Source organism: Streptococcus infantis, from assembly GCF_015546995.1.
GTDB classification, from domain to species: domain Bacteria; phylum Bacillota; class Bacilli; order Lactobacillales; family Streptococcaceae; genus Streptococcus; species Streptococcus infantis_J.
The window spans coordinates 1-44,272 of sequence record NZ_JADMUH010000015.1 but is presented as its reverse complement, the minus strand read 5'-3'; the positions used below and the strand labels follow the sequence as shown (position 1 = coordinate 44,272).

General features: G+C 38.4%; 43 protein-coding genes, 1 tRNA gene and 2 pseudogenes. 44 read left to right on the top strand and 2 right to left on the bottom strand.

The features are described from left to right. From cadX to I1J71_RS06260, 11 genes and pseudogenes are all read left to right on the top strand, one after another. A pseudogene (gene cadX / locus I1J71_RS06305) lies at positions 1–114 on the top strand (Cd(II)/Zn(II)-sensing metalloregulatory transcriptional regulator CadX); the annotation flags it as partial. A gap of 45 nt (positions 115–159) precedes the next feature. Beyond that, entirely contained in the window at positions 160–294 is a 135-nt protein-coding gene (locus I1J71_RS08680) for a hypothetical protein (protein ID WP_002889641.1), read from the top strand. Between the two features lie 69 nt (positions 295–363). After that, positions 364–648: a hypothetical protein gene (locus I1J71_RS06300; RefSeq protein ID WP_014334291.1), complete on the top strand. Its 285-nt coding sequence runs from the start codon at positions 364–366 to the stop codon at positions 646–648. A 387-nt stretch (positions 649–1,035) separates the two neighbouring features. After that, positions 1,036–1,608, top strand: a complete 573-nt coding sequence (locus tag I1J71_RS06295) for a DUF6287 domain-containing protein (RefSeq protein WP_036756109.1) — start codon at positions 1,036–1,038, stop codon at positions 1,606–1,608. 209 nt (positions 1,609–1,817) lie between these two features. Beyond that, the gene (locus I1J71_RS06290) at positions 1,818–2,504 is read left to right on the top strand and encodes a helix-turn-helix domain-containing protein (RefSeq protein WP_036756106.1); all 687 of its coding nucleotides are present in this window, start codon (positions 1,818–1,820) and stop codon (positions 2,502–2,504) included. Positions 2,505–2,507: 3 nt separating this feature from the next. Continuing rightward, positions 2,508–3,923: a Y-family DNA polymerase gene (locus I1J71_RS06285; RefSeq protein WP_195184137.1), complete on the top strand. Its 1,416-nt coding sequence runs from the start codon at positions 2,508–2,510 to the stop codon at positions 3,921–3,923. Beyond that, a complete protein-coding gene (locus I1J71_RS06280) occupies positions 3,920–4,282 on the top strand; it encodes a hypothetical protein (protein ID WP_195184136.1) in 363 nt (120 codons plus the stop codon). Before I1J71_RS06285 ends, I1J71_RS06280 begins: the two co-directional genes overlap by 4 nt. Beyond that, complete coding sequence (locus I1J71_RS06275; protein WP_195184135.1) at positions 4,275–4,568, top strand: DUF5960 family protein; 294 nt, start codon at positions 4,275–4,277, stop codon at positions 4,566–4,568. The genes I1J71_RS06280 and I1J71_RS06275 overlap by 8 nt, the downstream gene beginning before the upstream one ends. A gap of 100 nt (positions 4,569–4,668) precedes the next feature. Continuing rightward, positions 4,669–5,469: an ADP-ribosylglycohydrolase family protein gene (locus I1J71_RS06270; protein ID WP_195184134.1), complete on the top strand. Its 801-nt coding sequence runs from the start codon at positions 4,669–4,671 to the stop codon at positions 5,467–5,469. Positions 5,470–5,742: 273 nt separating this feature from the next. Then, entirely contained in the window at positions 5,743–7,551 is a 1,809-nt protein-coding gene (glmS, locus tag I1J71_RS06265) for a glutamine--fructose-6-phosphate transaminase (isomerizing) (protein ID WP_195184133.1), read from the top strand. 104 nt (positions 7,552–7,655) lie between these two features. Further along, complete coding sequence (locus I1J71_RS06260; protein ID WP_195184132.1) at positions 7,656–8,183, top strand: hypothetical protein; 528 nt, start codon at positions 7,656–7,658, stop codon at positions 8,181–8,183. Positions 8,184–8,260: 77 nt separating this feature from the next. Here the strand turns inward: I1J71_RS06260 and I1J71_RS06255 are convergent, their stop codons facing one another. Both I1J71_RS06255 and I1J71_RS06250 read right to left on the bottom strand, forming a co-directional pair. After that, the gene (locus I1J71_RS06255) at positions 8,261–9,736 is read right to left on the bottom strand and encodes a M protein trans-acting positive regulator PRD domain-containing protein (protein ID WP_195184131.1); all 1,476 of its coding nucleotides are present in this window, start codon (positions 9,734–9,736) and stop codon (positions 8,261–8,263) included. A 157-nt stretch (positions 9,737–9,893) separates the two neighbouring features. Further along, a complete protein-coding gene (locus tag I1J71_RS06250) occupies positions 9,894–11,378 on the bottom strand; it encodes a DUF1846 domain-containing protein (protein ID WP_195184130.1) in 1,485 nt (494 codons plus the stop codon). 149 nt (positions 11,379–11,527) lie between these two features. Here I1J71_RS06250 and I1J71_RS06245 point away from each other — a divergent pair, with 149 nt between their 5' ends. The 33 genes and pseudogenes from I1J71_RS06245 to I1J71_RS06090 all read left to right on the top strand — a co-directional run bounded on the left by I1J71_RS06245 (position 11,528) and on the right by I1J71_RS06090 (position 44,263). Beyond that, the gene (locus tag I1J71_RS06245; RefSeq protein ID WP_195184129.1) at positions 11,528–13,138 is read left to right on the top strand and encodes a glycoside hydrolase family 13 protein; all 1,611 of its coding nucleotides are present in this window, start codon (positions 11,528–11,530) and stop codon (positions 13,136–13,138) included. Between the two features lie 166 nt (positions 13,139–13,304). Beyond that, positions 13,305–15,272 (top strand): peptide ABC transporter substrate-binding protein, encoded by a 1,968-nt coding sequence (locus I1J71_RS06240; protein ID WP_195184128.1) that lies wholly within the window; start codon positions 13,305–13,307, stop codon positions 15,270–15,272. Positions 15,273–15,433: 161 nt separating this feature from the next. Beyond that, entirely contained in the window at positions 15,434–17,392 is a 1,959-nt protein-coding gene (locus I1J71_RS06235) for a peptide ABC transporter substrate-binding protein (protein WP_195184127.1), read from the top strand. Positions 17,393–17,587: 195 nt separating this feature from the next. Beyond that, positions 17,588–19,036, top strand: coding sequence for an LCP family protein (locus tag I1J71_RS06230; RefSeq protein WP_195184126.1), 1,449 nt, complete (start codon positions 17,588–17,590; stop codon positions 19,034–19,036). A gap of 1 nt (position 19,037) precedes the next feature. Further along, on the top strand, positions 19,038–19,769 hold the full coding sequence (cps4B, locus tag I1J71_RS06225) for a capsular polysaccharide biosynthesis protein Cps4B (RefSeq protein WP_195184125.1): 732 nt from the start codon (positions 19,038–19,040) through the stop codon (positions 19,767–19,769). 8 nt (positions 19,770–19,777) lie between these two features. Continuing rightward, positions 19,778–20,470, top strand: coding sequence for a capsular polysaccharide biosynthesis protein (locus I1J71_RS06220; protein WP_195184124.1), 693 nt, complete (start codon positions 19,778–19,780; stop codon positions 20,468–20,470). A 10-nt stretch (positions 20,471–20,480) separates the two neighbouring features. Continuing rightward, positions 20,481–21,173, top strand: a complete 693-nt coding sequence (locus I1J71_RS06215; RefSeq protein WP_024056818.1) for a tyrosine-protein kinase — start codon at positions 20,481–20,483, stop codon at positions 21,171–21,173. Between the two features lie 22 nt (positions 21,174–21,195). Beyond that, a complete protein-coding gene (locus I1J71_RS06210; protein ID WP_195184123.1) occupies positions 21,196–22,566 on the top strand; it encodes a sugar transferase in 1,371 nt (456 codons plus the stop codon). Positions 22,567–22,570: 4 nt separating this feature from the next. Beyond that, entirely contained in the window at positions 22,571–23,356 is a 786-nt protein-coding gene (locus I1J71_RS06205) for a LicD family protein (protein ID WP_195184122.1), read from the top strand. A 19-nt stretch (positions 23,357–23,375) separates the two neighbouring features. Then, positions 23,376–24,098 (top strand): WecB/TagA/CpsF family glycosyltransferase, encoded by a 723-nt coding sequence (locus I1J71_RS06200; RefSeq protein ID WP_195184138.1) that lies wholly within the window; start codon positions 23,376–23,378, stop codon positions 24,096–24,098. Continuing rightward, the gene (locus tag I1J71_RS06195; protein ID WP_195184121.1) at positions 24,073–25,158 is read left to right on the top strand and encodes a glycosyltransferase family 4 protein; all 1,086 of its coding nucleotides are present in this window, start codon (positions 24,073–24,075) and stop codon (positions 25,156–25,158) included. The genes I1J71_RS06200 and I1J71_RS06195 overlap by 26 nt, the downstream gene beginning before the upstream one ends. Continuing rightward, positions 25,155–26,243, top strand: a complete 1,089-nt coding sequence (gene wecB / locus I1J71_RS06190; RefSeq protein WP_195184120.1) for a non-hydrolyzing UDP-N-acetylglucosamine 2-epimerase — start codon at positions 25,155–25,157, stop codon at positions 26,241–26,243. Before I1J71_RS06195 ends, wecB begins: the two co-directional genes overlap by 4 nt. Before the next feature lie 5 nt (positions 26,244–26,248). Further along, complete coding sequence (locus I1J71_RS06185) at positions 26,249–27,214, top strand: glycosyltransferase family 2 protein (protein ID WP_195184119.1); 966 nt, start codon at positions 26,249–26,251, stop codon at positions 27,212–27,214. A 6-nt stretch (positions 27,215–27,220) separates the two neighbouring features. Then, positions 27,221–28,636: a flippase gene (locus I1J71_RS06180; protein ID WP_195184118.1), complete on the top strand. Its 1,416-nt coding sequence runs from the start codon at positions 27,221–27,223 to the stop codon at positions 28,634–28,636. A gap of 217 nt (positions 28,637–28,853) precedes the next feature. Next, a complete protein-coding gene (locus I1J71_RS06175; RefSeq protein WP_195184117.1) occupies positions 28,854–30,002 on the top strand; it encodes a polysaccharide polymerase in 1,149 nt (382 codons plus the stop codon). A 126-nt stretch (positions 30,003–30,128) separates the two neighbouring features. Beyond that, positions 30,129–31,226 carry a UDP-galactopyranose mutase gene (glf, locus tag I1J71_RS06170; RefSeq protein WP_195184116.1) on the top strand — a complete coding sequence of 366 codons (1,098 nt, stop codon included), beginning with the start codon at positions 30,129–30,131 and terminating at the stop codon, positions 31,224–31,226. A gap of 15 nt (positions 31,227–31,241) precedes the next feature. Next, positions 31,242–32,297, top strand: a complete 1,056-nt coding sequence (locus I1J71_RS06165; RefSeq protein WP_195184115.1) for a sugar transferase — start codon at positions 31,242–31,244, stop codon at positions 32,295–32,297. Between the two features lie 394 nt (positions 32,298–32,691). Then, positions 32,692–33,883 (top strand): annotated as a pseudogene (gene ftsA / locus I1J71_RS06160) (cell division protein FtsA); the annotation flags it as partial. Continuing rightward, a complete protein-coding gene (locus I1J71_RS08710; RefSeq protein WP_416385345.1) occupies positions 33,874–34,059 on the top strand; it encodes a cell division protein FtsA C-terminal domain-containing protein in 186 nt (61 codons plus the stop codon). The pseudogene ftsA and the gene I1J71_RS08710, both read left to right, overlap by 10 nt. Before the next feature lie 16 nt (positions 34,060–34,075). Beyond that, the gene (gene ftsZ / locus I1J71_RS06155; RefSeq protein WP_195184113.1) at positions 34,076–35,329 is read left to right on the top strand and encodes a cell division protein FtsZ; all 1,254 of its coding nucleotides are present in this window, start codon (positions 34,076–34,078) and stop codon (positions 35,327–35,329) included. A 5-nt stretch (positions 35,330–35,334) separates the two neighbouring features. Beyond that, complete coding sequence (locus I1J71_RS06150) at positions 35,335–36,006, top strand: YggS family pyridoxal phosphate-dependent enzyme (protein ID WP_195184112.1); 672 nt, start codon at positions 35,335–35,337, stop codon at positions 36,004–36,006. 9 nt (positions 36,007–36,015) lie between these two features. After that, positions 36,016–36,564: a cell division protein SepF gene (locus tag I1J71_RS06145; RefSeq protein WP_006149540.1), complete on the top strand. Its 549-nt coding sequence runs from the start codon at positions 36,016–36,018 to the stop codon at positions 36,562–36,564. Continuing rightward, entirely contained in the window at positions 36,564–36,824 is a 261-nt protein-coding gene (locus I1J71_RS06140; protein ID WP_004254129.1) for a YggT family protein, read from the top strand. Before I1J71_RS06145 ends, I1J71_RS06140 begins: the two co-directional genes overlap by 1 nt. Next, complete coding sequence (locus I1J71_RS06135; RefSeq protein WP_195184111.1) at positions 36,821–37,606, top strand: RNA-binding protein; 786 nt, start codon at positions 36,821–36,823, stop codon at positions 37,604–37,606. Before I1J71_RS06140 ends, I1J71_RS06135 begins: the two co-directional genes overlap by 4 nt. 8 nt (positions 37,607–37,614) lie before the next feature. Then, positions 37,615–37,869 carry a DivIVA domain-containing protein gene (locus I1J71_RS06130; RefSeq protein ID WP_195184110.1) on the top strand — a complete coding sequence of 85 codons (255 nt, stop codon included), beginning with the start codon at positions 37,615–37,617 and terminating at the stop codon, positions 37,867–37,869. Positions 37,870–37,885: 16 nt separating this feature from the next. Beyond that, complete coding sequence (locus I1J71_RS06125; RefSeq protein ID WP_074324969.1) at positions 37,886–38,692, top strand: DivIVA domain-containing protein; 807 nt, start codon at positions 37,886–37,888, stop codon at positions 38,690–38,692. Positions 38,693–38,947: 255 nt separating this feature from the next. Further along, complete coding sequence (ileS, locus tag I1J71_RS06120; RefSeq protein WP_195184109.1) at positions 38,948–41,740, top strand: isoleucine--tRNA ligase; 2,793 nt, start codon at positions 38,948–38,950, stop codon at positions 41,738–41,740. Positions 41,741–41,841: 101 nt separating this feature from the next. Further along, positions 41,842–42,210, top strand: coding sequence for a hypothetical protein (locus tag I1J71_RS06115; RefSeq protein ID WP_195184108.1), 369 nt, complete (start codon positions 41,842–41,844; stop codon positions 42,208–42,210). 132 nt (positions 42,211–42,342) lie between these two features. After that, positions 42,343–43,035: a phosphoglycerate mutase gene (locus tag I1J71_RS06110; RefSeq protein WP_000240128.1), complete on the top strand. Its 693-nt coding sequence runs from the start codon at positions 42,343–42,345 to the stop codon at positions 43,033–43,035. Between the two features lie 120 nt (positions 43,036–43,155). Beyond that, positions 43,156–43,308, top strand: coding sequence for a 50S ribosomal protein L33 (gene rpmG, locus I1J71_RS06105; RefSeq protein ID WP_001809375.1), 153 nt, complete (start codon positions 43,156–43,158; stop codon positions 43,306–43,308). Between the two features lie 9 nt (positions 43,309–43,317). Continuing rightward, complete coding sequence (secE, locus tag I1J71_RS06100; protein ID WP_004254104.1) at positions 43,318–43,494, top strand: preprotein translocase subunit SecE; 177 nt, start codon at positions 43,318–43,320, stop codon at positions 43,492–43,494. A 49-nt stretch (positions 43,495–43,543) separates the two neighbouring features. Continuing rightward, a complete protein-coding gene (gene nusG / locus I1J71_RS06095; protein WP_016466132.1) occupies positions 43,544–44,080 on the top strand; it encodes a transcription termination/antitermination protein NusG in 537 nt (178 codons plus the stop codon). Positions 44,081–44,191: 111 nt separating this feature from the next. Further along, a tRNA-Glu gene (locus I1J71_RS06090) sits at positions 44,192–44,263 on the top strand. The last annotated feature ends 9 nt before the right edge of the window (positions 44,264–44,272 follow it).

Sequence of the window (44,272 nt, the reverse complement as noted above, 5' to 3'; positions counted from 1 at the left end):
CATCTTCGTAAACTAGCCAATCAAAACATCTTGGATACTAGAAGAGAGGGGAAAATTATATATTATTTTATAAAAGATGAGGAAATCAAAGACTTTTTTAATCAACTAGGATAACAACTATTTTTACTACTTTACCATGATTATATATAGGACTTATCTATGAAATTTTTTGATGAAAATTACTCACAAGAAATACCTACTCGTATCAAATGTTTAAGAAAAAAGTATAATTTAAAGCAAAGCGACCTAGGTAATGCAGGTCAAGTTAGCCAAGTTGAAAAGGGAGGAATTTGAAAGGATTTGTATCTTTTATTTTTTGTTTCATTTATGCCCTATGCTACTGGAATAGTTAGTAGTCATTTCATGAATCATACGGCACAGCTCTTTTATGGACTGATCGTTATTGTTTCAACGGTAGCAAACTGGTTTTTACATAAAGTAATTGATAAACCCAATATAGATCAGAAAGAATTACTTGAAGCTACCGCACAATATAGGAAGTTATTGATACCTGACCTAATAATTAAAGGAGTGGGATTGATTCTATCCTTAATTCTCTATCCTCCGATTATGATGTATAGTGTTTTAATTGCGGCATTTTACATCATAACTTTAAAAACACTATCCGAAAAAAGAGTGAATAACTAAAAAACGGTGACCAAAGTTAGGTGTATTATTTTAATGCTTAGAGACCTAAACTATTCCCCTATTTTAAAAATATTGATTCAGATTTTATGAAATTAAAAAGTAGATATTGTTCAGAAAATCCTTGATATTACGCTGTTTTTAGTCCAACTGAAATCCATACTTTCCAAACCAGGTCTTAAGAAAGCTCGTAAAGCATTTCAAATTAGTAAACGTTCTTCGAAAGAATGACTATACTTACAAAGAGCACCTTTTTGGGGTGTTCTTTTTTAATCCTCAATAGAGAGTTCACCCCAAAATTCTCACCACTAGTCTTTGTCTTATACAATTTCTTCCTAGTATCAGTTTAGTATGATATAATTAAATACAAATAATATAAAGGAGTTATAAATGAAAATAGGAAAAGGCATCAATTGGATTTTGATTCTGTTAAGTTGCTTAATTGCTATAGTACTGATAAGTTTTATGTTCTTCTTTAATCATAAGAAGCAAGATACAGAAGCAGTAAGTACTACAAAAGAACAGGTTTCTACTACTAGTACGACAGCGACTAGTACAACAACCACTAGTTCAACGACTACTCAAGATAGTGTTGCGACTACTGAGGAAAAAATCTCGACACAAGAAGAGAAAACGAATGCTAAATCACAAAAAATAGATGAGCAAGCCATTCTAAATGGAGATTTCTCGACTCTAGTTGGAACTTGGAGAAATGGCCTTGGGCAAGAGTTTACATTCGATAAAAATGGACTAGTAAACAGTGGAAATATTGAAAAAGTGCGCATGGGTAGCCATGGAACGATTGAATTCAGCATTAGAGATGGTATCTCAGGCTATGGAATGAGTATTTATCCTGCTGGACTTATTATGGATGGGTTAGATACTGATTTAACTAAAAATAGGCTGATTGCTGGTCAAGCTGCCCCAACCAGATCAGAACAAGTCTTTTATAGAGTAGACTAAATGATTAACCATCTCATCAAATTTGAGGTGGTTTTCTTCTTTATTTGTAAGTCATGATCATTTTATGAAGATGAAGTAAACAGGGTTTAAAGTTGGATTTTCCCACTAGACATTCGTCTACTTTTTTTATATAATAAAACTAAACCAAAATGGTTGAATTTTAAAAATGGAATCAACCTAGGATGAAAGATAACGCTAGGAGGTAAAACATGTACCAACCAGAAAAACTCAAGGCTAGGAGAAAAGAGTTAAAGCTAACACAAAAAGAGATTGCAGAGCAGCTTGGCATTAGTTTTCAGGCTTATTCGGCTTGGGAGCGTGGAGTCAAGGAGCCTTCCGAAGAAAAAGTTAAACAGCTAGAAGAGATTTTAAAAGTACCAAAAGGCTATTTTACTCAAATCGAAATTGTCCGTCTCTATAATAGTCTTTCCAATAAAGGAAAAGAAAAGGTGATAGTCTATGCTCGCAACTTGGCTCAAGAAGAACAAGCCAAGAAGGTGACTGCTATTTCAGAAAAACTCTACGAGTATCATGTCTATGAACGCATGTCGGCTGGTATCGGTGCTTCGGTTTATGATGATCGAAACTTCGATACGGTTTATTTCAATGAAGAACTAGCTCACGATTTTGCTTCATGGGTGTCTGGAGATTCCATGGAACCCAAATATCAAAATGGTTCAGTAGCTTTGATTCGAGAAACCGGATTTGATTATGACGGTGCTGTCTATGCAGTGGTTTGCAATAACCAGACCTATATCAAACGAGTCTATCGAGAAGAGGATGGCTTGCGTCTGGTTTCCATCAATCCTAAATACAAGGATATTTACATCTCTTACGAAGAAGATCCGCGGATTGTAGGCATTATCGTGGGTAACTTTGTGCCAATGGAGGGATAGTCTATGGGCTACTTTGATTATTCCAGAGAGCCCAAAAGTGATATTGCCTTTGTCGATATGAAGTCCTTTTATGCCAGTGTTGAGTGTGTGGAAAGAGGACTCCATCCCCTCAAAACCTCCCTTTGTGTCATGAGCCGGGCGGATAATTCTGTTGGGCTTATTCTTGCCTCCTCGCCTATGTTTAAAAAGGTTTTTGGGAAAGCAAATGTCGGACGTGCCTATGACCTCCCCTTTGATATTAAGACGCGTAAATTTTCCTACTACAATGCCAAGAAACAAGGCTTACGGACAGACCCAGCCTATGTGAAATTTATCGAGGATTGGGCTCGGGTGACCGTCATTGTCCCTCCTCGGATGGATAAGTATATCGCAGTCAACATGGAAATTCAGCGCATTTTCCAGAATTATGGCAGTCCAGATGATATTTATCCTTATTCAATTGATGAAGGCTTTATTGACCTAACCAGTTCGCTTAATTATTTTGTCCCGGACCAGCAGATTTCTCGCAAAGATAAGCTAGATATGCTTTCGGCTCGTATCCAGAGGGATATCTGGCGGCAGACCGGGATTTACTCGACAGTCGGCATGTCGAATGCCAATCCTCTGCTTGCTAAGCTAGCCTTGGATAATGAAGCCAAGCGAACACCAACCATGCGAGCTAACTGGTCTTACCAAGATGTGGAAGATAAGGTTTGGGGTATTTCCGAGATGACTGACTTCTGGGGGATTGGGCGTCGGATGGAGAAGCGCTTGAATGGTTTGGGGATTCATTCGATTAAGGAATTGGCTAATAGCAATCCTGATATCCTGAAGAAAGAACTTGGTCAAGCTGGACTGCGCCTGTGGTTTCATGCCAATGGGATAGATGAGAGTAATGTTCATAAACCCTATGAAGCCAAATCTCACGGTTTGGGCAATTCGCAAATTTTACCGAGAGACTACGTCAAGCGGCGAGATATCGAAATTATCCTCCGAGAAATGGCTGAACAAGTAGCTATCAGACTTCGAAGGGCCAGAAAGAAGACGACGGTAGTGTCTATCCATCTTGGTTTTTCTAAGCAGGAACAGAAACGCTCCATCCATACCCAGATGAAGGTGGAGCCGACCAATAACACCAGTATTTTGGTCGGTCATGTCCTGGAATTATTTCACAGCAAATACACTTCTGGGGCCGTCAGGAGTGTTGCTGTCAGTTATTCAGGATTTGTGGACGAATCCTTTGGTTTGATTTCCCTTTTTGATGATGTTGACAAAGTAGAAAAAGAAGAAAGGCTCCAGACCGCCATTGATTCTATTCGAGAGCAATTCGGATTTACTTCTCTCTTGAAGGCGACTGCCTTAGAGGATGCGTCGAGAAGTATTGCAAGAAGTAAGCTGATCGGAGGACACTCTGCTGGAGGATTAGATGGCTTGAAATGATTGATCGTTCGTATTTGCCCTTCCAATCTGCGAGGGACTATCAGGATCCAGGGATGCAGAAGTGGATGGGCTTCTTTTTATCAGAGCATACGAGCTCGCTTGGTGAAGAAAAAAATCGGGTTGATTTTTCAACGAATTTGAATTCAGTTGAGAAACTACTCTTACTTTCTCAGCTTTATGTTGGTCAATTAAAGGGATGTTTTGTTGTTAAGGAAAGAAAGCAAAAAATGACAATCCTCGGTGAGGTGACCGAATTATCACCTCAAACTCTATCTATTAGGACAAATGAGGGATATAGGCTGGTAGAGATTGTAGATGTCCTCGAAATTCAACTGTGGGAGGAGGAAGTTGATGACTAGAAAAGAGTTATATGAAAACAAACTGCAGATGGATTACTTCTCAGATGATTACATCCGCTTTGAAGAAGATTTCCAAAAATATTCTGCCATGAATGTACCCCTGACTTTTCTGATTGACGACATTCTACGAACCATGGCTATGAACCAAAAGAACTACTTTGTATTGAATAAGGAAAATGCCAAGGATGGCAGAGAACATCGGTTTTATTTTAGAGTGAGGATGGAAAAGGATTGTCCACGAACTCGGACTTATGCTTATCTTGGACTGAAACAAAAGTGCCCGTAGATTGCATAGGAAATACCGAAACATTAGTAAACATGGTATAATGAAGGAAATTCATGAAGTATTACCTGTGAACAGGAGAAAAACTTCTAGGAGGTAGCTTATGCTAGGAGCAGTTATTGGAGATATTATTGGTTCCCGATTTGAGGCGGATAATCATAAGAGTAAAGAGTTTGATTTGTTCACTCGTGATTCTTGCCCGACGGACGATAGTGTTATGACTTTGGCGGTTGCTAAAGCCTTATTGGCTAGTAGGGAAGACTGGAGTCAACTCTCGAAAAATGCAGTGAAATACATGCAAGAGATAGGGAGACAATATCCAAATTGTGGCTATGGCGGTCATTTTTTCTACTGGATCTTTTCAGATGATCCTCAACCCTATGGTAGTTATGGCAATGGCTCTGCCATGAGAATCAGCCCTGTCGGTTTTGCGGCAGATAGCATAGAGCAGGCAAAGGCTTTGTCCCAAGCAGTGACAGAAGTGAGTCATGACCATCCTGAGGGACTAAAAGGTGCAGAAGCAGTTGCAGTAGCTATCTTCTTGGCTAGAACTGGTTCTAGCCGCCATGAAATCAGAGACTACATCGATAAAAATTACTATTCCATGGACTTTACCCTGGATCAAATTCGTGAGGACTATAGCTTTGATGTGACTTGTCAAGGATCAGTTCCTCAGGCTTTCCAAGCCTTTTTCGAGTCACAAGATTTTGAAGATGCTATCAGAAATGCTATTTCCATCGGAGGAGATAGCGACACCATCGCTGCTATCTGTGGAGGTCTTGCGCAAGCCTACTATGGAATTCCTGCTCCAATCAGAAATCAAGCTATGGCCTATCTGGATGATCGTTTAGTAGAGATAGTGGATACTTTTGAAAGTGCCTATCCCATCCACCCTAATAAATAATTGGCTACGAGGAGTGAGAAAAGATAAACTATGATATCTAGTGTTAGATAGGGTATGGATATAAGCTAAATAAGGATAATTTCCAGCCGTTCAAGAGCTGTTTCTTGAATGGTTTTTTGTTTGCTGTTTAAAAGCAATTGAACTATACCAATTTTTATTCTTGACAAGTGAAAGAAACAAGTATATACTGTTTTCACTGATTCTAAAAACAGAAAATCAGACTATACCAATTTCGATAAGGAGAAAGCACAGCTTGTCTGTGTCGTATATGCTATGTGTGGAATTGTTGGTGTTGTTGAAAACACAAATGCAACTGATATTTTGATTCAAGGACTTGAAAAACTCGAATACCGTGGTTATGATTCGGCTGGAATTTTTATTCTAGGTGGTGCTGAAAGCCATTTGGTGAAGGCTGTTGGCCGTATTGCAGAATTGTCTGCTAAAACTGCAGGTGTTGAGGGAACAACTGGTATCGGACATACTCGTTGGGCTACTCACGGAAAACCAACGGAAGACAACGCTCACCCACACCGATCTGAGACTGGACGTTTTGTCTTGGTTCACAATGGGGTGATCGAAAACTATCTTGAAATTAAGGAAGAATACCTTGCAGGACACCACTTCAAGGGACAAACAGATACAGAAATCGCCGTTCACTTGATTGGAAAATTTGCGGAAGAAGACGGCTTGTCAGTACTTGAAGCCTTCAAAAAAGCTCTTCATATCATCCGTGGTTCTTATGCTTTTGCCTTGATTGACTCTGAAAATCCAGATGTCATCTATGTAGCCAAGAATAAATCACCACTCTTGATTGGTCTTGGGGAAGGATACAACATGGTCTGCTCAGACGCCATGGCCATGATTCGTGAGACTAACCAATACATGGAAATCCATGACCAAGAGTTGGTAATCGTGAAAGCCGATAGCGTTGAAGTTCAAGACTATGATGGAAATCGTCGTGAGCGTGCTAGCTACACTGCTGAACTTGATTTGTCTGATATCGGTAAGGGAACTTATCCTTACTACATGCTTAAGGAAATCGATGAGCAACCGACAGTTATGCGTAAGTTGATCCAAGCTTACACAGATGAGGCTGGTCAAGTAGTCGTAGACCCAGCTATCATCAAGGCTGTTCAAGATGCAGACCGCATCTACATTCTTGCAGCTGGAACATCTTACCATGCAGGATTTGCTTCTAAGAAAATGTTGGAAGAATTGACAGATACGCCAGTTGAACTTGGAATCTCCTCTGAGTGGGGCTACGGTATGCCACTTCTCAGCAAAAAACCACTCTTTATCTTTATCAGTCAGTCTGGTGAAACAGCTGATAGCCGTCAGGTTTTGGTCAAGGCCAATGAAATGGGGATTCCAAGCTTGACAGTGACAAATGTGCCAGGATCCACTCTTTCTCGTGAAGCCAACCATACTATGCCGCTTCATGCAGGACCTGAAATTGCTGTAGCATCAACCAAGGCTTATACGGCGCAAATCGCTGCTCTTGCCTTCCTTGCAAAAGCGGTTGGTGAAGCAAATGAAAACGAAAAAGCTCAAGCTTTTGACCTGGTTCACGAGTTGTCTATCGTGGCTCAGTCTATCGAATCAACCCTTTCAGAAAAAGAATTGATTGATAGCAAGGTTCGTGAGCTTCTTGAAACAACACGCAACGCCTTTTATATCGGACGTGGTCAAGATTACTATGTAGCCATGGAAGCCAGTCTCAAACTCAAAGAGATTTCTTACATTCAATGTGAAGGCTTTGCGGCAGGGGAACTCAAACACGGAACTATTGCCTTGATTGAGGATGGAACCCCTGTTTTGGCCCTCTTGTCAGACCCAGTTCTTGCTAACCACACTCGTGGGAATATCCAAGAAGTTGCTGCCCGTGGCGCTAAGGTACTCACCATCGCAGAAGAGAATGTTGCCAAAGATACAGATGACATCGTCCTTACGACCGTACACCCTTACCTCTCACCAATCTCAATGGTCGTGCCAACTCAATTGGTCGCTTACTTTGCAACCCTCCACCGTGGACTTGATGTGGATAAACCACGTAATCTTGCCAAGTCTGTAACAGTAGAATAAGGAAGTCCTGCTCCTAAACTCCAACTTTTCTTGTCAACCTAGCAAAATCTTGTTATACTATAGAAAAGTAGTAAATAGTGAAGTATAAGGAAATTGGAGCGGAAATGAAAAAGGGGAAAATTTCATCTATCATAGGACTCCTGTTTGCCAGTTCATTTTTGATTCGAACTGTCGTGATTCATCAAATGAGAGCTTCAAAGAAACAAGAGAGTGAAAAGATTGCTGCAGTTCAGGAATTTATCAAATCTCAAGAACAGGCAGAGTCAGAAAAACAAAAAAGTACTTTTAAAAGTATTCTTGGAAATGGATCAGGGACTTCTGAACCAAGACCTAGCTACGACAAAACCATATTTGTGAATCAACAATACGATATTGGTGTTCGAGACGGGGCCTATTATCTACTGACACTCAGTAGCAACAAAGAACTCTTGCTAGAAGGGGTCGATGACGCCTATGCCTTGGCTGTTAAGAATGAAGATAAAAACAAACAAGAAGTTGCTATGGTGGTTCATAAAGATGGAGCTTGGCATATTATAAATGGTGAAGGGGAAGTTACAACAACCCTTGACCGACAATATATAACAGCTCATACCAAGCTTGTGATTAAGAATAATACTGTTGATTTTGAATAATGTGATTGGCTCATGATTCTTTAGAAAAACATAGATTACTAAAAACCTCCTAGATTCTTTCTAGGAGGTTTTTAAAATTATAAATCTTGCATAGAAATCTTATTGAGTTCGTTGACAACTTGCAGAATAGATAGTCGGCTAATGTTCATGATTCGCTTATTATCGATTTCTTTAATATCAAAATTAGTGATAATAGCGTCATAGTCACTTTGCCTAATTTCTTCGATATTTAGGGTTTCTTTATCCCAAGTTTCATACTGGATGTTATTTGAAGTATGGAATTCGTAGAGAGATATCAAGAATTCTGGATGAGCAAAGTCATACTCACTGAGAACTAAGACTTTGACTTTCTTTTTATGTTCAAATAATTGATCTGTAAGCCCCTCTGCGTGAGTGAACAGCGTGTAGATCAGGTGAGAAAGAGCAGGTATCTTCTCCTTTTGTCCCATAATATTTTTATAGCGCATCATTTCAAAGACTGTTGCTTCATAAAAATTAGGGAAGAATTTTTTAATCTTTCCAAGTGTATAGTCTTTATTTTGTGAAATGATCGATTCGGAGTTGATTTCTCTTCGCTCAAGCAAGGCAGTGTTATGCAGATTCCAAATCAAGGTATCCGTATTTGAAAATTGAACACCAAATCTTCGAGTCAAGTTGTCCAGAATGTCTCGTGCAGCATGATAGGACAAATTAACTTTTTCGTCAGATTGACGAGCAGCTAGGAAGTCTTCGACTGTGAAGAAGAGACTAGGTTCAGCAAATGGGCTGAAGATTTGATAGATATTTTCCGGATTGATTTCAATGTTAAGTCCTTGGGCCAAATCTTGTAACTGATGCTGAAAATCGGGTAGTTGGTCGAAAATAGGATTTAACCAGGAAATATTTTGTTCTGATAACTGAACGAAATATCCTCTCTTCATTCGGTGCAAATCGACTGTAGCCTGCGTTCTGATTTGGTAAAGATTTTGATATTTTGCAGGGAATTTTGCCAAATTGATGAAGAAAGAGACAAAATCATTTATATTTTCTTCCTTAACCTCCTCAAATGGCCAGTCCAGAAAATTATAAGCTTCGTGGAAAAATTGGGAGAAGAAAAATCGAATATCTTTTTCATCTCCAATAATAGAGATTGGGGTTACCTTGAGCTTAAAGCGGTAGGTTCCATTAAGTGTCTTATTGATATCTGCAACTTTCTTTCGCAAGGAAGGAAGGGAAATATCCAAAGATTCAGCAAGATGCTCATAGGTAAAAGGGCTGTCCAAAAGGAAAAATGCTTTTAAAATTTGGAAATAATCAGATGTCTGTAAAAAATATTGGTAAATTCGCTCGATGCCATTATTTTTCGTATTCACCATCATAATTCCCGCAGTTGAGTGTCGAATATCAAAATCAGGAAAGATTTCACGTAATTCTTTGATATCACTTTTAATGATGCGAGCATTGTGTCCAATGGTTTTAGATAAATCATCAAGATAAATCCAATCAGGATTTTCGAACAAGTACTCTAAAATCTTTAGTTGTCTTTGTTCTTTTTGAGTGAGTAATTCTCTCATTTTTAATAAACTCCCGAAGTAATGTTAGAATAATTAGAAAAGAAGATAACCGAAGATTGTCAGAATTCTAGCATAAAAGAAAGTCACCCCTTAAGAGAGATTCGAAATCTATCGAAGAGGGGTGATACTTGATAAGAAGTTCCTACGAGTCTTCAATCTATTTACGATATAAACGATCGTATTGGTAGTAGGGATCAAAGGTTACGTTAATTCCCAATTTACGGAGAACATTCTTGTCTTCATCCGTTAAGATAATCGTAGAATGAGCTTCGCTTCCCTTGAGGTTTCCGAGTTCTTTCATAGCACGGCCTGCATCAGGATTCTGCATAGCTGTGATTGCAAGAGCGATGAGAATTTCGTTAGAATGAAGACGTGGATTGCGACTACCTAAGTGATTGATTTTCAAACCTTGGATTGGTTTCACAACTTCTGGTTCAATTAATTTTGTTTCGGCATCGATGTTCGCTGACTTCTTGATAGCATTGATCACGGCAGCAGCTGTCGGACCAAAGAGTTCTGAATTCTTACCAGTGACAATTTCACCAGAAGGTAACTCAAGTGCTAGAGCGGGCCCATCTGTTTCTTCAGCTTTTTGTCGAGCAGCAACAGCAACCTTACGGTCAGCTGGTGTGATGCCGAGATCATTCATGAGAAGTTCGATTTTCTTGACAGCAGACTCAGCAACTTTCTCAGCCTTGAAGTCGAGAACTGTTTGGTAGTAGCGACGAATAATTTCTTGTTTTGATGCTTCAATTGCAGCGTCGTTATCAGTGATTGCAAAACCAACCATATTTACACCCATGTCAGTTGGAGATGCATAAGGAGATTCGCCCAAGATACGTTCGAGCATACGCTTGAGAACAGGGAAAATCTCGATATCACGATTGTAGTTGACGGTAGTTTCTCCGTAAGTTTGGAGATGGAATGGGTCAATCATATTGACATCATCAAGGTCTGCTGTAGCAGCCTCATAAGCCAGGTTAACTGGATGATGGAGAGGTAGATTCCAAACTGGGAAGGTTTCAAACTTAGCATAACCGGATTTGATACCATTCAGTTGGTCGTGGTACATGTTGGACATACAAGTTGCCAACTTACCTGAACCAGGTCCAGGAGCAGTCACGACAATTAAATTGCGACTCGTTTTGATATAGTCGTTTTTCCCCATACCTTCAGGAGAGATGATATGGTCCATATCTGTCGGATAACCCTTGATTGGGTAGTGGAGATAAGAGTCAATCCCATTTTTTGCTAATTGATTACGGAAGGTATCTGCAGCAGGTTGACCGGCGTATTGTGTGATAACAACAGAACCAACAAAGATACCAAGTTCGTTAAATTTATCAATCAAACGTAGCACTTCTTGGTCGTATGAAATGCCCAAGTCACCACGAGCCTTTGAGTGCTCGATATTGCTAGCGTTAATGGCAATAACAACCTCGACTTGTTCTTTCAACTCTTGCAAGAGTTTGATTTTGTTATCCGGCTCATAGCCAGGAAGGACACGGGCAGCGTGGAAGTCCTCCAACATCTTGCCTCCAAACTCCAAGTAGAGTTTGCCGTCAAACTGGTTAATACGCTCCAAAATATGGTCGCGTTGTAAATTTAGATATTTTTCAGAACTAAAAGCTTGTTTTTTCATTTTTTTACCTCTATTTTCTATTATATAAAAAAAATAGAAGATAAGAAACTACAGAGTAATAAAAGTAAGAAAAAAGATAACGCAAACGCTTGCATAAATCATAAAAAAAGTCTATGATGGAGTAAAGTGAATTTAAAAGAGGTGAAAATATGCAAGAAAAATGGTGGCACAATGCCGTTGTTTATCAGGTCTATCCAAAAAGCTTCAAGGATAGTAATGGAGATGGGATTGGTGATTTGCCTGGAATTACTAGCAAGTTAGACTATCTAGCTAAGCTTGGAATTACAGCAATTTGGCTTTCACCAGTTTATGATAGCCCTATGGATGACAATGGCTATGATATTGCCAATTATCAAGACATCGCTTCTATCTTTGGAACCATGGGAGACATGGACGAGCTCATTACTGAAGCCAAGAAACGAGATATTCGAATCATTATGGATTTGGTTGTCAATCATACATCCGATGAGCATGCTTGGTTTATTGAAGCGCGTGAAAATCCTCAAAACCCTGAACGTGACTACTATATTTGGCGAGATAAACCCAATGATTTAACCTCTACTTTTAGTGGTTCTGCATGGGAATACGATGAAAAGTCTGGTCAATACTATCTACACTTTTTCAGTAAGAAACAACCAGACCTCAATTGGGAAAACGAAGAGCTCCGTCATAAAATCTATGAGATGATGAATTTCTGGATTGATAAAGGGATTGGTGGATTTCGTATGGACGTTATTGATATGATTGGGAAAATTCCTGATCAGAAGATTGTCAACAATGGTCCCATGCTCCATCCCTATCTCAAGGAAATGAATCAGGCTACTTTTGGCGGCAAAGACCTTTTGACAGTAGGGGAGACATGGGGAGCAAATCCAGAAGAGGCCAAGAAATATTCGAATCCAGAAGGTCAAGAGTTGTCTATGGTCTTCCAGTTTGAACATATCTGTCTTCAGTATCAGGAAGGACAACCTAAGTGGCACTACCAAAAAGAGCTAAATGTAGGGAAATTAAAAGAGATTTTCAACAAGTGGCAGACAGAATTAGGAGTTGAGGATGGCTGGAATTCCCTTTTCTGGAATAACCATGACCTTCCACGAATCGTCTCTATCTGGGGAAATGACCGAGAATACCGCGAAAAATCGGCTAAAGCGTATGCAATCTTGCTTCATCTCATGAGAGGGACTCCTTATATTTACCAAGGGGAAGAGATTGGGATGACCAACTATCCATTTGAAACTCTGGAGCAAGTAGAGGATATTGAATCCCTCAACTATGCCAAAGAAGCACTTGAACAAGGTGTACCGCTAGAGCAAATTATGGATAGCATTCGTGTGATTGGACGCGATAATGCGCGTACCCCAATGCAGTGGAATACTACAGACTACGCTGGATTTTCAAGCGCGAAACCATGGTTAGGAGTCAATCCAAACTATGCGAAGATTAATGTAGAAGAGGCTTTAGCAAATCCAGATTCCATCTTCTATACTTATCAAAAATTAGTTCAGATTCGCAAAGAAAACAGCTGGCTGGTTCAAGCTGACTTTGAATTATTAGAAACGGCTGAGAAAGTCTTTGCCTATATTCGCAAGGACGGGGAACGCCGTTTCCTAGTAGTAGCTAACCTCTCAAATCAAGAACAAGAATTTCACTTTAATGGGGTTCTCAAATCAATCTTAGTTGCTAACACCGAGATTCAAGAAAATCTCGAGCAACTAACACTAGCTCCTTGGGATGCATTCTGTGTCGAATTGGCCAATTAAACCTAAAAACTCAAGTATCCAAGATGCTTGAGTTTTTCTAAAATAAGTGTAGAAATTTCTTAAAAAAATATTAGTTTGAATTTTCTAAAAAATTGCATGAAAACCCTTGCTTTTATAAAAAAATAGGGTATAATGGTGAAAAATAGTATTTTAAAGGAGAATACCGATGAAATCGAAAAAGTTGCTTGCAGTAGCAGGGATAACGATGAGTGCAGCTCTTCTTTTAGCGGCTTGTGGAAAGACAGAGAAAAAAGCAGATGCTCCTACAACATTTTCATACGTATATGCCATCGATCCATCAACGTTGGACTATAGTGTTACTAGTAAAAGTTCAACATCGGACGTCATTGCTAACTTGGTCGACGGACTCTTGGAAAATGACAAATACGGAAACTTGATTCCATCTCTTGCCGAAGACTGGTCGGTTTCACAAGACGGTTTGACCTATACTTACAAACTACGTAAAGGTGTCAAATGGTATACTTCTGAAGGTGAAGAGTACGCTGAGGTCAAGGCTCAAGACTTTGTGACTGGTTTGAAACATGCTGCTGATGGTAAGTCAGATGGCCTAACTCTGATCCAAGATTCTATCAAAGGTTTGGCAGAATACGTCAGTGGTGAAAGCAATGACTTCTCAACAGTTGGAGTTAAAGCGGTTGACGACTACACTGTTCAATACACCTTGAACAAACCAGAAAGCTTCTGGAATTCCAAGGTAACAACAGCGACTATGCTTCCAGTTAATGAGGAATTCCTAAATTCTCAAGGTAAAGATTATGGTGCAGCAACACCTTCAGGTATTCTCTATAATGGACCATATATTTTGAAGAACTTCACTTCAAAATCAGTGATCGAGTACGAAAAAAATCCAAATTATTGGGATAAAGACAATGTTAAGATTGACCACGTCAAACTAACTTTCTACGATGGATCTGACCAAGAATCATTGATTCGTAGTTTCTCATCAGGAGCCTATACAACAGCTCGTCTCTTCCCAACAAGTTCGAACTTTGATTCAACTAAGCAAGAATACGGGGATAAGATTGTCTATAGCCCGCAAGAAGCGACCAGCTATTACTTTACTTTCAATGTGAATCGTCAGTCTTACAATAAGACAGCAAAGACAGATGAAGCACAAAAAACTTCTACAAAAGAAGCGCTTCTCAACAAAAACTTCCGCCAGGCAATCAACTTTGCTCTTGACCGTCATTCTTACTCTGCTCAGATGAATGGTGAAGAAGGAGCGGACAAGATTATCCGTACCAGTCTTGTACCTTATGACTATGTTCAGGTTGGTGAAAAGACCTTCGGTGAATTGGCTCAAGAACAATTGGTAACATACGGAGACCAGTGGAAAGATGTAGCTTTGACAGATGGTAAAGACACTCTTTACAATCCAACAAAAGCAAAAGCTGCCTTTGAAAAAGCCAAGTCAGAATTGCAAGCCAAGGGCGTAACCTTCCCAATCCATTTGGATATTCCAGTTGAACAGACAGATGTCATTGCTGTTCAACAAACCAACTCCCTCAAACAATCTGTCGAAGCAGCGCTTGGAACTGAAAATGTTGTCATCGATGTGCTTCAAATGACAGATAATGAGAAAATGAGTATTACTTCTCAAGCTAAGGTTCCTTCTCAAAAAGACTATGACTTGAACGGAACTGGTTGGGGACCAGACTATCAAGATCCAGCTACCTATCTAAATATCTTGGATGCTAAGAAGGGGTCTGCCCTTAAACACTTGGGTATCACAAAAGGTAAAGATCCAGAAGTCATGGCTCAAGTTGGACTTGATGAGTACAAGAAACTCTTGGATGATGCAGCATCAGAAACAACTGACCTTAACAAACGCTATGAAAAATATGCTAAAGCACAGGCTTGGGTATCTGATAGCTCACTCCTCATTCCTGTAGCATCTTCAGGTGGTTCTCCGACCGTGAGTCGTACAGTACCATTTTCGAAAGCCTACTCTCAAGTTGGTATCAAGGGAGATCCGTTTGTATTTAAAGGTCTAGAGTTGCAAAATGATATTGTAACCACTAAAGAATACGAAGAAGCTCTCAAGAAATGGCAAAAAGAGAAACTTGAAACAAACGCTAAATATCAAAAAGAGTTAGCGAACCACGTTAAATAATCTTAAACAACGATGAAAGGAATCCTGATTTTATGCGGGATTTCTTTCTTTTTTTCGTCTTAGTGACGGGGTGCAAAAAATTAAATAACTTTACTTTTAGGGTGAAATTTGATAAAATAGACTTATGTCATAAAATCTAACATTCAAGGAGAAAATGAATCATGAAACTCAAAAAACGACTGATTGGAGCGGGGTTGACGCTTGCCGCGGCGGTCTTATTGACAGCGTGTGGGAAGTCAGCATCAGATGTTAAAACCTACTCGTCAACATTTGGTGCCGATCCGACAACCTTCAACTACATTTTGGATTATTCTGGTGACAATACTAATGTTATTACCAACTTGGTAGATGGTTTGCTTGAAAATGACAATTATGGAAATCTCATTCCTGCTCTTGCAGAAGATTGGAGTGTTTCAAAGGATGGCTTGACTTACACTTATAAACTTCGTCAAGATGCAAAATGGTTCACTGCTGACGGGGAAGAGTATGCCCCAATTAAAGCACAAGATTTCGTTACAGGTATCAAGTATGCAGCTGATAATAAGAGTCAAGCTCTCGATTTGATTCAGAACTCAATTAAGGGATTAGATGATTATGTGACAGGCGCAAATACTGACTTTTCAAATGTTGGTGTAAAAGCTGTAGATGATTACACTGTCCAATATACTTTGACCCGTCCAGAACCATTCTGGAACTCTAAAACAACCAATAGTATCCTCTTTCCAGTCAATGAAGAGTTCTTGACTTCTAAAGGTAAAGAATTTGGAGAATTGAAACCAGACAGCATTCTCTACAGTGGTCCTTATTTGTTAAAAGATTTTACATCAAAATCATCACTTGAGTACATGAAGAACCCTCATTACTATGACCAAGAAAAAGTGACGATTGAAAGAGTTAAGTTGGCTTATGTTGATGGTTCTGACCAAGATATGACGATCCGTAATTTTGAAAGCGGAGCCTACTCGTCTGCTGGTGTCTACCCAAATAGTTCAAACTTTTCTAAGACAAAGGAAAAATACAAGGACAACATCGTCTATAGCTTGCAGGATGCGACTTCTTGGTACTATAATTTTAACGTTAATCGCCAAACATACAATCATACAGCTAAGACTAGCGATGAGCAAAAACAAGCTACCCAAGCTGCAATTTTAAATAAAAATTTCCGTCAAGCAATCAACTTTGCAATTGACCGTACAGCCTATTCGGCTCAGTCTAATGGAGAAGAAGCAGCTAAAAACACTCTTCGTAACACACTTGTGCCACCAACTTTCGTGCAAGTAGGTGACAAGACTTTTGGTGAGACAGTTTCATCTAAGTTGGTAAACTATGGTACACAGTGGTCAAATATGAATCTTGAAGACGCTCAAGACGGCTACTTCAATAAAGAAAAAGCACAAGCTCAGTTTGCAGAGGCTAAAAAAGAACTAGAAGCACAAGGTGTGACATTCCCGATTCATTTGGACTTGCCTGTAGACCAAGTTAATAAAACCTTGCTTCCAAAGATTCATTCGCTTAAACAATCTGTCGAATCAACTCTTGGGGCAGAAAATGTAGTGGTTGATGTCGTTCAAATTTCAACAGAAGACTATGCCAATGCGACATTCCAAGCGCCAACTACAGCTGACCATGACTATGACTTGAACTTGGATGGTTGGTCTGCAGACTACCAAGATCCATCGACTTATCTCAATCCTTTCAACGCTGAGGATGGATTCTATCTCAAGATTTTAGGACTTGATCCAAGCAAGGATACTGATAAGATTACAAATATCGGATTGGACCAATATACTAAAAAATTGAAAGCGGCAGATGCAGAAAATACAAACGTAGCCAAACGTTATGAAAATTATGCAGATGCACAAGCTTGGCTGATTGATAGTTCGCTGTTGCTCCCTGTAAATTCAAACGGTGGTGGAGCTTCAGTAACACGTGTGACACCATTTACACGAGCTTACTCACTTGTCGGAATCAAAGGTACTGGAAGTAACTATAAGTACATGAAATTGCAAACAGAAGTGGTAACAACTGCTCAATTTGACGAAGCTAAAGCCAAATGGGAACAAGAACGTAAAAACTCAGTCGAAAAGAGTCAAAAAGAATTCGAAAGTCACGTTAAATAATAAAAAAATAGAGCTTTTAAATAGCTCTATTTTTTATTATATTTGTATTTTGGAAACACAAAAAGCAATAAAAACTATAGTAAATATAAAAAACGAAAACACTTCCCAAAAGCGAGCGCTTTCTTGATTGGTGTTGATGGTCTTGAGAGGCGATTTATGATATAATTAAACTAAAATGTTTTGAAGAGGTATTCCATGAAAAATAGACGCATAAAAAAAAGTAAATCTAGTAAATTTCAGCAGAGCTTAAACATAGGTTTGTTGCTAATCTATGCTGTTCTAGCTTCTTTTTTATTGTTTTTGATTTTTAAATATCAGATTTTAGCGGTCAGCTATTTTAATATTATCTTGGCAGTGGTTTTAGTTCTTATCGCGTTATTGTCTCTGTTGCTGATAGTCAAGCGAAAAGCTAAAATTTTTACCTTGATAATACTGCTAGTCTCAGTCTTATTTAGTTCGGTAGCATTAGTAGCTGTCAATCGCTTTATCGGTATTGCCAATCAATTTAATGCAACGTCAAATTATTCAAGCTACACTATGAGTGTGGCGGTGCTAGCAGACAGTGAAATCAATAATGTTTCTCAGCTTTCCAGTGTAACTGCTCCAACAGGAACAGATGCTGAGAATATTCAAAAATTGATAGATGACATTAAAACAACTCAAAGCAAGGAATTGACAGTTGAGGAAGCTTCTTCTTATTTAGCAGCCTATAAGAGTTTGTTAGATGGAGAAACCAAAGCAATCGTCTTAAACGGTGTTTTTGAAAATCTGATTGAGCAGGAATATCCCGACCACGCTAAAAAGATCAAGAAAATATATACCAAGGACTTGACCAAGAAAGTGGAAGCGCCTAAGGTAGCTACAGGAAATTCTTTCAATGTCTACATCAGCGGGATTGATACCTATGGTCCTATCAGTTCTGTTTCGCGCTCAGATGTCAATATCATCATGACAGTGAATCAAGATACCAAGAAGATTCTCTTGACGACAACTCCTCGAGATGCCTATGTCCCTATTGCAGATGGTGGAAACAACCAAAACGATAAGTTGACGCATGCGGGTATCTATGGCGTAGATGCTTCTATCCATACCTTAGAAAATCTTTATGGTATCGACTTGAACTACTATGCCCGTCTCAATTTCACTTCTTTCTTGAAGTTGATTGACCTTCTCGGAGGCGTGGATGTCTATAACGACCAAGAGTTCACATCGCGTCACGGACAATACCATTTCCCAGTTGGCAATGTTCATTTAGATTCTGAGCAAGCTTTGGGATTTGTTCGTGAACGCTATTCGCTTGCTAATGGTGACGGTGATCGCGGTCGTAACCAACAAAAAGTCATTGCGGCTATTATCCAGAAATTGACTTCAGCGGAATCTCTGAAAAACTATGACAGCATTATTCAAAGCTTGCAGGATTCGATTCAGACTAATATGCCACCAGAAACAATGGTTAGTCTTGTCAATACTCAGTTGGCAAGCGGTGGAAAATATACCGTTACCAATCAAGATCTGAAAGGGACTGGACGTATGGGTCTTCCGTCTTACGCCATGCCAGATAGCAATCTTTACATGTTAGAAATCGATCCAACAAGCTTGGAAGCTGTTAAAACGGCCATTAAAGATACCATGGAAGGAAAATAAGATGATTGATATTCATTCACATATTGTTTTCGATGTTGACGATGGGCCTAAAAATAAAGCTGAGAGCAAGGCTCTCCTTGAGGAGGCTTACGCACAAGGTGTTCGAACCATTGTTTCGACCTCTCATCGTAGAAAAGGGATGTTTGAAACACCAGAAGACAAAATTGCAGCTAATTTTAGCGAAGTGAAACAATTAGCTCAAGAAATTGCACCAGATTTGAATATCGTTTACGGGGCTGAGATTTATTTTTCAAGTGATGTTTTAGAGAAACTTGAACAGAATATCATACCAAAACTCAATGGAAGTCGTTATGCTTTGATTGAGTTTAGCATGAATACACCCTACAGAGATATTCATAGCGCTTTGACCAAAGTTCTCATGTTAGGGATTACACCTGTGGTTGCTCATATTGAACGCTACCACACATTGGAAAACGATGAGAAAAAAGTAAGAGAGCTCATTAATATGGGATGCTATATGCAGATTAATAGTTCGAGTGTATTAAAACCACGACTGTTTGGTGACAACTACAAGTTTATGAAAAAGCGTGCTAGATACTTCTTGGACAAGGACCTAGTACATGTAGTGGCTAGTGATATGCACAATTTGGATAATCGACCACCATATATGAGAGAAGCTTATGAACTCATTGCTAAAAAATACGGAGCAGAAAAAGCTCGTGAACTTTTTGAAACAAACCCATCAAACATTATAAATGACCAACTAATTTAGGAGAAATGATGAAAGAACAAGAAAAATTTGAAATTGATGTATTTCAATTGGTAAAAGTGCTTTGGAAACGTAAATTCCTCATCGTCTTAACTGCAATAATAGCAGGCCTAGTAGCTTTTGCTTATAGCTCATTTGTGATCCAGCCACAGTATACTAGTACCACTCGTATCTACGTAGTCAATCGTAACCAAGCAGATAAGCCAGGTTTGACCAACCAAGACTTGCAGGCAGGTTCATACTTGGTAAAAGACTACCGTGAGATCATTCTTTCTCAGGATGTTCTTGAAAAAGTGGTGGCTGATCAAAGCTTAGCTATGGATGCCAAAACTCTTGGAAGAAAAGTTTCAGTAACAGTCCCTGCAGATACGCGTATCGTATCAATCTCAGTTCGAGATGGGAAACCTGAGGAAGCGAGTCGTATCGCCAATGCACTTAGAGAAGTAGCTGCTCAGAAAATCATTTCTGTAACAAGAGTGTCGGATGTAACCACACTTGAGGAAGCAAGACCAGCGACATCGCCATCTTCACCAAATATTCGTCGCAATACAATGATGGCCACTATAGCAGGCGTAGGATTCGTAACGGTTATCGTGCTTTTAGTTGAATTGTTGGATGATCGAGTGAAGCGTCCAGAAGATATCGAAGAAGTGATGCACCTCTCGCTTTTAGGTGTTATTCCAAATCTTGAGAAATTAAAGTAAAGAGGGAAATATGGCAAAGTTAGAATTATCAGAACAACGATTACACTCTGTAAAAAAAGCTGAGGAGTATTATAACGCACTACGGACCAACATCCAGTTGAGTGGAGATGGCCTCAAAGTGATTGCCCTTTCGTCGGTTAGACCTGGAGAAGGGAAGTCGACCACTTCAACCAATATAGCTTGGGCTTTCGCGCGTGCAGGCTACAAGACGCTCCTTATTGATGCCGATATTCGTAATTCAGTCATGTCAGGTGTCTTTAAGTCTCGAGAAAAAATTACAGGTTTGACAGACTACTTATCAGGAACCAAAGATCTATCTCATGGTTTGTGTGAAACAAACGTAGAAAACTTGTTTGTCATTCAATCAGGTGCTGTCTCACCAAACCCAACTGCTCTTCTTCAAAGTGAAAAATTTGAAGCGATGATTGAGACTTTACGCAAATATTTTGACTATATCATTGTAGATACAGCCCCTATAGGAGTTGTCATTGATGCGGCTATTATCGTACAAAAATGTGATGCCTCTATCCTGGTGACTGAAGCTTCTGCAACAAAACGGAGAGAAGTTCAAAAAGCGAAAGATCAGTTAGAGCAAACAGGAACACCATTCTTAGGAGTTATTCTGAATAAATTTAATATTCAGCTTGAAAAATATGGTTCTTACGGATCATATGGGAACTACGGTTCCTACGGAAAGAAATAAGTAGGTAATAAGGGAGAAAAAAATGGAAGGAAGGGGTTTCTACAACGTAACTCTAGCGTTTATACAGAGTATACTGGTCAGTATATTAGCTTATATACTAATCTCTGTATCTGAAACAGAAATTGTTGCAAAAACGGTTTTTGTTCTGTATTTTCTTCATTTTGCAGCCTTCTATATCAGTGGCTACGGTAAGGATTTTTTTAAACGTAGTCAATCCGCCGAATTGATAGAAATAGTAAAATACATCATCTTTTTTGCATTGCTGATTAGTTTTTCTAGTTTTTTTCTGAAAAATCAATTTGTGATTTCTAGAAGGGGTATGATTTACTTCCTGTCTTTGTACGGAGTGTTTAATTATTTTCTGAGTTTTGTTATCAAAAAATATTGGGTCCATTTTAACCATAATTTAAAGGGAAGTCGTAAAATCATTTTGATTACTGCGACATCTCGAATTGAGAAAGTGATAGACCGCTTGTTGACTGCAAGTGATGTTGGCGGAAAACTTGTTGCTGTAAGTGTACTAGATAAACCGGATTTTAAACACAGTAAAGTAACGGTTATTCCTCGAGAAAACCTCATTAATTATGCAACTCATGAGGTAGTAGACGAAGTATTTGTAAACCTACCTAGTGAGGATTATGATATCGGTAGCATTATTTCACAATTTGAAACAATGGGAATTGATGTTACAGTCAATCTAAATGCCTTTGATAAAAATTTAGGTAGAAATAAGCAAATTCATGAGATGGCTGGTTTAAATGTAGTAACTTTTTCTACAAACTTATATAAACCGAGTCATATTATTGCCAAACGAATCATTGATATTTTAGGAGCAATTGTTGGGCTAATCATTTGTGGACTTGTAAGTATAGTCCTTGTTCCAATGATTCGAAAAGATGGTGGACCAGCAATCTTTTCTCAAACCCGAGTCGGTAAAAATGGTCGCTATTTCACTTTTTATAAGTTCCGATCTATGAGGGTAGATGCGGAAGAAATCAAGCAACAATTGATGGATCAAAATACCATGCAAGGTGGTATGTTTAAAATGGATAATGATCCTCGAGTTACAGAAATTGGACGCTTTATACGTAAAACTAGTATTGACGAGTTGCCACAGTTTTGGAACGTACTGATTGGGGACATGAGCTTAGTAGGGACTCGCCCTCCAACGGTTGATGAATACGAAAAATACACACCTGAACAAAAACGCCGATTGAGTTTTAAACCAGGCATTACTGGGCTATGGCAAATTAGTGGTAGAAGTGGAATTACCAACTTTGACGATGTTGTCAAACTAGATGTAGCTTATATCGATGATTGGACAATTTGGAAAGACTTCGAAATTTTATTAAAAACAGTAAAAGTAGTGTTGATGAGAGATGGAGCGAAATGATTCTATGAATAAAGTGAGAGAAATTCAATTAGGAGAGTTAACACTTTTAGAAAGTTATATCGATCTTTGTAAAAGACATGATTTGCGTTATTACGCCTTGGGTGGGACATTACTCGGTGCCATTCGTCATAAAGGATTTATCCCATGGGATGATGATATGGATTTAGGAATGCCTAGAAAAGATTATGAAAAATTCTTGACAATTTGTGAACAAGAGCTTCCTGAAAGTGTTATTTTAAGACTTCACGATGATAATCTAGGTAATACTTCGATTATGGATACTTCAATCCAAATTCAATTTGGTAATGAATGGTGTAGTCCTTTTATTGATATCTTTCCCTTAGATGGTTACCCAGAAGACGGAATCCATTACTGGTTGCATACGAATAAAATAAAATTCTATCGTGCTTTATCTAAAATTTCTGTTATCGATCGTATACATGAGAGAGATAGAGGCTCGTTCGAAAATGCGATTGTAAAAGTTTCAAAAAGTTTAAAATTAAATAAACTTTTAAACACTTCAAAAATTAATAAAAAATTGCAAAGTATCATCAAACAATATGATTACGAGACTAGTACTATGGTCGGGAATGTCTTGGGTTCCTATCGAGAACGTGAACTCGCAAGAAAAGAAGTGTTTGGGGAACCGCAATTACTAGAATTTGAAAGTTTACAAATAAGTTGTCATGCAAATCCCGATGAATATTTGACAAAAATATACGGTGATTACATGCAACTGCCAAAAGAAGCTGAGCGTAAGGGTCATTTTGAGTCTACGTGGGGAGATTGAATTGAATAGTTTTGATTTAATGGGGGTCAGAATTGACCCCTTAACAATGGACGAAACTGTCCAAGCCGTTGAAAAATTTGTTCTTGAACAACGTCCACTCCACCTAATGGGAGTGAATGCAGATAAAATTAATCAATGCCAAACAGATGAATCGATTAAAAAGATAGTGAACGATTCTGAAATCATTAATGCAGATGGTGCTTCAGTTGTTCTAGCTTCCCGTTTTTTGGGTTATCAAGTTCCTGAGAGAGTCGCTGGGATTGATTTGATGCAAAAGTTGCTCCATTTAGCCAATGAAAAGTCATATTCGGTTTATTTTTTTGGTGCCAAGGAAGAAGTTTTAATAGATATGTTGGAAATCTTTAAGAAAGATTATCCGAATTTACGAGTTCTTGGACATCGCAATGGTTATTTTTCTGAAGAAGATGAATATGGCATTCAAGAAGACATTCGTGAGAAAAATCCTGATTTTGTTTTTGTTGGGATCACCTCTCCTAAGAAAGAATACATCATTCAAAAATTTATGGATCAAGGTGTTAATTCTGTCTTTATGGGAGTCGGAGGTAGTTTTGACGTTTTATCTGGCCATATTAAACGAGCTCCTTTATGGATGCAAAATGCGCATCTTGAGTGGCTGTTCCGCGTGGCAAATGAACCTAGACGCCTCTTTAAACGTTATTTTGTAGGGAATGCCACTTTTATTAAGCGAGTTTTAGATGAAAAACGAAAATCGAAAAAATAGTATTTTACATATTTCGCGTACCATGGATATAGGTGGTGCAGAGCGTATTGTTTACCAGTTGAGCTCAGATTTAAAAGATGAGTTTGACAGTGTTCATGTCGCATCTACGGGTGGGCTTTGGGAGAGCGAACTGGCTGCTCAAGGGATTCAACATCATAAAATTTTAGATATCGATAGTAAAAATCCTGTGACGGTATTAAAGCTACTCTTTAGTATTCACCAGATTATCAAACAAAAAGGGATAACAATAGTCCACACTCATCATCGGATGGCTGCTTTTTATATCCGTTTATTAAAACTTGTTCATCCAAAATTGATACACGTTTATACAGCCCACAATGTCTTTAAAGATAAACTGCCTCTATATGGATTTGCTTTAAAAAATGCTAAAAGTGTGGCAGTGGGAGAAGCTGTAAATAAAAACTTAAAAGAAGATGTAGGTATTACTGATAGCAGGGTTATTTATAATGGAGTTGTTTTAAAAGAAACGGATGACCAGGTCGATGAGATTATCAGTTATGGTGGGATTAAACTTGGCTGTATTGCTAGGTTATCTGAGCAAAAAGGCTTGACTTATCTCCTTGATGCTATGTCTTTACTGACTATTAAGGATATTCGATTATTTATCGTTGGTGAAGGTGAGCTTCGAGAAGAGTTGGAAAACAAGGTTAAAGAACTAAATCTTCAAGATTCGGTAATTTTTTTAGGATATCGCAAGGATATCGTCGAATGTATCAATAGTTTTGATTTTTGTGTTTTGCCTTCAGTATTTGAAGGATTTGGTTTAGTTGCCATTGAGGCATTTATGAATAGTAAAACCTTAGTTGCGACGGATATACCGGGATTAAACGAAGTTGTAACAAATAAAAATGGGGTTTTAGTCCCAGCAAAAGACCCTGCTGCTCTAGCATCTGCTATTGATAAATTAGCTACAGATGCAACACTAAGACAGGAACTTGCTAGCCAAGCAAAAAAAGACTATGAAAACAGATTTAGTTATCCTATGTTTTTGGAAAACTATCGAGCATTGTATAGAGAAATACAGGGAGAACCAAAATGAAAAAAGTAATGTTGGTTTTTGGGACACGTCCAGAAGCAATAAAAATGTGTCCATTAGTAAATGAGTTAAAGAAAAATGATTCAATTGAGACTATTGTCTGTGTAACTGGCCAACACAAAGAAATGCTTGAACAAGTTTTGGATGTCTTTAAAGTAGTTCCTGATTATGATTTAGGAATTATGAAAGCGAACCAAACTCTATTTACAATCACGACTAGTATTCTAGACAAGATTCAAACGGTTTTTGAGCAAGAAAAACCAGATATCGTTCTTGTTCACGGTGATACAACTACGACTTTTGCTACGGCTTTAGCTGCATTTTATTTGGGTATCAAGGTTGGGCATGTGGAAGCAGGTTTGCGAACTTATAATCTTCAAAGTCCGTTCCCTGAAGAATTCAACCGCCAAACCACTTCCATTATTGCAGATTATAATTTCGCCCCGACAGAAGTTGCAAAGGAAAATCTGCTAAAAGAAGGAAGAAAAAATATCTTTGTGACTGGGAATACCGTTATTGATGCTTTGAAGACAACTGTCCAGGAAAATTATGACCACCCAATTTTAGAGTGGGCTAAGGACAGTAAGTTAATTATGCTGACAGCTCACAGACGTGAAAATCTTGGTCAACCAATGGAGCATATGTTTAATGCCGTTAATCGCATTTTAAATGAATTTGAGGATGTCAAGGTTGTTTACCCAATTCATAAAAATCCTAAAGTTCGTGAATTGGCCAGTAAAGTATTTGGTGATAATGAACGCATGAAAATTATTGAACCTTTAGAGGTTATTGATTTCCATAATTTCATGAACCAAAGCTACATGATTTTAACAGATTCTGGTGGTGTGCAGGAAGAGGCTCCATCCTTAGGGAAGCCTGTTTTAGTCATGCGAGATACAACAGAGCGTCCGGAGGGGATTGCTGCTGGAACATTGAAATTAGTGGGTACGGACGAAGAAAATATTTACTCTAATTTTAAACTTCTTTTAGAAAACCAAACAGAATATAACAAGATGAGTAAGGCTAGCAACCCATACGGAGATGGAAAAGCTTGTGAAAGAATCGTCGATATTATTTTGGAAGGATAGGGATAATGGATAAGGTTTCTATTGTTGTACCTGTGTACAATGTTGAAGACTGCCTGAGTTATTGTGTAGAAAGTCTACGACAACAGACCTATAAAAATATAGAAATTATACTGGTAGATGATGGTTCTACAGATTCTTCAGGAGAAATTTGTGACCAATATGCTCGAGAAGATGAGCGTATTAAAGTACTTCATATTGATAATGGAGGTCAATCTCGTGCCAGAAATATTGGAGTCCAAGCATCATCTTCTGATTGGATTATGTTTTTAGATTCTGATGATTATTACGATTTAAAAGCCGTCGAGTATTTAGTTGCTTTGAGAGATAAATACGTAGTCGATTTAGTCGTCACGTCAATTGTTGAAGTACGAAATTATCAAACAGAATTGAATACTGACGACATTTCTCTTGAAAATAGTGAGAAATTAGATCGTTATACAGGCCTTGTTCGTATGTTTTACGGAAATAGTGTTGGAACACATCCAGGTGGTAAACTCTATAAGAAAGAGATTTTACTTCAGTATCCTTATCCAGAGGGAATGATATACGAAGATTTAGCGATGGCTTACGAGCATATTCATTACTGTACTGAAATTGCGGTTGGGTATAGAAGTGTTTATAAATACTACCGACGCATGGGCAGTACTGTTAATTCGAAGTACAGTGAACGTCTCTTAGATTTTTACAAGGCCATGGAATGGAATAGAAGTTATATCGAACGAGACTATCCTAATGATAAGGAAATGAGAAGAGCTTTAAATGTCCGCTACGTCTTTAATGGTCTACATGTTGTCCATGCTATGCTCAGTTCAGATATGTATTTGGATGTCAATAAAATCAGAAAAGAATACACTAGATATTTTAACGATATTATTCCTAATCCAAATACAACAGGGAAAAATAAAGTGAAATACTTGATGCTTTTGGTTTCTCCAAAACTGTATGAAAAAATTAGAGAGAAGATGGGTTAGGTAAGAATGAAGGTTTTAAAAAATTATGCATATAATCTCTCTTACCAACTACTAGTCATAATTCTTCCAATTATAACGACACCTTATGTGACCCGGGTATTTAGCTCAAATGATTTAGGGATATACGGCTACTTTAATTCAATTGTTACCTACTTTATTCTTTTAGCTACTTTAGGTGTTGCCAACTACGGAACAAAAGAAATTTCAGGCCATAGGAAGGATATCGGGAAAAACTTTTGGGGCATATATACCTTGCAACTTGGTGCCACAATCCTTTCAATCACCTTATACATTATCGTGTGTCTCTCTTTTTCATTTATGCAGAATCCAGTTGCATATATTTTGGGATTGAGCTTGGTATCTAAGGGGATGGATATCTCCTGGCTCTTCCAAGGATTGGAAGACTTTCGTAAGATAACGGTTAGAAATATTACTGTCAAACTTGTAGGTGTTATTTCGATTTTCTTGTTTGTTAAATCAGCAAACGATTTATATTTATATGTTTTTTTGTTGACTATATTTGAGTTGCTGGGGCAGTTGAGCATGTGGTTGCCAGCTAGAGAATTTATCGGGAAACCACATTTTGATTGGACCTATGCTAAACAACACTTGAAACCAGTTATTCTCTTGTTTTTGCCTCAAATAGCTATTTCGCTATATGTTACTTTGGATCGTACTATGCTAGGAACATTAGCTTCAACTAAAGACGTCGGGATTTACGACCAAGCCTTAAAATTGGTCAATATTTTGCTTACACTAGTGACTTCATTAGGAAGTGTGATGCTTCCTCGTGTTGCCAATCTCCTATCTACTGGAGATCACAAGGCTGTAAACAAAATGCATCAGATGTCTTTCTTAATATACAATTTAGTCATTTTTCCTATCATTGCAGGAGTGTTGATTGTTAATGATGATTTCGTCCAATTTTTCTTAGGACAGGATTTCCAAGATGCTAAGTATGCGATAGCAATTATGATTTTTAGAATGTTCTTTATTGGTTGGACAAATATTATGGGTATTCAAATATTGATTCCACATAATAAAAATAAAGAATTTATGATTTCGACAACAATTCCAGCTATTGTGAGTGTCGGTTTAAATTTATTATTACTACCTAAATTAGGTTACATCGGAGCAGCCATTGTTTCTGTATTAACAGAAGCTTTAGTATGGGCTATTCAACTATATTTTACAAGAAACTATTTAAAGGAAGTGCCTTTTCTTGCTTCGACAGTTAAAATTATAGGAGCATCAGCTCTCATGTACGGTGTACTATTCGTTGTAAAAACTACAGTGAATTTTACGCCTGTTATAAATGTTATGGTATTTGCTGTAATAGGAGCGGTGATTTACATTTCTCAAATACTATTCTTAAAAGTAATTAGTCCAAAAGAGTTGAAACGGCAGTTATTGAATAAGTGACATTGTATGGAATAAATAAGAGATCTCAGTAGCTTATAGTTTTATTGTGAAATAAACTCTTGTAAAGATTAAATTCGCTTTGGTTGATTAAATAGTTAGGAAAGGGAGGATAGAAGAGTATAAGTGAACTAGGGGATTAAAGAAATACTATTTTTCTCATTCAATTCGATATTTCTTTTTCTTATAATTCACCCTGTATGATTCTTTTTCAAAAAATATGATAAAAATTAAATTTGAAAACTTACTAGTCAGCATTGTTGTATCTGTAGTGGTGTTTTTTAATACCATATCAACTACGATGCTGGATAGGACTTTTTTTCAAGTTAAACTAAATTTCCTATTTTTAGTTGTATTGCTTTTAGGGCTTCGTTTTTTACATAAAATGCGGGTCTCATACAAATATCTAATATTTTCTATTCTATTGTTGCTTTCGGGGATTTTAGTGTATTTTCAAACGAATAGGCTTAATTTTCTAGTCTATTCGCTGCTACTAGTCCTCTTGGTTAATGTGGATATGAAAGTAGTTTTGAGGAACTATGTAATTGTAGCTGGTGTTCTTGTAGTTGGAGTTTTTCTTTTATCGCTGGTTGGCATTGTTCCTAACCTGCAATATAATCGTGCGGGTGTTATTCGAAATTCGTTTGGGTTTATTTATCCTACCGACTTTGCATCACATTGCTTCTATCTATTTATAGCAATTTCTTATCTTTTAAAAGATAAATTGATATGGTCCAGAACTCTGTTTGGCTTCTTGCTATCAGCTTTTATTATAAAATACTGTGATGCACGTTTAAATGCTTTGTCAATCTTGTTAGCGACAGTTATTTTTACATATTTTTATTATAGCAAGGGGAAAAAATTAAAAATATTTGCCTTGCTACCTTATTCGGCTGTTGTATTCGCTTCAGTTGTTACCTATTTATCATACAAGTTTTCATGGTCTGATCCATTTTTAGTATCGATAAACAAATTAATTACGGGAAGGCTGGCTCTAGGCAGGAATGCATTTACTACATTTGAAGTGCATCTATTTGGGACTAGAAACGTTCAATTTATCGGATCAGGTGGAAAAACAGAATCTGTAATTGGGTATAACTATGTGGATTCTTCTTATGTGCAGATGTTGTTTACATATGGAATAGTTCCTGTAGTCCTATTGATCGTAATTTATGTTGTCGCCTCGAGAAAACAGTATAAGGATGGTCAATATTTATTCGTTGCGATTTTATCATTGATTGCTTTTAACTGTATGATTGAAGCCTTTTGGTTTGTTCCTACATATAATATATTCATGTTTTTGCTATTTACAACAAATACCTTTAGCAAAAAAGAATCAAATGATATTGTTGCATCAAATGAGACTTAGCTCTAGTACAAAATTTTAGGCGGGTCTAATACATGAAATGATACCTTTCTAAAAAAGTAACTAACCTTTGCTGATCCTGAGTCGGCATTAATAAGAAATTGTAGAGTTTATTAACGGAGTTTTAATATGTATGACTATTTAATCGTTGGAGCAGGTTTGTCTGGAGCAATCTTTGCACACGAAGCTACAAAACGTGGCAAAAAAGTAAAAGTGATTGACAAGCGTGATCACATCGGTGGAAACATCTACTGTGAAAATGTTGAGGGCATCAATGTCCACAAGTATGGCGCTCACATTTTCCATACTTCCAACAAAAAAGTGTGGGATTATGTCAACCAGTTTGCTGAATTTAATAACTATATCAACTCACCAGTGGCTAACTACAAGGGGAACCTTTATAATCTTCCTTTCAACATGAATACCTTCTACGCTATGTGGGGGACCAAGACTCCCCAAGAAGTCAAAGACAAGATTGCCGAGCAAACGGCTGATATGAAAGATGTTGAGCCTAAAAACTTGGAAGAACAAGCCATCAAGTTGATTGGTCCGGACATCTATGAAAAATTGATCAAGGGCTATACAGAAAAACAATGGGGACGTTCTGCAACAGACCTTCCTCCGTTTATCATCAAACGTCTTCCGGTTCGTTTGACCTTTGATAATAATTACTTTAACGACCGTTACCAAGGGATTCCAATCGGTGGCTACAACGTCATCATTGAAAACATGTTGGGCGACGTCGAAGTAGAGCTTGGGGTTGATTTCTTTGCTAATCGTGAAGAGCTGGAAGCATCAGCAGAAAAAGTAGTCTTCACAGGGATGATTGACCAGTACTTTGATTACAAACATGGGGAGTTGGAGTACCGCAGCCTGCGTTTTGAACACGAAATCTTGGATGAGGAAAATTATCAAGGGAATGCTGTAGTCAACTATACCGAGCGTGAGATTCCTTATACTCGGATTATCGAGCATAAGCACTTCGAGTATGGAACCCAGTCGAAGACAGTCATCACCCGTGAATACCCAGCTGACTGGAAACGTGGGGATGAACCCTACTACCCAATCAATGATGAAAAGAACAACGCTATGTTTGCTAAATATCAAGAAGAAGCAGCCAAAAATGACAAGGTCATCTTCTGTGGACGCCTAGCAGACTATAAATACTACGATATGCACGTGGTCATTGAGCGTGCTTTGGAAGTCGTAGCAAATGAATTTGATTGAAAGAAACAGAGATCCATGAAGTATTTTCTAAAAGAAGAGTTTTTAAAAGATTCTGGTGCTCGTAACGCCGGAAATAAGGCTAGAAATGATGTCGAGGAGATCGTCAAACGAGAAGGTTATCAACCTTTGTTGTTAACAGTTGATAATTGGTACCATATGGGAACCGTTAAAGCTCAACAACACAAGGCGAAAGCTCTAGCTCAAGCTTTCTCTCAGTTGAAATCAGGGGATCAATTATTGATTCAATTTCCCATGCTCCACCATAGTTTTTTCACCACTCGATTGGTAAGAAAAATCCAGCGAAGTGGGGTGAAAGTCTACTTTATTATCCATGATTTGGAAGCTTTACGATATGCTAATTTGGATACAGTACCTTTAAAACATAAGATTCGGGTTCATCTTCAAGAATCAAGTTTGTTGAAGATAGCTGATGGAGTGATTGCCCATAATCCAATCATGAAATCTGTTTTAGTGGACAAAGGGATTGCAGAAGATAAGATTGTTAGTCTTGGAATTTTCGACTATTTGATTCCAGATTTTCAAGAAAAGAGTGGCCAAACAAAAGATCACCCCATTATTGTCGCAGGTAATTTGGCTCAGGAAAAAGCGGGTTATCTTTATAAACTTCCTGCAGAACCTTCTTATAATCTCTATGGTGTCGGCTTTGATGAGAATAGAGCTCTTTTAAACGAAACCTACTTTGGTTCCTTCCTGCCTGATGAGTTACCTTCAGTTCTTGAGGGAGGCTTTGGACTTGTCTGGGACGGTGATAGTGCTGACACGTGCAGTGGTGTCTTTGGTGAGTACCTTCGCTTCAACAATTCTCACAAGGCATCCCTTTATTTGGCATCTGGATTCCCACTTGTAGTGTGGGAACAGTCTTCCTTGTCTCGTTTTGTGCTTGAGAATGGCTGTGGGATTGCAGTAGAATCGCTTCATGATTTAAAAAACACGATCGAAAATCTATCAGATGTCGATTATCAAGAATTGGTTGCAAATGCAAAAAATATTGGTAAAAAGATACGAGATGGTTTCTACCTAACCAGTGCTCTTAAAGAATTAACAAAATAAGAAGTCTTTTTGGACTTCTTTTTTTGTTACAACTAATCGTTTTTGTATAAAAATTAGACCAGCAGAGAACGATTTTTTAGGGGAAAATTAAGTACTTCTCCTTAACTTAAAATTGAAATGAACTTGGCATGAAAATACTTGAAAAAATACAATAAATTACACCGCATTTTTCAGCTTTTCTGACTCTTTTACACTGTTTTTCATAGAAAAAATAAAAAAGAGGGACTTGTAATGGAATATTAAAATAAATTTAATGAAAAACCTTCGATAAAATCACAAAAAATTAGGCACGAATCGGATTTTTGTGATATAATATTCTGTGAATAGCTATGCCTTCTTGTAGCTATTAAAAAATCAAAGTGTGAAACTTGGAAGATAGAGAGGACGCAATGTAATGACTAGAAATGGTTTCTTTACAGGCTTAGATATTGGAACAAGCTCAATTAAAGTGTTAGTTGCTGAGCTTGTAGATGGTGAAGTAAATGTAATCGGTGTTAGTAACGCCAAAAGTAAAGGTGTCAAGGATGGGATTATCGTTGACATCGAAGCCGCAGCAACGGCTATCAAATCTGCTATTTCTCAAGCAGAAGAAAAAGCAGGAATTTCAATCAAATCAGTAAACGTTGGACTTCCAGCAAACTTGTTGCAAGTGGAACCAACTCAAGGAATGATTCCTGTAACATCAGATACAAAAGAAATTACAGATCAAGATGTTGAGAATGTTGTCAAATCAGCTTTGACTAAGAGCATGACACCTGATCGTGAAGTGATTACGTTTGTGCCAGAAGAATTTGTAGTAGATGGTTTCCAAGGTATTCGAGACCCTCGTGGTATGATGGGTGTTCGTTTGGAAATGCGTGGACTTCTCTATACAGGTCCAAGAACCATTCTTCACAACCTTCGTAAAACTGTAGAACGTGTTGGAGTTCAAGTCGATAACGTGATTATTTCACCACTTGCAATTGTAAACTCTGTTCTTAACGAAGGCGAACGTGAGTTTGGAGCGACTGTTATCGATATGGGTGGTGGTCAAACAAGTGTTGCTACTATCCGTAATCAAGAACTTCAATACACAAATGTTTACCAAGAAGGTGGCGATTACGTCACTAAAGACATTTCAAAAGTTCTTAAAACTTCTAAGAAGATTGCAGAAGGTTTGAAGCTTAACTACGGTGAAGCTTATCCGCAACTTGCAAGCAAAGAAACTTTCCAAGTTGAAGTGATTGGTGAAGTAGAACCTGTTGAAGTTACAGAAGAATACTTGGCTCAAATTATTTCAGCTAGATTAAAACATATCTTTGAACAAATCAAACAAGATTTGGAAAGAAGACATTTGTTGGACTTGCCAGGAGGTATTGCTCTGATTGGTGGGAATGCTATTCTACCAGGTATCGTTGAGCTTGCCCAAGAAGTACTTGGAGTTCGTGTGAAACTTTATGTTCCAAACCAAGTAGGTATCCGCAATCCTGCATTTGCTCATGTGATTAGTTTGTCAGAATTTGCTGGAAGTCTTACAGAAGTGAATGTTTTAGCTCAAAGAGCTATCAGAGGAGATCAAGTTCTACGTCAACAACCAATTGACTTCAGAACTTCAAGTCAGGAAAAACCTGCAGCTTCTCAACGTTCAGTGTTTGGTACAACTTCAACTGAATCAGCAGAACCAACTTATGCTGCTGACTCAACAACTCCAAATCAATCAGAAGAGAAACCAAAATTAACTGAGCGATTCCGTAGCTTAATCGGAAGCATGTTTGATGAATAGGATAGAGGAATAAAATATGACATTTTCATTTGATACAGCAGCAGCACAAGGTGCAGTAATTAAAGTAATTGGTGTCGGTGGTGGCGGTGGAAACGCCATTAACCGCATGGTTGACGAAGGCGTTTCAGGTGTTGAGTTCATCGCAGCCAACACAGATGTACAAGCCTTGAGCAGTACAAAAGCTGAAACAGTTATCCAACTTGGTCCAAAATTAACTCGCGGACTTGGTGCTGGAGGACAGCCTGAAGTTGGTCGTAAGGCTGCTGAAGAAAGCGAAGAAGTAATTACTGAAGCTATCAGTGGTGCAGATATGGTCTTCATCACTGCTGGTATGGGTGGTGGTTCTGGTACAGGTGCTGCACCAGTTATCGCTCGTATCGCTAAAGGTTTAGGTGCTTTGACTGTTGCTGTTGTGACACGTCCATTCGGTTTCGAAGGAAGCAAACGTGGTCAATTTGCGGTCGAAGGGATTAACGAACTTCGCGAACATGTTGATACTCTCTTGATTATCTCAAACAACAACTTATTAGAAATTGTTGACAAGAAAACTCCACTTCTTGAAGCTTTGTCTGAAGCAGATAACGTTCTTCGTCAAGGTGTTCAAGGGATTACAGATTTGATTACAAATCCTGGTTTGATCAACTTGGACTTCGCAGACGTGAAGACGGTGATGGCAAACAAAGGAAATGCCCTTATGGGTATTGGTATCGGTAGCGGAGAAGAACGCGTTATTGAAGCGGCTCGTAAAGCTATCTACTCACCACTTCTTGAAACAACTATCGATGGAGCAGAAGATGTTATCGTTAACGTAACTGGTGGTTTGGATATGACTTTGATTGAAGCAGAAGAAGCTTCTGAAATCGTCAATCAAGCTGCTGGACATGGCGTAAATATCTGGCTCGGTACTTCTATTGATGAATCAATGAAAGATGAAATCCGTGTAACTGTTGTTGCTACTGGAGTTCGTCAAGATGCAGTCGATAAAGTTGTAGCGCCGCAACCAAGACAAACGTCGTTCCGTGAACCAGTAAAATCTGGACATACACGCACTTATGACCGTCATTTTGATTTAGCAGAAACAGCTGAACTTCCAACTCCTTCACAACGTCACACTGAAGCGCCTAAAGCATCAGCTTTTGGTGACTGGGACTTGAGACGTGATTCAATTGTTCGTCAAGGTGAATCAGTCGTATCACCAGTTGAGCGTTTTGAAGCACCAGCTTCTGACGAAGATGAGTTGGAAACACCACCATTCTTTAAAAATCGTTAATAGAGATGGATTTAAAAGAAAATACAAATCAGGTATTTCAACAGGTTACAAAAGCAATTCAAGAAACCGGCCGTGAAGACGGTTCGGTTTCTGTAATTGCCGTAACAAAATATGTTGATATTGCAACTGCAGCAAATTTGATTGACCAAGGAGTCAAACACATCGGTGAAAACCGTGTTGACAAATTTCTTGAAAAGTATCATGCTTTAAGTGATAAAGATGTTACTTGGCACTTGATTGGTAGCTTACAAAGAAGAAAAGTCAAGGATGTTATTCCTTTTGTTGATTATTTTCACGCTTTAGATTCTTTGAAATTAGCCCAAGAGATTCAAAAACGTGCCGATCGAACCGTTAAATGTTTTTTGCAGGTCAATATTTCTGGAGAGGAAAGCAAGCATGGTTTTTCAAAAGAAGAACTATTGACAGTCTTGCCAGACTTGTCTAGCTTGAATCAAATCGAGTATGTTGGTCTCATGACCATGGCTCCCTTTGAGGCCCAAACAGAAGAGTTGCAAAAAATCTTTAAAGAAACGCAAGAGTTGCAACAATACATCCGTGAACAACAATTCCCCAATATGCCAATGACAGAACTAAGTATGGGAATGAGTCGTGACTACAAAGAAGCGATTCAATGTGGCTCGACTTTTGTTCGAATTGGTACAGCATTTTTTAAATAGGAAATAATCATGTCATTAAAAGATAAATTTGATAAATTTATAGATTACTTTACAGAAGATGGAGATGAAGTTGCTTCAGAAGTTGTAGCTGCACAACCTGAACGTTCACTAGCTTCGGTTCCTCAAAAAAGAGAATTGCCACAGCAAGCTGCTGCTCAAGATTCTTCTTCAGTCGGAGCAAAAGAGAAAAATATTACAAAACTTCATGCCCGTCAGCAACAACTAGCAATTGAAAGCCATCACTCTACTGAAAAAGTAACCATCGATGTTCGTTACCCACGCCGTTATGAAGATGCAACAGATATTGTTGATTTGTTGGCTGGAAATGAAAGTATCTTGATTGACTTCCAATATATGACAGAAGTTCAAGCTCGTCGTTGTTTGGATTACTTGGATGGAGCACGTCATGTCCTTGCTGGTGAGTTAAGAAAAGTAGCGAACACAATGTATCTTTTGACACCTGTTGGTGTTGTGGTAAACATTGAAGATATTCGTTTACCTGAAGAAGCTCAAAGCGAAGAATACGACTTTGACATGAAGAGAAATAGAGTACGTTAATGTTTCTAATAATTCGTTTTATCCAAAATGCTACAGATATCTATTCACTGATACTTGTAGCTTTTGCTCTATTATCATGGTTTCCAAATGCCTATAACACACAGTTGGGGAAATTTTTAGAGACTTTGTGTAAACCAATTCTTGAACCTCTAAAACGTCTACCTCTTCAAATCGCAGGTTTGGATTTCTCTGTTTGGATAGCTCTAATTCTCTTGCGCATGATTAGTCGCTATCTTATCAATTTGCTAGTCATATTATGAGCAAGGAACTTTACCAACATTTCGCAACGGAGGATATTCCATTCATCGATAAGGGCTTGGAATGGTTGAGTCAAGTCGAGGAGCACTATGCACCGATTTTATCTCCTTTTATAAATCCTCACCAAGTATTTATCTTGGAAACTTTGGGAAATAATAGAGGGATAAAAGTCTTCTCTAGTACGAGTTATATCTCTTCGGAATACGCTAGGGTTATTTTAGCGCCCGATTACTTCATGCCAAGTTTGGAAGATTTTGAAATGACCTTGCTTGAGATTGTGTATCCCAGCAAGTTTCAGCAACTGACCCATTCAAAGATATTGGGTACAGTTCTCAATCGACTAGGTATTGACCGTAAGTTATTCGGAGACATTCTGGTGACAGAAGATAAAGCCCAAATTATTGTCGATCGAAGATTTACCACTCTTTTCCAAGATGGAATTCAAAAGATTTCCAAGTTGCCTGTAAGTTTAGTAGAACGTCCTTTTTCAGATATGATAGAATCCAAAGATGACTATCAAGAAAAAGAAGTCTTGGTTTCAAGTCTTCGTCTGGATACCTTCTTATCTAGCATATTGAAATTATCTCGTTCCCAAACTTCGGCCCTGGTTGAAAAAAAGTTGGTTCAAGTCAACTATCATATAGTTGAAAAATCGGACTATCCGGTAAAAATTGGTGATTTAATCAGCGTCAGACGCTTTGGTCGAATTATCTTACTTAAAGAAAACGGTCAAACCAAAAAGGATAAGAAAAAATTAACAGTCCAGCTACTATTAAGCAAGTGAGAATAAACATGTCAATTACACCACAAGAAATTAGTGATAAAGAATTCTCAAAAACATTCAGAGGCTACGATAAGGAAGAAGTTGACGAATTTTTAGATAAGATTTATATTGACTACGAGGAGTTGGTCCGTTACAAGGATGAGACAGAACGCTATATTAAAAGACTAGAAGAACGTCTTTCCTATTATACGAATGATATTCCTAAGAGAACAGTAACAAACGAGCAGGAACCAGAAGCAATTAATGATTCTATTTTTTATTAAATAAGTGAGGAAAAATATGCCAATTACATCGTTAGAAATTAAGGATAAAACCTTTGGTGTTCAGTTTAGAGGTTTTAACCGTGAAGAAGTTGATGAATTTTTAGATATTGTTGTTCGTGACTATGAAGATTTAGTTCGTAGTAATCATGAAAAGGATCAACATATCAAAAATTTAGAAGAGCGTCTATCTTATTTTGACGAAATCAAAGATTCGTTGAGTCAGTCAGTTTTGATTGCCCAAGACACAGCTGAACGTGTAAAACAAGCTGCGAACGACCGTTCTAATAACATCATTAAGCAGGCTGAGCAAGATGCTCAACGTTTACTTGATGAAGCTAAATACAAAGCCAATGAAATTTTGCGACAAGCAACAGATAATGCAAAAAAAGTTGCTGTAGAAACTGAAGAGTTGAAGAACAAGAGTCGCGTCTTCCACCAACGTTTGAAATCAACAATCGAAAGTCAGTTGGCTATTGTTGATTCATCAGATTGGGAAGAAATTTTGCGTCCGACTGCAACTTATCTTCAAACGAGCGACGAAGCATTCAAGGAAGTCGTCCAAGAGGTTCTAGGTGAAGATGTATCTTCATATCATGATGAAGAACCAATTGACATGACTCGTCAATTTTCTCCAGAAGAAGTTGCAGAACTTCAAGCGCGTATTGAAGCTGCTAACAAAGAATTGTTAGAGGCTGAACAAGCTGCTGAAGAGTCAACTGAAGTTGAAGTTCTGCCAGCTGCTGAAACTCCTGTTGAGCCAGCACATGAGGAAGGACCTCAAGATGATGCTGACACTCAACAAGAATCAGTTCTAATTTTATAAGAATCTCATTAGAGAACAAGAATTTATCAATCAAATTTCTAGCGAGTAGGAGATGGTGGAAGTCCTACAATCCCTGTTGGTAAGTTTATCCTCTCTTAGTATCAAATCTGAAAATAGTAAGATTTGACGTTGCCCACGTTACGGGAAAAGAGGGAAAGAGACTAGGTCTTTTTCCGAACAAAGGTGGTACCACGATTTTCGTCCTTTTTGCGAGTCGTGGTTTTTATATTGTCAATTTACATTAAAGGAGTAAACATGAAACTTAAAGAAACCCTCAATCTTGGGAAAACAGAATTTCCAATGCGTGCCGGTCTTCCGACCAAAGAGCCAGTTTGGCAAAAGGAATGGGATGAAGCTAAACTTTATCAACGTCGTCAAGAATTAAATGAAGGAAAACCGCATTTCACGCTTCATGATGGCCCTCCGTATGCCAACGGGAACATCCACGTAGGACATGCCATGAACAAGATTTCTAAAGATATCATTGTTCGTTCTAAGTCTATGTCAGGATTTTACGCACCATATATTCCAGGTTGGGACACTCATGGTCTGCCAATCGAGCAAGTTTTGGCAAAACAAGGCGTTAAACGCAAAGAAATGGACTTGGTTGAGTACTTGAAACTTTGCCGTGAATACGCTCTGTCTCAAGTAGATAAACAACGCGAAGACTTTAAACGTTTGGGTGTTTCTGGTGACTGGGCAAATCCATATGTAACCTTGACGCCGGACTATGAAGCAGCGCAAATCCGTGTCTTCGGTGAAATGGCTAATAAAGGCTATATCTACCGTGGAGCGAAGCCTGTTTACTGGTCATGGTCATCAGAGTCAGCCCTTGCTGAGGCGGAAATTGAATACCACGACTTGGTTTCAACATCCCTTTACTATGCCAACAAGGTAAAAGATGGTAAAGGTGTCCTTGATACAGATACTTTCATCGTCGTTTGGACAACAACTCCATTCACCATCACGGCTTCTCGTGGTTTGACTGTTGGTGCGGATATTGATTACGTCTTGGTGCAACCAACTGGCGAAACCCGTAAGTTTGTCGTGGCTTCAGAATTGTTGAACAGTTTGTCTGAAAAATTTGGCTGGGCAGATGTTCAAGTTTTGGCAACTTATCGTGGTCAAGACCTCAACCACATCGTGACAGAACACCCATGGGATACAGCTGTAGATGAGTTGGTGATTCTTGGTGATCACGTTACAACTGACTCTGGTACAGGTATTGTCCATACAGCCCCTGGTTTTGGTGAGGATGACTACAATGTCGGTGTTGCCAATGGGCTTGAAGTTGCTGTGACTGTTAACGAACGCGGGATCATGATGGCCAATGCTGGAGCAGAGTTCGAAGGTCAATTCTACGACAAGGTTGTGCCAACAGTTATTGAAAAACTTGGTGATTTACTTCTTGCTCAAGAAGAAATCTCTCACTCTTACCCATTTGACTGGCGTACGAAAAAACCAATCATCTGGCGTGCAGTGCCTCAATGGTTTGCTTCTGTATCTAAATTCCGCCAAGAAATCTTGGACGAAATTGAAAAAGTGAAGTTCCACTCAGAGTGGGGTAAAGTCCGTCTTTACAACATGATTCGTGACCGTGGTGACTGGGTCATCTCTCGTCAACGTGCTTGGGGAGTTCCTCTTCCAATCTTCTATGCAGAAGATGGTACACCAATCATGACAGCTGAAACCATCGAGCATGTAGCTCAACTCTTTGAAGAACATGGTTCAATCATCTGGTGGGAACGTGATGCCAAAGACCTCTTGCCAGAAGGATTTACACATCCAGGTTCACCAAATGGCGAGTTCAAGAAAGAAACAGACATCATGGACGTTTGGTTTGACTCAGGTTCATCATGGAATGGTGTCGTAGTTAATCGCCCCGAACTTAAATATCCAGCAGACCTCTACCTAGAAGGTTCTGACCAATATCGTGGTTGGTTCAACTCATCTCTCATCACATCTGTGGCTAATCATGGTGTAGCACCATACAAACAAATCTTGTCGCAAGGTTTTGCCCTTGACGGTAAAGGTGAGAAGATGTCTAAATCTCTTGGGAATACCATTGCTCCAAGCGATGTTGAAAAACAATTTGGTGCGGAAATCTTGCGTCTCTGGGTAACAAGTGTTGATTCAAGCAACGACGTGCGTATCTCTATGGATATCTTGAGCCAAGTTTCTGAAACTTACCGCAAGATCCGTAACACGCTTCGTTTCTTGATCGCCAATACTTCTGATTTTAACCCAGCTGAGGATGCAGTAGCTTACGAAGAGCTTCGTTCCGTTGATAAGTACATGACCATTCGCTTTAACCAACTTGTTAAGACCATTCGTGACGCTTATGCTAACTTCGAATTCTTGACAATCTACAAAGCCCTAGTGAACTTTATCAATGTTGATTTGTCTGCCTTCTACCTTGACTTTGCCAAAGATGTTGTTTACATCGAAGGGGCTAAGTCACTTGAACGCCGTCAAATGCAAACGGTCTTCTATGACATCCTTGTGAAAATCACCAAACTTTTGACACCAATCCTTCCTCACACAGCAGAAGAAATCTGGTCATATCTAGAGTTTGAAGCGGAAGACTTCGTTCAATTGTCAGAATTACCAGAAGCTCAAACATTTGCTAACCAAGAGGAAATCTTGGATACCTGGTCAGCCTTCATGGACTTCCGTGGCCAAGCTCAAAAAGCCTTGGAAGAAGCGCGTAACGAAAAAGTCATCGGTAAATCTCTTGAAGCTCACTTGACCGTTTATCCAAATGAAGTGGTGAAAACTCTTCTTGGAGCTGTTGATAGCAATGTAGCACAACTCTTGATTGTCTCTGAATTGTCAATCGCTGAAGGATCAGCTCCAGAAGCTGCAGTGGCCTTTGAAGATGTAGCCTTCACGGTTGAGCGTGCGGCTGGTGAAGTTTGTGATCGTTGCCGTCGTATCGATCCAAGTACAGCAGAACGTAGCTATAATGCAACTATCTGTAATCACTGTGCAAGCATCGTTGAAGAAAACTTTGCGGATGCAGTAGCAGAAGGATTTGAATCTAAATAGTCTAACAAAAATACAGGAGAAATTCCTGTATTTTTTTAAAAAATAAAAACTTTAATAAAAATATGGTATAATATACCTTATTAAAATAAAAGGAGATATTTATGAAGACAAAAACACTAGCACAAGTAGATGGCTTTATTGGTATTATTGCAGGAGCTATTTTAGCTTTCTTACCAATTTTTATGGTATTTCTTGCAGCCGTTTCTGAAGACGAAGATGCTGCAGGGCTAATTTTGGGCATTATTTTCATTGTTTTCTCTTTAGTGAAAATTGCAACCCTCATTCTTGGAATCCTCTCACTTGTCTACTATAAGGATGACAATCGTATTTCACTAGCACCATCGATTCTATTTATCGTCGGATCTGTAGTTGCCTTGATTCCTTTCCTTGGGTGGATTGGTGGAATCGTCCTTGTCATTGGTGGAGCTTTGTACCTAGCAAGCTTGAAACAATTTAGAATTGAAGAATAAATTATTTTTTAGGGAAGAGTCCATGAGCTCTTCTCTTTTTCGTTGATTTTAACTAGCTTTTTTGTGAAAAATTGTGTAAAATAGAATAGATAAACGAGGGCAACCTCGAAAAATAAAAGGAGAATCCAACTAATGGTAAAATTGGTTTTCGCTCGCCACGGTGAGTCTGAATGGAACAAAGCTAACCTTTTCACAGGATGGGCTGACGTAGATCTTTCTGAAAAAGGTACTCAACAAGCTATCGATGCTGGTAAATTGATCAAAGAAGCTGGTATTGAATTTGACCAAGCTTACACTTCAGTATTGAAACGTGCAATCAAAACAACTAACCTTGCACTTGAAGCATCTGACCAACTTTGGGTTCCAGTTGAAAAATCATGGCGCTTGAACGAACGTCACTACGGTGGTTTGACTGGTAAAAACAAAGCAGAAGCTGCTGAGCAATTTGGTGATGAGCAAGTTCACATCTGGCGTCGTTCATACGATGTATTGCCTCCAGCAATGGATCGTGATGATGAGCACTCAGCACACACTGACCGTCGTTACGCTTCACTTGATGACTCAGTAATTCCAGATGCTGAAAACTTGAAAGTGACTTTGGAACGTGCTCTTCCATTCTGGGAAGATAAAATCGCTCCAGCACTTAAAGATGGTAAAAACGTATTCGTAGGTGCACATGGTAACTCAATCCGTGCCCTAGTAAAACACATCAAACAATTGTCAGACGACGAAATCATGGATGTGGAAATCCCTAACTTCCCACCATTGGTATTCGAATTTGACGAAAAATTGAACGTAGTTTCTGAATACTACCTTGGTAAATAATGTAAAATAGAGTCTAGGATTATTCCTAGGCTTTTTTATTTTGAAAATAGGAAAATGTAGAGTGTAATTTAACTTGTCAAAGACAAGGATTCTTGTTATAATAGATAGGATGGAGGCGCTATGGCACTTAAAAAAGCAAGTTTAGCCTGTGCGGTTTGTGGTTCAAGAAACTACTCAATTAAAATTAGTGGGAATCCAAAACCGACTCGCTTAGAAGTAAATAAATTTTGTAAACATTGTGGTAAATACACAACACATCGAGAAACGAGATAGGAGATAAGAATGGGTTTTATTAAGGATATCTTTACACTTCTTAAAGATACAACTTGGCCAACTCGAAAACAAAGTTGGGTAGATTTCAAATCTATCATGGAATATACTGCCTTCTTTGTTGTCATCATTTATATTTTTGACCAGTTAATCGTTAGCGGATTGATCCGATTCATTAACATTTTTTAAGATAGTATAAATAGGCTGAAAGAAGTTTACCATTAAGAAAGGAAAAAAGATGGATAGTTTTGATAAAGGATGGTTTGTCCTACAAACATATTCTGGTTATGAAAATAAAGTAAAAGAAAATCTCTTGCAACGTGCACAAACATACAATATGTTGGATAATATCCTACGTGTGGAAATTCCAACTCAAACTGTGCAAGTTGAAAAAAATGGGAAGAAAAAAGAAGTTGAAGAAAATCGCTTCCCAGGATATGTCCTTGTGGAAATGGTTATGACTGATGAAGCTTGGTTTGTAGTTCGTAATACACCAAACGTTACAGGATTTGTCGGCTCACACGGGAATAGATCTAAACCAACTCCGCTTTTGGAACAAGAAATCAGAGATATCTTGGTATCAATGGGACAAACGGTTCAAGAATTCGATATCAATGTTGAAGTTGGTCAAACAGTTCGAATCATTGATGGTGCCTTTACTGATTACACAGGAAAAATTACTGAAATTGATAATAACAAAGTGAAAATGATTATTTCAATGTTTGGTAATGATACAGTAGCAGAAGTAAACTTGAATCAAATTGCTGAATTGTAATATCAGTTACCGATTAACTTGTGAATCTAGAATCTTGTCAACTAATTTTAAAAAAAACTAGTTGACAAGATTGTAAAAGTGTATATAATAGAAAGAGTTGAAAAAGCTCAGGGTTCGTTGGTCAAGGGGTTAAGACACCGCCTTTTCACGGCGGTAACACGGGTTCGAATCCCGTACGGACTATGGGTGTAT

Bases quoted from the DNA above. Each gene is read 5' to 3' on its own strand.
- I1J71_RS06145 (WP_006149540.1), top strand. From the start codon at position 36,016: ATGTCATTAAAAGATAAATTTGATAAATTTATAGATTACTTTACAGAA.
- I1J71_RS06290 (WP_036756106.1), top strand. From the start codon at position 1,818: ATGTACCAACCAGAAAAACTCAAGGCTAGGAGAAAAGAGTTAAAGCTA.
- glf (WP_195184116.1), top strand. From the start codon at position 30,129: ATGTATGACTATTTAATCGTTGGAGCAGGTTTGTCTGGAGCAATCTTT.
- I1J71_RS06130 (WP_195184110.1), top strand. From the start codon at position 37,615: ATGTCAATTACACCACAAGAAATTAGTGATAAAGAATTCTCAAAAACA.
- wecB (WP_195184120.1), top strand. From the start codon at position 25,155: ATGAAAAAAGTAATGTTGGTTTTTGGGACACGTCCAGAAGCAATAAAA.
- I1J71_RS06295 (WP_036756109.1), top strand. From the start codon at position 1,036: ATGAAAATAGGAAAAGGCATCAATTGGATTTTGATTCTGTTAAGTTGC.
- I1J71_RS06150 (WP_195184112.1), top strand. From the start codon at position 35,335: ATGGATTTAAAAGAAAATACAAATCAGGTATTTCAACAGGTTACAAAA.
- I1J71_RS06110 (WP_000240128.1), top strand. From the start codon at position 42,343: ATGGTAAAATTGGTTTTCGCTCGCCACGGTGAGTCTGAATGGAACAAA.
- I1J71_RS06280 (WP_195184136.1), top strand. From the start codon at position 3,920: ATGATTGATCGTTCGTATTTGCCCTTCCAATCTGCGAGGGACTATCAG.
- I1J71_RS06215 (WP_024056818.1), top strand. From the start codon at position 20,481: ATGGCAAAGTTAGAATTATCAGAACAACGATTACACTCTGTAAAAAAA.
- I1J71_RS06135 (WP_195184111.1), top strand. From the start codon at position 36,821: ATGAGCAAGGAACTTTACCAACATTTCGCAACGGAGGATATTCCATTC.
- I1J71_RS06185 (WP_195184119.1), top strand. From the start codon at position 26,249: ATGGATAAGGTTTCTATTGTTGTACCTGTGTACAATGTTGAAGACTGC.
- I1J71_RS06200 (WP_195184138.1), top strand. From the start codon at position 23,376: ATGGGGGTCAGAATTGACCCCTTAACAATGGACGAAACTGTCCAAGCC.
- I1J71_RS06245 (WP_195184129.1), top strand. From the start codon at position 11,528: ATGCAAGAAAAATGGTGGCACAATGCCGTTGTTTATCAGGTCTATCCA.
- I1J71_RS06240 (WP_195184128.1), top strand. From the start codon at position 13,305: ATGAAATCGAAAAAGTTGCTTGCAGTAGCAGGGATAACGATGAGTGCA.
- I1J71_RS06270 (WP_195184134.1), top strand. From the start codon at position 4,669: ATGCTAGGAGCAGTTATTGGAGATATTATTGGTTCCCGATTTGAGGCG.
- glmS (WP_195184133.1), top strand. From the start codon at position 5,743: ATGTGTGGAATTGTTGGTGTTGTTGAAAACACAAATGCAACTGATATT.
- I1J71_RS06195 (WP_195184121.1), top strand. From the start codon at position 24,073: ATGAAAAACGAAAATCGAAAAAATAGTATTTTACATATTTCGCGTACC.
- I1J71_RS06300 (WP_014334291.1), top strand. From the start codon at position 364: ATGAATCATACGGCACAGCTCTTTTATGGACTGATCGTTATTGTTTCA.
- I1J71_RS06175 (WP_195184117.1), top strand. From the start codon at position 28,854: ATGATAAAAATTAAATTTGAAAACTTACTAGTCAGCATTGTTGTATCT.
- cps4B (WP_195184125.1), top strand. From the start codon at position 19,038: ATGATTGATATTCATTCACATATTGTTTTCGATGTTGACGATGGGCCT.
- I1J71_RS06285 (WP_195184137.1), top strand. From the start codon at position 2,508: ATGGGCTACTTTGATTATTCCAGAGAGCCCAAAAGTGATATTGCCTTT.
- I1J71_RS06255 (WP_195184131.1), bottom strand. From the start codon at position 9,736: ATGAGAGAATTACTCACTCAAAAAGAACAAAGACAACTAAAGATTTTA.
- I1J71_RS06125 (WP_074324969.1), top strand. From the start codon at position 37,886: ATGCCAATTACATCGTTAGAAATTAAGGATAAAACCTTTGGTGTTCAG.
- I1J71_RS06210 (WP_195184123.1), top strand. From the start codon at position 21,196: ATGGAAGGAAGGGGTTTCTACAACGTAACTCTAGCGTTTATACAGAGT.
- ileS (WP_195184109.1), top strand. From the start codon at position 38,948: ATGAAACTTAAAGAAACCCTCAATCTTGGGAAAACAGAATTTCCAATG.
- ftsZ (WP_195184113.1), top strand. From the start codon at position 34,076: ATGACATTTTCATTTGATACAGCAGCAGCACAAGGTGCAGTAATTAAA.
- I1J71_RS06235 (WP_195184127.1), top strand. From the start codon at position 15,434: ATGAAACTCAAAAAACGACTGATTGGAGCGGGGTTGACGCTTGCCGCG.
- rpmG (WP_001809375.1), top strand. From the start codon at position 43,156: ATGGCACTTAAAAAAGCAAGTTTAGCCTGTGCGGTTTGTGGTTCAAGA.
- I1J71_RS06165 (WP_195184115.1), top strand. From the start codon at position 31,242: ATGAAGTATTTTCTAAAAGAAGAGTTTTTAAAAGATTCTGGTGCTCGT.
- I1J71_RS06230 (WP_195184126.1), top strand. From the start codon at position 17,588: ATGAAAAATAGACGCATAAAAAAAAGTAAATCTAGTAAATTTCAGCAG.
- I1J71_RS06140 (WP_004254129.1), top strand. From the start codon at position 36,564: ATGTTTCTAATAATTCGTTTTATCCAAAATGCTACAGATATCTATTCA.
- I1J71_RS06115 (WP_195184108.1), top strand. From the start codon at position 41,842: ATGAAGACAAAAACACTAGCACAAGTAGATGGCTTTATTGGTATTATT.
- I1J71_RS06180 (WP_195184118.1), top strand. From the start codon at position 27,221: ATGAAGGTTTTAAAAAATTATGCATATAATCTCTCTTACCAACTACTA.
- I1J71_RS06205 (WP_195184122.1), top strand. From the start codon at position 22,571: ATGAATAAAGTGAGAGAAATTCAATTAGGAGAGTTAACACTTTTAGAA.
- I1J71_RS06275 (WP_195184135.1), top strand. From the start codon at position 4,275: ATGACTAGAAAAGAGTTATATGAAAACAAACTGCAGATGGATTACTTC.
- nusG (WP_016466132.1), top strand. From the start codon at position 43,544: ATGGATAGTTTTGATAAAGGATGGTTTGTCCTACAAACATATTCTGGT.
- I1J71_RS08680 (WP_002889641.1), top strand. From the start codon at position 160: ATGAAATTTTTTGATGAAAATTACTCACAAGAAATACCTACTCGTATC.
- I1J71_RS06220 (WP_195184124.1), top strand. From the start codon at position 19,778: ATGAAAGAACAAGAAAAATTTGAAATTGATGTATTTCAATTGGTAAAA.
- I1J71_RS06260 (WP_195184132.1), top strand. From the start codon at position 7,656: ATGAAAAAGGGGAAAATTTCATCTATCATAGGACTCCTGTTTGCCAGT.
- secE (WP_004254104.1), top strand. From the start codon at position 43,318: ATGGGTTTTATTAAGGATATCTTTACACTTCTTAAAGATACAACTTGG.
- I1J71_RS06250 (WP_195184130.1), bottom strand. From the start codon at position 11,378: ATGAAAAAACAAGCTTTTAGTTCTGAAAAATATCTAAATTTACAACGC.